Annotated in this window: 68 protein-coding genes (1 of these 68 cut by a window edge); 43 read left to right on the forward strand and 25 right to left on the reverse strand. The window is 53.2% G+C overall.

Features of this window, described 5'->3' with window-relative positions:
• The 3 genes from KHQ26_RS26305 to KHQ26_RS19275 all read left to right on the forward strand — a co-directional run.
• Positions 1–74, forward strand: a 74-nt coding sequence (locus KHQ26_RS26305; RefSeq protein WP_227645072.1) for a hypothetical protein, incomplete at its 5' end; no start/stop codon positions are given.
• A 237-nt stretch (positions 75–311) separates the two neighbouring features.
• On the forward strand, positions 312–1940 hold the full coding sequence (locus KHQ26_RS19270; protein WP_004183652.1) for a long-chain fatty acid--CoA ligase: 1629 nt from the start codon (positions 312–314) through the stop codon (positions 1938–1940).
• Entirely contained in the window at positions 1937–3661 is a 1725-nt protein-coding gene (locus KHQ26_RS19275) for an aldehyde dehydrogenase family protein (RefSeq protein WP_020804478.1), read from the forward strand. The genes KHQ26_RS19270 and KHQ26_RS19275 overlap by 4 nt, the downstream gene beginning before the upstream one ends.
• A 45-nt stretch (positions 3662–3706) precedes the next feature.
• Here the strand turns inward: KHQ26_RS19275 and potD are convergent, their stop codons facing one another.
• The 4 genes from potD to potA are packed head-to-tail and all read right to left on the reverse strand — an operon-like array spanning position 3707 to position 7509.
• Positions 3707–4753, reverse strand: a complete 1047-nt coding sequence (gene potD / locus KHQ26_RS19280; RefSeq protein WP_004140590.1) for a spermidine/putrescine ABC transporter substrate-binding protein PotD — start codon at positions 4751–4753, stop codon at positions 3707–3709.
• Positions 4750–5535 carry a spermidine/putrescine ABC transporter permease PotC gene (gene potC / locus KHQ26_RS19285; RefSeq protein WP_004150813.1) on the reverse strand — a complete coding sequence of 262 codons (786 nt, stop codon included), beginning with the start codon at positions 5533–5535 and terminating at the stop codon, positions 4750–4752. Before potC ends, potD begins: the two co-directional genes overlap by 4 nt.
• On the reverse strand, positions 5532–6389 hold the full coding sequence (gene potB, locus KHQ26_RS19290; RefSeq protein ID WP_004150812.1) for a spermidine/putrescine ABC transporter permease PotB: 858 nt from the start codon (positions 6387–6389) through the stop codon (positions 5532–5534). Before potB ends, potC begins: the two co-directional genes overlap by 4 nt.
• The gene (potA, locus tag KHQ26_RS19295; protein ID WP_004150811.1) at positions 6373–7509 is read right to left on the reverse strand and encodes a spermidine/putrescine ABC transporter ATP-binding protein PotA; all 1137 of its coding nucleotides are present in this window, start codon (positions 7507–7509) and stop codon (positions 6373–6375) included. The genes potB and potA overlap by 17 nt, the downstream gene beginning before the upstream one ends.
• Before the next feature lie 258 nt (positions 7510–7767).
• Here potA and pepT point away from each other — a divergent pair, with 258 nt between their 5' ends.
• Positions 7768–9000, forward strand: coding sequence for a peptidase T (pepT, locus tag KHQ26_RS19300; protein WP_004150810.1), 1233 nt, complete (start codon positions 7768–7770; stop codon positions 8998–9000).
• A gap of 399 nt (positions 9001–9399) precedes the next feature.
• Positions 9400–9891: an REP-associated tyrosine transposase gene (locus KHQ26_RS19305; RefSeq protein WP_004190938.1), complete on the forward strand. Its 492-nt coding sequence runs from the start codon at positions 9400–9402 to the stop codon at positions 9889–9891.
• 609 nt (positions 9892–10500) lie between these two features.
• Here the strand turns inward: KHQ26_RS19305 and KHQ26_RS19310 are convergent.
• The 3 genes from KHQ26_RS19310 to phoP all read right to left on the reverse strand — a co-directional run bounded on the left by KHQ26_RS19310 (position 10501) and on the right by phoP (position 13845).
• A complete protein-coding gene (locus KHQ26_RS19310) occupies positions 10501–11622 on the reverse strand; it encodes a cupin domain-containing protein (RefSeq protein ID WP_004176560.1) in 1122 nt (373 codons plus the stop codon).
• Between the two features lie 85 nt (positions 11623–11707).
• Entirely contained in the window at positions 11708–13174 is a 1467-nt protein-coding gene (gene phoQ / locus KHQ26_RS19315; protein WP_004147969.1) for a two-component system sensor histidine kinase PhoQ, read from the reverse strand.
• Complete coding sequence (gene phoP / locus KHQ26_RS19320) at positions 13174–13845, reverse strand: two-component system response regulator PhoP (RefSeq protein WP_004150807.1); 672 nt, start codon at positions 13843–13845, stop codon at positions 13174–13176. The genes phoQ and phoP overlap by 1 nt, the downstream gene beginning before the upstream one ends.
• Positions 13846–14128: 283 nt before the next feature.
• Between phoP and KHQ26_RS19325 the strand changes: the two genes are divergently transcribed.
• Positions 14129–14935, forward strand: a complete 807-nt coding sequence (locus tag KHQ26_RS19325) for an AraC family transcriptional regulator (RefSeq protein ID WP_032410214.1) — start codon at positions 14129–14131, stop codon at positions 14933–14935.
• An 83-nt stretch (positions 14936–15018) separates the two neighbouring features.
• Positions 15019–15381 carry a cupin domain-containing protein gene (locus tag KHQ26_RS19330; RefSeq protein WP_015958193.1) on the forward strand — a complete coding sequence of 121 codons (363 nt, stop codon included), beginning with the start codon at positions 15019–15021 and terminating at the stop codon, positions 15379–15381.
• Between the two features lie 54 nt (positions 15382–15435).
• On the opposite strand, the gene purB is transcribed toward KHQ26_RS19330, so the two are convergent.
• From purB to rluE, 5 genes are read right to left on the reverse strand one after another with little or no spacing between them, the layout of a single operon-like run.
• Positions 15436–16806, reverse strand: a complete 1371-nt coding sequence (gene purB, locus KHQ26_RS19335) for an adenylosuccinate lyase (protein WP_004176557.1) — start codon at positions 16804–16806, stop codon at positions 15436–15438.
• A gap of 3 nt (positions 16807–16809) precedes the next feature.
• Positions 16810–17451: a high frequency lysogenization protein HflD gene (gene hflD, locus KHQ26_RS19340; protein ID WP_004140557.1), complete on the reverse strand. Its 642-nt coding sequence runs from the start codon at positions 17449–17451 to the stop codon at positions 16810–16812.
• Between the two features lie 54 nt (positions 17452–17505).
• Positions 17506–18612: a tRNA 2-thiouridine(34) synthase MnmA gene (gene mnmA / locus KHQ26_RS19345; RefSeq protein WP_004150803.1), complete on the reverse strand. Its 1107-nt coding sequence runs from the start codon at positions 18610–18612 to the stop codon at positions 17506–17508.
• A gap of 56 nt (positions 18613–18668) precedes the next feature.
• Complete coding sequence (locus tag KHQ26_RS19350) at positions 18669–19127, reverse strand: NUDIX hydrolase (RefSeq protein ID WP_004150802.1); 459 nt, start codon at positions 19125–19127, stop codon at positions 18669–18671.
• Between the two features lie 16 nt (positions 19128–19143).
• A complete protein-coding gene (gene rluE / locus KHQ26_RS19355) occupies positions 19144–19794 on the reverse strand; it encodes a 23S rRNA pseudouridine(2457) synthase RluE (protein WP_004150801.1) in 651 nt (216 codons plus the stop codon).
• Between the two features lie 240 nt (positions 19795–20034).
• Here rluE and icd point away from each other — a divergent pair, with 240 nt between their 5' ends.
• On the forward strand, positions 20035–21285 hold the full coding sequence (gene icd, locus KHQ26_RS19360) for an NADP-dependent isocitrate dehydrogenase (protein WP_004150800.1): 1251 nt from the start codon (positions 20035–20037) through the stop codon (positions 21283–21285).
• 117 nt (positions 21286–21402) lie between these two features.
• Here the strand turns inward: icd and KHQ26_RS19365 are convergent, their stop codons facing one another.
• The 7 genes from KHQ26_RS19365 to KHQ26_RS19390 form a co-directional block, all read right to left on the reverse strand.
• Positions 21403–22530 (reverse strand): site-specific integrase, encoded by a 1128-nt coding sequence (locus tag KHQ26_RS19365; RefSeq protein WP_032418030.1) that lies wholly within the window; start codon positions 22528–22530, stop codon positions 21403–21405.
• Entirely contained in the window at positions 22511–22756 is a 246-nt protein-coding gene (locus KHQ26_RS19370; protein WP_012542206.1) for an excisionase, read from the reverse strand. The genes KHQ26_RS19365 and KHQ26_RS19370 overlap by 20 nt, the downstream gene beginning before the upstream one ends.
• Positions 22757–22808: 52 nt before the next feature.
• Positions 22809–24944: an exonuclease gene (locus KHQ26_RS19375; RefSeq protein WP_117272811.1), complete on the reverse strand. Its 2136-nt coding sequence runs from the start codon at positions 24942–24944 to the stop codon at positions 22809–22811.
• Between the two features lie 141 nt (positions 24945–25085).
• Positions 25086–25430: an Rrf2 family transcriptional regulator gene (locus tag KHQ26_RS19380; RefSeq protein WP_014228879.1), complete on the reverse strand. Its 345-nt coding sequence runs from the start codon at positions 25428–25430 to the stop codon at positions 25086–25088.
• Between the two features lie 42 nt (positions 25431–25472).
• Positions 25473–25667 (reverse strand): DUF1482 family protein, encoded by a 195-nt coding sequence (locus KHQ26_RS19385; protein ID WP_023328115.1) that lies wholly within the window; start codon positions 25665–25667, stop codon positions 25473–25475.
• A gap of 420 nt (positions 25668–26087) precedes the next feature.
• Positions 26088–26210, reverse strand: coding sequence for a hypothetical protein (locus KHQ26_RS26190; protein ID WP_016529975.1), 123 nt, complete (start codon positions 26208–26210; stop codon positions 26088–26090).
• Positions 26211–26509: 299 nt separating this feature from the next.
• Entirely contained in the window at positions 26510–26899 is a 390-nt protein-coding gene (locus KHQ26_RS19390; RefSeq protein WP_012542200.1) for a helix-turn-helix domain-containing protein, read from the reverse strand.
• Between the two features lie 101 nt (positions 26900–27000).
• Here KHQ26_RS19390 and KHQ26_RS19395 point away from each other — a divergent pair, with 101 nt between their 5' ends.
• The 8 genes from KHQ26_RS19395 (at position 27001) to KHQ26_RS19425 (ending at position 32054) form a co-directional block, all read left to right on the forward strand.
• On the forward strand, positions 27001–27216 hold the full coding sequence (locus tag KHQ26_RS19395) for a transcriptional regulator (protein WP_012542199.1): 216 nt from the start codon (positions 27001–27003) through the stop codon (positions 27214–27216).
• Positions 27217–27218: 2 nt separating this feature from the next.
• Entirely contained in the window at positions 27219–27773 is a 555-nt protein-coding gene (locus KHQ26_RS19400; RefSeq protein ID WP_014907826.1) for a toxin YdaT family protein, read from the forward strand.
• Positions 27774–27824: 51 nt separating this feature from the next.
• The gene (locus KHQ26_RS26100; RefSeq protein ID WP_040234935.1) at positions 27825–28808 is read left to right on the forward strand and encodes a DnaT-like ssDNA-binding domain-containing protein; all 984 of its coding nucleotides are present in this window, start codon (positions 27825–27827) and stop codon (positions 28806–28808) included.
• Positions 28720–29265: a replication protein P gene (locus tag KHQ26_RS19405; RefSeq protein WP_223814689.1), complete on the forward strand. Its 546-nt coding sequence runs from the start codon at positions 28720–28722 to the stop codon at positions 29263–29265. The genes KHQ26_RS26100 and KHQ26_RS19405 overlap by 89 nt, the downstream gene beginning before the upstream one ends.
• Positions 29266–29278: 13 nt before the next feature.
• Positions 29279–29719 (forward strand): hypothetical protein, encoded by a 441-nt coding sequence (locus KHQ26_RS19410; protein WP_117272812.1) that lies wholly within the window; start codon positions 29279–29281, stop codon positions 29717–29719.
• A gap of 258 nt (positions 29720–29977) precedes the next feature.
• The gene (locus tag KHQ26_RS19415) at positions 29978–30352 is read left to right on the forward strand and encodes a TIR domain-containing protein (RefSeq protein ID WP_049010440.1); all 375 of its coding nucleotides are present in this window, start codon (positions 29978–29980) and stop codon (positions 30350–30352) included.
• Positions 30353–30361: 9 nt separating this feature from the next.
• Positions 30362–31315 carry a caspase family protein gene (locus tag KHQ26_RS19420; RefSeq protein WP_049010438.1) on the forward strand — a complete coding sequence of 318 codons (954 nt, stop codon included), beginning with the start codon at positions 30362–30364 and terminating at the stop codon, positions 31313–31315.
• A 247-nt stretch (positions 31316–31562) separates the two neighbouring features.
• Positions 31563–32054, forward strand: a complete 492-nt coding sequence (locus KHQ26_RS19425) for a toll/interleukin-1 receptor domain-containing protein (protein WP_049010435.1) — start codon at positions 31563–31565, stop codon at positions 32052–32054.
• Between the two features lie 283 nt (positions 32055–32337).
• On the opposite strand, the gene KHQ26_RS19430 is transcribed toward KHQ26_RS19425, so the two are convergent.
• Positions 32338–33171 (reverse strand): HNH endonuclease, encoded by an 834-nt coding sequence (locus tag KHQ26_RS19430; protein WP_117272813.1) that lies wholly within the window; start codon positions 33169–33171, stop codon positions 32338–32340.
• Between the two features lie 455 nt (positions 33172–33626).
• Positions 33627–33854, reverse strand: a complete 228-nt coding sequence (locus KHQ26_RS19435; protein ID WP_049018668.1) for a DUF1737 domain-containing protein — start codon at positions 33852–33854, stop codon at positions 33627–33629.
• A gap of 337 nt (positions 33855–34191) precedes the next feature.
• On the opposite strand from KHQ26_RS19435, the gene KHQ26_RS19440 reads away from it, so the two are divergent.
• From KHQ26_RS19440 to KHQ26_RS19460, 5 genes are all read left to right on the forward strand, one after another.
• Positions 34192–34425, forward strand: a complete 234-nt coding sequence (locus KHQ26_RS19440) for a DinI family protein (protein ID WP_032414031.1) — start codon at positions 34192–34194, stop codon at positions 34423–34425.
• Positions 34426–34487: 62 nt separating this feature from the next.
• Positions 34488–34727, forward strand: a complete 240-nt coding sequence (locus tag KHQ26_RS19445) for a hypothetical protein (protein WP_050597314.1) — start codon at positions 34488–34490, stop codon at positions 34725–34727.
• 40 nt (positions 34728–34767) lie between these two features.
• Positions 34768–35160, forward strand: a complete 393-nt coding sequence (locus KHQ26_RS19450; protein WP_049010357.1) for a DNA-binding protein — start codon at positions 34768–34770, stop codon at positions 35158–35160.
• A 199-nt stretch (positions 35161–35359) separates the two neighbouring features.
• Positions 35360–36391: a DUF968 domain-containing protein gene (locus tag KHQ26_RS19455; protein WP_049010358.1), complete on the forward strand. Its 1032-nt coding sequence runs from the start codon at positions 35360–35362 to the stop codon at positions 36389–36391.
• A 16-nt stretch (positions 36392–36407) separates the two neighbouring features.
• On the forward strand, positions 36408–37010 hold the full coding sequence (locus tag KHQ26_RS19460; RefSeq protein ID WP_023297381.1) for a hypothetical protein: 603 nt from the start codon (positions 36408–36410) through the stop codon (positions 37008–37010).
• A 243-nt stretch (positions 37011–37253) separates the two neighbouring features.
• On the opposite strand, the gene KHQ26_RS19465 is transcribed toward KHQ26_RS19460, so the two are convergent.
• The 3 genes from KHQ26_RS19465 to KHQ26_RS26105 all read right to left on the reverse strand — a co-directional run bounded on the left by KHQ26_RS19465 (position 37254) and on the right by KHQ26_RS26105 (position 39120).
• Complete coding sequence (locus KHQ26_RS19465) at positions 37254–37457, reverse strand: hypothetical protein (protein ID WP_128316005.1); 204 nt, start codon at positions 37455–37457, stop codon at positions 37254–37256.
• Between the two features lie 768 nt (positions 37458–38225).
• Positions 38226–38345 (reverse strand): small membrane protein, encoded by a 120-nt coding sequence (locus tag KHQ26_RS26310; RefSeq protein ID WP_139042930.1) that lies wholly within the window; start codon positions 38343–38345, stop codon positions 38226–38228.
• Positions 38346–38898: 553 nt separating this feature from the next.
• Complete coding sequence (locus tag KHQ26_RS26105; RefSeq protein ID WP_305954963.1) at positions 38899–39120, reverse strand: YnfU family zinc-binding protein; 222 nt, start codon at positions 39118–39120, stop codon at positions 38899–38901.
• Between the two features lie 141 nt (positions 39121–39261).
• Between KHQ26_RS26105 and KHQ26_RS19475 the strand changes: the two genes are divergently transcribed.
• The 4 genes from KHQ26_RS19475 (at position 39262) to KHQ26_RS19490 (ending at position 41708) form a co-directional block, all read left to right on the forward strand.
• On the forward strand, positions 39262–39477 hold the full coding sequence (locus tag KHQ26_RS19475) for a class II holin family protein (protein ID WP_016160648.1): 216 nt from the start codon (positions 39262–39264) through the stop codon (positions 39475–39477).
• The gene (locus KHQ26_RS19480; RefSeq protein ID WP_023317653.1) at positions 39477–39974 is read left to right on the forward strand and encodes a lysozyme; all 498 of its coding nucleotides are present in this window, start codon (positions 39477–39479) and stop codon (positions 39972–39974) included. The genes KHQ26_RS19475 and KHQ26_RS19480 overlap by 1 nt, the downstream gene beginning before the upstream one ends.
• Positions 39971–40321, forward strand: coding sequence for a hypothetical protein (locus tag KHQ26_RS19485; protein ID WP_016160650.1), 351 nt, complete (start codon positions 39971–39973; stop codon positions 40319–40321). Before KHQ26_RS19480 ends, KHQ26_RS19485 begins: the two co-directional genes overlap by 4 nt.
• Before the next feature lie 949 nt (positions 40322–41270).
• Entirely contained in the window at positions 41271–41708 is a 438-nt protein-coding gene (locus KHQ26_RS19490; protein WP_050597574.1) for a hypothetical protein, read from the forward strand.
• Between the two features lie 38 nt (positions 41709–41746).
• Here the strand turns inward: KHQ26_RS19490 and KHQ26_RS19495 are convergent, their stop codons facing one another.
• Positions 41747–41971 (reverse strand): hypothetical protein, encoded by a 225-nt coding sequence (locus tag KHQ26_RS19495; protein WP_032749552.1) that lies wholly within the window; start codon positions 41969–41971, stop codon positions 41747–41749.
• A 178-nt stretch (positions 41972–42149) separates the two neighbouring features.
• Between KHQ26_RS19495 and KHQ26_RS19500 the strand changes: the two genes are divergently transcribed.
• The 18 genes from KHQ26_RS19500 to KHQ26_RS19585 all read left to right on the forward strand — a co-directional run.
• Positions 42150–42314, forward strand: a complete 165-nt coding sequence (locus KHQ26_RS19500) for a hypothetical protein (protein ID WP_162838183.1) — start codon at positions 42150–42152, stop codon at positions 42312–42314.
• On the forward strand, positions 42298–42660 hold the full coding sequence (locus KHQ26_RS19505) for an HNH endonuclease (RefSeq protein WP_032428746.1): 363 nt from the start codon (positions 42298–42300) through the stop codon (positions 42658–42660). Before KHQ26_RS19500 ends, KHQ26_RS19505 begins: the two co-directional genes overlap by 17 nt.
• On the forward strand, positions 42612–42935 hold the full coding sequence (locus KHQ26_RS19510) for a hypothetical protein (protein WP_072420408.1): 324 nt from the start codon (positions 42612–42614) through the stop codon (positions 42933–42935). The genes KHQ26_RS19505 and KHQ26_RS19510 overlap by 49 nt, the downstream gene beginning before the upstream one ends.
• On the forward strand, positions 42932–43363 hold the full coding sequence (locus tag KHQ26_RS19515; protein WP_014907818.1) for a hypothetical protein: 432 nt from the start codon (positions 42932–42934) through the stop codon (positions 43361–43363). Before KHQ26_RS19510 ends, KHQ26_RS19515 begins: the two co-directional genes overlap by 4 nt.
• 248 nt (positions 43364–43611) lie before the next feature.
• Positions 43612–44046 (forward strand): phage terminase small subunit P27 family, encoded by a 435-nt coding sequence (locus KHQ26_RS19520; protein ID WP_012542168.1) that lies wholly within the window; start codon positions 43612–43614, stop codon positions 44044–44046.
• A complete protein-coding gene (locus KHQ26_RS19525) occupies positions 44046–45767 on the forward strand; it encodes a terminase large subunit (protein WP_021462603.1) in 1722 nt (573 codons plus the stop codon). The genes KHQ26_RS19520 and KHQ26_RS19525 overlap by 1 nt, the downstream gene beginning before the upstream one ends.
• Complete coding sequence (locus KHQ26_RS19530) at positions 45761–45940, forward strand: hypothetical protein (protein ID WP_017898992.1); 180 nt, start codon at positions 45761–45763, stop codon at positions 45938–45940. The genes KHQ26_RS19525 and KHQ26_RS19530 overlap by 7 nt, the downstream gene beginning before the upstream one ends.
• A complete protein-coding gene (locus tag KHQ26_RS19535; RefSeq protein WP_023279520.1) occupies positions 45940–47199 on the forward strand; it encodes a phage portal protein in 1260 nt (419 codons plus the stop codon). Before KHQ26_RS19530 ends, KHQ26_RS19535 begins: the two co-directional genes overlap by 1 nt.
• A 36-nt stretch (positions 47200–47235) precedes the next feature.
• Positions 47236–48156 (forward strand): S49 family peptidase, encoded by a 921-nt coding sequence (locus KHQ26_RS19540; protein WP_014907815.1) that lies wholly within the window; start codon positions 47236–47238, stop codon positions 48154–48156.
• Positions 48157–48233: 77 nt separating this feature from the next.
• Entirely contained in the window at positions 48234–49520 is a 1287-nt protein-coding gene (locus KHQ26_RS19545; RefSeq protein WP_114258124.1) for a phage major capsid protein, read from the forward strand.
• A 59-nt stretch (positions 49521–49579) separates the two neighbouring features.
• Positions 49580–49894, forward strand: a complete 315-nt coding sequence (locus tag KHQ26_RS19550) for a hypothetical protein (protein ID WP_023279518.1) — start codon at positions 49580–49582, stop codon at positions 49892–49894.
• A complete protein-coding gene (locus tag KHQ26_RS19555; protein ID WP_020317538.1) occupies positions 49875–50192 on the forward strand; it encodes a head-tail connector protein in 318 nt (105 codons plus the stop codon). Before KHQ26_RS19550 ends, KHQ26_RS19555 begins: the two co-directional genes overlap by 20 nt.
• Positions 50189–50527 carry a head-tail adaptor protein gene (locus KHQ26_RS19560; protein WP_014228910.1) on the forward strand — a complete coding sequence of 113 codons (339 nt, stop codon included), beginning with the start codon at positions 50189–50191 and terminating at the stop codon, positions 50525–50527. Before KHQ26_RS19555 ends, KHQ26_RS19560 begins: the two co-directional genes overlap by 4 nt.
• A complete protein-coding gene (locus tag KHQ26_RS19565) occupies positions 50508–50897 on the forward strand; it encodes a hypothetical protein (protein ID WP_023279517.1) in 390 nt (129 codons plus the stop codon). The genes KHQ26_RS19560 and KHQ26_RS19565 overlap by 20 nt, the downstream gene beginning before the upstream one ends.
• A 5-nt stretch (positions 50898–50902) precedes the next feature.
• On the forward strand, positions 50903–51295 hold the full coding sequence (locus tag KHQ26_RS19570; RefSeq protein WP_014228912.1) for an HK97-gp10 family putative phage morphogenesis protein: 393 nt from the start codon (positions 50903–50905) through the stop codon (positions 51293–51295).
• Positions 51296–51326: 31 nt separating this feature from the next.
• Positions 51327–51788, forward strand: coding sequence for a major tail shaft subunit (locus tag KHQ26_RS19575; RefSeq protein WP_014228913.1), 462 nt, complete (start codon positions 51327–51329; stop codon positions 51786–51788).
• Positions 51789–51845: 57 nt separating this feature from the next.
• Complete coding sequence (locus KHQ26_RS19580; RefSeq protein WP_014228914.1) at positions 51846–52211, forward strand: phage tail protein; 366 nt, start codon at positions 51846–51848, stop codon at positions 52209–52211.
• Positions 52212–52443: 232 nt separating this feature from the next.
• On the forward strand, positions 52444–54205 hold the 5' portion of the coding sequence (locus tag KHQ26_RS19585; RefSeq protein WP_117254518.1) for a phage tail tape measure protein. Its footprint extends 1574 nt past the window's final position; the window shows 1762 of its 3336 coding nt (coding positions 1–1762); the start codon lies at positions 52444–52446; its stop codon lies off the right edge, out of view.

The raw sequence follows: 54205 nt of genomic DNA on the forward strand, positions 1-54205 counted from the left end.
CGGCTGAGCAGCTGTTCGAGGAGTACGGCTTCACCGTCGATAACGTGGTTGCTAAAGCGAAAGCACTGCTGTAAATCCCCACCGCTATCGCCCGGCCCGAAGTCGGGCGATACGCTCTCTGAGTAATGCTCTTCCGATCATGAGTTTGTCTTTTCCTTTCTGAACCATTTCCCACTCTATTTTGTGCGTGACCGCTGATTTCTGTACGTTTTTTTGTGCAGACCGGCAAATGTAGACCAGATTCAATAGGCGCCCGCACGATCGCGCCGCGCCCCTCGATTCCGCCGGACGTCTGTAAAGGAGACCCCGCCATGCCGTCACCGATGATTTATCAGGATCTCACCACTGCCGCGCTGCTCGGCCATGCGGCGCAGTATCACAGCGAGACCGAGATTGTCTCGGTGAGTACTGGCGGTGAGAAGGAGCGCAGCTGCTGGGGGGAGGTGGCCAGCCGTGCTCAGCGGCTGGCATCGGCGCTGGCGTCGCTGGGGCTGCCGCCGGGCGCCCGCTGCGCCACGCTGGCATGGAACAACCGCCGCCATCTGGAGATCTATTTTGCCGTCGCCTCCGGCGGCTGGGTGACGCACACCGTCAATCCGCGGCTGTCGGTTGACCATCTGCGGTATATCCTCAACGACGCTGCCGATGAAGTGCTGTTTTTTGACCAGACCTTTTTGCCGCTGGTAGCGCAGCTGCTGCCGCAGCTGCCGACGGTGAAACACGTCGTGCTGATGGAGTCCCGCAGCGAAGCGGCGCTCAGCCAGCTGCCCTCATTGCTGTTTTATGACGATCTGTTGCAGCAGGGGATGGCAGACTATCGCTGGCCGCAGCTCAATGAACTGACTCCGGCTTCGCTCTGTTACACCTCGGGAACCACCGGCCGGCCGAAAGGGGTATTGAACACCCATCGTTCGCTGGTCCTGCACGCCCTGAGCGGCAACCAGCCGGACGCAGCCGGCATATCGGCGAAGGACAGCCTGTTGCCGGTGGTGCCGATGTTCCATGTCAACGCGTGGGGGACGCCGTTTATCGCCGCCATGGTCGGCGCGCGGCTGGTGCTGCCGGGGCCGCACCTCGATGGCGACAGCCTGCTGCAGCTGCTGGCCGCCGAGAAGGTGACGGTGGGGTTTGGCGTGCCGGTGATCTGGGCCGGCTTGCTGGCGGCGATGCGCCGGACAGAGGTCCGGCTGCCTGAATTTAAACGTGCGCTGGTCGGCGGCTCCGCGCTGCCGCCGTCGATGGCCGAGGCATTTCAGCGTGATTACGGCATTGCGCTGACCCACGCCTGGGGAATGACCGAAACATCGCCCATCGGCACCATCAACACACCGTTGAGCAAACATGACGCGCTCCCGGCACAGGAGCAGCAAAAGCAGCGCGCCGGTCAGGGGCGGCCCATTTTCGGCATCGAACTGCAGGTGGTGGACGTGGATGGCGAACCGTTGCCCCGGGATGGTCAAAGTCAGGGGTATCTGCAGGTCAGAGGGCACTGGGTGGTAGAGCAATACTATGGTCAGGACGCGAGCGCCCTGACCGCGGCAGGCTGGTTTGATACCGGTGATATCGGTACGCTCGACGCCAATGGTTATCTGGTGATCAGCGATCGGGCAAAGGATATTATCAAGTCCGGTGGCGAGTGGATCTCCACCGTTGAGCTGGAGAATATCGCCATCGCGCATCCGGGGGTGCGCAGCGCGGCGGCCATCGCCGCCCGCCATCCGCGCTGGGACGAGCGGCCGGTGCTGCTGTGCGTCCGTGCGGAAGGGGGCGAAGTGGAGGAGACCGATCTGCTGAGCTGGTTTGAGAAGCGGGTGCCTAAATGGCAGATCCCGGACCGGGTGATATTTGTCGATGCGCTGCCGGTCAGCGCCACGGGTAAGGTGCTCAAAAATCAGCTGCGCCAGGCCTACGGAGAGATTTTAATGAGTGAGGGAAAATGAGCCATGCGCGACCCGGTCTGACGACCTGCTCTCAGTATGATGCGGCCCTGCACGCCTTGTCGGCGGCGCGCCAGCGCTGGGCGGAAACCTCAGTGAACCGTCGTCTGGCGCTCCTGCGCCAGATCAAGGATGCCCTGGCCGGCATTGCCCCGGCGTGGGTGGCCGCCGCGGCGGCGGCCAAAGGGCTGCCGGCGGGCGATCCGCTGGCGGGGGAGGAGTGGCTGGCGGGCCCCTGCGCGCTAATGGTCGGCTGCAACGGGCTTATCGCCACCCTGGAGCAACTGGGGGAGAAGACCTTTCTGCGGCGGATCCCACTGCGGACGCTGGCGGACGGCCGCCTGGTGCTGCGGGTGGTGCCCGGCACGCTCTGGGATCGGCTGCTTCTGTCTGGTGTTCGCGCTGAGATATGGATGCAGCCAGGCGTCACCCGGGCCCATCTCGACCGCTATGCGGCGCGGGCATACGACATCCCGCCTGCCGCGCGGCAGGGCAAGCTGGCGCTGGTGCTTGGCGCCGGCAATGTGGCCTCGATTGCGCCACTGGATGTGCTACACAAGCTGTTTATTGAGAATCAGGTCTGCCTGCTGAAGCTCAATCCGGTGAATGATTATCTGCACGATCTGCTGGCCCAGGCCCTGGCGCCGCTGATTGCCATGGATGCGCTCCGCATCGTCACCGGCGACGCCCGGGCGGGAGCGTGGCTGACTACCCATCCCGCTGTCGATGAGATCCATATCACTGGCTCCCGCGAGACCCATGACGTCATCGTCTGGGGCGAGGGTGAGACGGCTCGCCAGCGTCGGGCCGCCGGGACGCCGCTGAACCCGCGTCGGGTGACCTCGGAGCTGGGCGGCGTCAGCCCCACCATTATCGTACCCGGGCCGTGGAGCGAGGCGGACATCGCTTTTCAGGCGCAGCAGCTGGCGACGCAGAAGATGAACAACGGCGGGTTTAACTGCGTGGCCAGCCAGGTGCTGATCCTGCAGCAAGGCTGGGAGCCTGCGACGGCCTTGCTGAATCAGCTGTACCGACTGATCGCCGCGAATACCCGCCCGGACTACTACCCCGGCGCTGAAAACCGGCTGACCGACTTTCGCCTGCGCGCCCGTCAGCCGCTGGAGATAGCCCGCGGTGACGCGCTACCGTTGATTGTGGCGAATACCGACGATGATCCCGGGTTCTGCCAGCAGGAGGTCTTTGGCCCGGGGCTGTCGGTCACCCGTCTTGAGGCCGATAGTGCGGAAAGCTTTCTGCGCCAGGCGATCGGCTATGCGAATCAGCGGCTGCAGGGCACGCTGGGGGCCAATATTGTGATCCACCCGCGCACCCGCAAAGCGATTGGACGTAAGCGTTTTAATGCGCTGATCGCCGAGCTGCGCTACGGCACGGTGGCGATCAACTGCTGGAGTGGGGTGGCCTTCCTGTTAGCCCCTTGCCCGTGGGGGGCGTTTCCCGGCCACACGCTCGACGATATTCAGAGCGGGCGGGGCAAGGTGCATAACAGCTTTATGCTGGAGAAAACCGAGCGCACGGTGATTGAGGCGCCGTTTCGGCCGTTTCCGCGTAGTCTTTGGCATGGCGAACTGACGCTGATGCCCCTGCCGCCCTGGTTCATCACCCACCGGGGGCAGGAAGCGGTGGCGCAGCGGCTGGTGGATTTTTACCATCGGCCGCGCTGGCGCAAATTGCCGGCGCTCCTCTGGCGCGCGCTGCGGGGCTAAGGTGAGAGCAAAAAAAAGGCGGAACCGCGGTTCCGCCCTGCGGGATTAACGGCCCGCTTTCAGCTTCTGGTAATACTCTTCATAAATGGCGCTGGCGCTGCCGACGTCATTCTGCCATTCGCCTTTCTCAATGGTTGCGGCGTCCGGATAGAGCGATTTATCGTTGGCCACTGCCGGGCTGAGCATCTTGCGCGCCGCAAGGTTCGGCGTCGGATAACCGATGGTTTCAGCGACCTGTTTGGCGACATCCGGGCGCAGCAGGAAGTTAATCAGCTTCAGCGCGCCGTCGACGTTTTTGGCGTTCGCCGGGATCGACAGGCTGTCCATCCAGAAGATGCCGCCTTCTTTCGGCCAGATCACTTCCAGCGGGGTACCGGCCTGGCGGGCGACGTAAGCCGAGCCGTTCCATACCATCCCGAGGTTCACTTCGCCTTCCATATACGGGTTCGCCGGGTTATCAGAGTTAAACGCTGCGACGTTGGGCATCAGCTTTTTCAGCTCGTTATAGGCGGCTTCAATCTCTTTCGGGTCGGTGGTGTTGCCGGAATAGCCCAGCTTACGCAGCGCCATCTGGAACACTTCGCGCGCGTCGTCGGTCAGCAGCAGGCTGCTTTTGTATTCCGGCTTCCACAGGTCGGCCCAGCTGGTGATAGTTTTCGGGTCAATCGCCTCGCTGTTGACGCCGATGGCCGTCGCCCCCCAGATATAGGGGATGGAGTAGTCGTTATTCGGATCGAACGGTTTATTCAGCATCTGCGGATCGAGGTTGCTGAAGTTAGTCAGCTTGCTCTTATCGATCTTCTGCAGCATGCCTTCTTTGCGCATCTTGTCGACAAAGTAGGTCGACGGGACGACCAGGTCGTACGCGCCGTCTTTATAGGTTTTGAGCTTGGCGTACATGGTTTCGTTCGACTCGTAGGTCGAATAGATAACCTTGATGCCGGTCTCTTTGGTGAACTGCTCCAGCAGGCCCGGCGGCACATACTCGGTCCAGTTATAGAAATAGAGCGTTTTGCTATCGTCCGCGTGCGCAGCGCCCATGCCGATTGCCAGAGCGCTCGCCGCGAGCAGGTGGCGTGACCATTTTTTCATTTTAACGTCCCCTGAGTTTTATCACGTGCAATTAACTGACTGGCGATGACCATCACCAGCGACAGAACCAACAAAATCGTGGCCAGGGCGTTCACCTCTGGCGAAACGCCAACCTTGACCATCGAATAGATCTTCAGTGGCAGGATTTCATACCCCGGACCGGTCACGAACGAGGAGACTACCACGTCATCCATCGACAGGGTGAAGCTCAGCAACCACCCAGCGGCTACCGCCGGCAGGGCCAGCGGCAGGATAATTTTGCGCAGGATGGTCATCTCGCTGGCGCCCAGATCTTTCGCCGCCTCCAGCATCCGCACGTCAAAGCCTTTCAGGCGGGAGTAAACGGTGACCACCACAAACGGCAGGCAGAAGGTGATATGCGAAAACAGCAGCGACCAGAAACCAAGCTGGACGCCGATCAGCATAAACAGCACCAGCAGAGAGATGGCCATCACAATATCTGGCGACATCATCACCACAAACAGCATGCCGCTGACAAACGGTTTGCCGCGAAAGCGGTAACGGTACAGCGCCACGGCGGTCAGCGAGCCGATAAGGGTGGCGAAGGTCGCCGACAGCACCGCCATGGTCAGCGAGTGCTGGGCGGCCTGCAGCAGGCTATCGTTGTTCATCAGCAGGCTATACCAGTCGGTGGTGAACCCCTGCCAGTTGATGCCGAAGCGCGACCGGTTAAACGAGTTAACGATCAGAATAATAATAGGGATGTAGAGATACGCGTAGATGGCGGTCATAAAGCCGCCGCGCAGCAGTCGACCGATCATTCCAGCTCCACCTTTTTATTCAGCAGGCGCGCCGCGCGCCAGTAAATCAACAGCATCAGGCCCATCACCAGGGTTAAGGTAATGCTGGTTGCCGCGCCGAACGGCCAGTCGCGGATATTGAGGAACTGGCTTTTGATCACGTTGCCGATCAGCAGGTTCTTGGCGCCGCCCATCAGGTCGGAAACGTAGAACAACCCCATCGCCGGCAGCATCACCAGCAGACAGCCGGCGATGATCCCCGGCATGGTCAGCGGGATGATAATGCGGATAAAGGTCTGCAGCTTGCTGGCGCCGAGATCTTTCGCCGCTTCCAGCAGCGGGCGATCCAGTTTCTCAATGCTGGAGTAGAGCGGCATCACCATAAACGGCAGCAGGATGTACACCAGGCCGATGATCACCGCCGAGGGGGTGAACATAATGCGTATCGGGGTGTCGATCACCCCCAGCCACAGCAGAAACTCGTTCAGGTAACCTTTAGTGCTGAGGAAAATCTTCAGCCCGTAGATGCGGATCAACGAGTTGGTCCAAAAAGGGACGATCAGCAGGAACAGCAGCAGGGGCCGTACCTTCTGCGGCAGCCGGGCGAGGAACCACGCAAACGGATAGCCCAGCGCCAGACAGGCGAGGGTCGCCAGCAGCGCCATGTTTAGCGAATGCAGCAGAACGTCATAATAGAGCGGATCCAGTAGCCGCGAATAGTTATCCAGCGTGAAGACCAGTTTGACGAAGTTGGCATCGTCGCGGGTCAAAAAGCTGGTGGCGATTATCATCAGGTTGGGCAGGAAGACAAACAGCACCAGCCAACCGACGATAGTGGCGATCACCACATTCTGGAATTTACTGGTGTTCTTCATCGGCCAGCACCACCTCCCAGCTTTCCACCCAATTGATAGACATTTTCTGGTCAAGAGAGTGGTCGAAATCCGGGTCGTCTTCGTTAAAGAACTCGCTGACCATCACCATTTTGCCGTTCTCCAGTTCCACCACCGACTCCAGAGTCATGCCTTTATAGTTGCGCTCGCGGACATAGCCGATCAGGCCATCGGCGTCGCTGTTATGGTGGATCTCGTCGACGCGCAGATCTTCCGGGCGCAGCAGGACATGCAGACGCTGGCCGGCCTCCACGGCAAAATTGACGGTGATGTTGCATTCTCGTCCTTCAACGCTGGCACGCACGCGCTGTTCGTCGAGACGTTCAATTACCGTGGCGTCAAAGATATTGATCTCGCCGATAAAGCTGGCGACAAACAGGTTCTTCGGCTCTTCGTAGATCTCTCGCGGGGTGCCGTCCTGTTCGATTTTGCCATCACGCATCACCACGATGCGATCGGACATGGTCAGAGCCTCTTCCTGATCGTGGGTGACGAAGACGAAGGTGATCCCGAGCTTACGCTGCAGCGCTTTCAATTCGTTCTGCATCTGCTTGCGCAGCTTGTAATCCAGTGCCGAAAGAGACTCATCGAGCAGCAGCAGACGCGGTTTGTTGACCACCGCGCGGGCGATGGCCACGCGCTGCTGCTGGCCGCCGGAGAGCTGGTGCGGTTTGCGCTGGGCAAACGCCTCCAGCTGCACCATTTTTAAGGCATCCATCACCCGTGGGGTGATTTCCGCCGCCGGGGTTTTCTGCATCCGCAGGCCAAAGGCGACGTTCTCGAACACCGTCATATGCGGAAACAGGGCGTAGCTTTGGAATACGGTATTGACGTGGCGGTTTTCCGCCGGAACATGAGTGATATCGTGATCTTCGAGATGGATCCGTCCGCTGTCGACGTTTTCCAGGCCGGCAATAAGGCGCAGAACGGTGGTTTTACCGCAGCCAGAGGGGCCAAGCAGAGTGAGAAACTCACCATTGTTGATGGTCAGGTTAAGGTTGTCGATGACCGTTTTACCATCAAAGCTCTTGCGAATTCCCGCCAGATGCACCAGCGGCGAACGCGAACGCGGTTGTATATTCAATTTTTGACTCTGTCCCATGTAGACGCAACGGCAAATTTCCGGCCGCTGCGGGGTTTGTGATTAACCACCTTTGGGGTTGCACGTTTTTAATAAGGGCCAGCATTCTACGGCAAACGAGGGTAATCGCCAATCCTTGATACGCCCGCATAGTCTACCTTTACACCATAACGTCGGTTCCGTTATTAAATTTCGCTTTACGGGCTAAAAATGACCTGACGCAATATTTGTCTTTTCTGGCTTATGAATAATGTTGTCACAAAAGAAGAGGGTGGCTACATGGATAAATTGCTTGAGCGTTTTTTGCAGTACGTTTCTTTGGACACGCAGTCAAAGCCTGGCGTTCGTCAGGTCCCCAGCACGGAAGGGCAGTGGAAGCTGTTACGCCTGTTGCAGGCGCAGCTGGAAGAAATGGGACTGGTCAAGGTAACGCTGAGTGAAAAAGGGACGGTAATGGGAACTTTGCCCGCTAACGTTGAGGGCGATATCCCGGCCATCGGTTTTATCTCCCACGTCGACACCTCCCCGGATTTCAGTGGTAAAAACGTTAATCCGCAGATTGTTGAAAACTATCGCGGCGGCGATATCGCGCTGGGTATCGGCGATGAGGTGCTCTCCCCGGTGATGTTCCCGGTTCTGCATCAGCTTTTGGGACAGACGCTGATCACCACCGACGGGAAAACGCTGCTCGGGGCGGACGACAAAGCCGGCATTGCCGAAATTATGACCGCGCTGGCGACCCTGCAGGCGAAAAATATTCCTCATGGCGATATCCGCGTGGCCTTCACCCCTGATGAAGAGGTGGGTAAAGGGGCGAAGCATTTCGACGTCGAAGCCTTTGACGCCCGCTGGGCCTATACCGTCGACGGCGGCGGGGTCGGCGAACTGGAGTTTGAAAACTTCAACGCCGCCTCGGTGACGATAAAAATTGTCGGTAATAACGTGCACCCCGGCACCGCGAAAGGGGTGATGGTCAACGCGCTGTCGCTGGCCGCGCGCATTCATGCCGAAGTACCGGCCGATGAAGCGCCGGAGACCACTGAAGGCTATGAAGGTTTTTATCACCTCACCAGCATGAAAGGCAGCGTCGATCGGGCCGAGATGCATTACATCATCCGCGATTTTGACCGTAAGCACTTCGAGGCGCGCAAGCGCAAGATGATGGAGATCGCCAAAAAGGTCGGCAAGGGACTGCACCCGGACTGTTATATTGAGCTGGTGATCGAGGACAGTTATTACAACATGCATGAGCAGGTGATCGCCCATCCGCACGTGGTCGATATTGCCCGCCAGGCGATGGTGGACTGCGATATTGAACCGCAGATGAAGCCGATCCGCGGCGGCACCGACGGCGCGCAGCTGTCATTTATGGGACTGCCATGCCCAAACCTGTTTACCGGTGGCTACAACTATCACGGCAAACATGAGTTTGTCACCCTGGAAGGAATGGAGAAAGCGGTGCAGGTGATCGTGCGTATCGCCGAGCTGACGGCGGCACGCAAAGGGCATTAATCTTCTCAGGCGGCCCGGTAAGGCCGCGTGTCGGACAAGATGCCGGATGGCGGCTTCGCCTTATCCGGCCTACGGTTCAGCCGGTGACCGCGGAACCCGTAGGCCCGGCAAGCGCAGCGCCGCCGGGCGTTCAACATTAGAGCGGGTCCTGTCTTTATGCCGGATGGCGGCTTCGCCTTATCCGGCCTACGGTCCAGCCGGTGACCGCAGAACCCGTAGGGCCGGCAAGCGCAGCGCCGCCGGGCGTTCAACATTAGAGCGGGTCCTGTCTTTATGCCGGATGGCGGCTTCGCCTTATCCGGCCAACGGTTCAGCCGGTGACCACAGAACCCGTAGGCCCGGCAAGCGCAGCGCCGCCGGGCAAAAGCGATAAGGCTAATACTGAGGAGGGAACCTCACATGTCTGATTATCGTCGCAGTTATATCCCTGGCGGCTGCTGGTTCTTCACCGTTAACCTGCAAAATCGGCGCAGCGATCTCCTGACGCGGCATATTGTTCATCTGCGTGCCGCTACAGCGTCTGTTAAAAGCAAAAAACCTTTTCTGATTAACGCCTGGGTGGTTTTACCAGAGCATATGCACTGCATCTGGACCCTACCTGAGGGGGATACCGATTATTCCGGTCGCTGGCGGGACATTAAAAAAATGTTTACCCGAGCGCTGGCGCAGCGCCATATCTGGCAGCCGCGATTCTGGGAACATGCCATCCGTAATGAAGAAGATTACCGACGGCATATGGATTACGTTTATATCAATCCCGTTAAGCACGGTCATGTCCGTCGGGTGCAGGATTGGCCGTATTCGACCTTTCATCGCGATGTGCGCCGGGGATGGTATCCGTCGGATTGGGCGGGTGAGGTAAGCGAATTTGATGCAGGCGAGAGGAGATAATACTCGGGTAAGACATTGCCGCCATCGAAACCACAAAGTGCCGGATGGCGGCTTCGCCTTATCCGGCCTACGGTTCAGCCGGTGAGCGCGGGACCCGTAGGCCCGGCAAGCGCAGCGCCGCCGGGCGTTCAACATCAGAGCGGGTGCCTGTCTTTATGCCGGATGGCGGCTTCGCCTTATCCGGCCTACGGTCCAGCCGGTGACCGCGGGACCCGTAGGCCCGGCAAGCGCAGCGCCGCCGGGCGGTGAACAGCAGAGCGGGTGCCTGTCTTTATGCCGGATGGCGGCTTCGCCTTATCCGGCCTACGGTCCAGCCGCTGACCACAGAACCCGTAGGCCCGGCAAGCGCAGCGCCGCCGGGCGGTGAACAGCAGAGCGGGTGCCTGTCTTTATGCCGGATGGCGGCTTCGCCTTATCCGGCCTACGATCCAGCCGGTGACCGCGGAACCCCTAGGCCCGGCAAGCGTAGCGCCGCCGGGCGTTCAACATCAGAGCGGGAGCCTGTCTTTATGCCGGATGGCGGCTTCGTCTTATCCGGCCTACGGTCCAGCCGGTGAGCGCGGAACCCGTAGGCCCGGCAAGCGCAGCGCCGCCGGGCAGGATGATGGCTCAGTCGCCAAAGAACCAATAGCCGCTGTTGACCAGCGCTGCCAGCATGGCGAGGAAAGAAGGATCTTCCAGCGCATCGCCAAAATGGTCGGCGCGCAGCGTCAGATGGGTGGCTAAGGCGTCCAGCGCCGGACGGTGCGGGGAGTTGATCTTCTCGCCGTTAACGAATACCTCGCCGTCAATGCGCAGCACCCGCAGGCCGCCCAGGCGTTCCAGGGTATCGCCCTGCTGCAGGGCATCGTAAATCTCATCTGGCTGATAGGGCGGCTCCGGCGGCGCGACGTCGAGCTCATGACGCGACTGGGTGATAAACTCGCCGAACCACTGCTTAAAGTGCTCCGGTTGGTTAATCAGACCCAGCATCATCTCGCGCAGGCGGTCGAGTTCGGTCGGTAAAATATCCGCCGGATGGTCGCGGGACGGCACGTCCGGATCGGCGTAGCGCTGGCTGCCCAGTTCGCGCTGGAGGACATAGTCGGCAAAGCCGCTAAACAGCTCGCGGGCATTCGGCGCGCGATAGCCGACCGAATAGTTAAGCGAGTTTTCCAGCGAATAACCCTCATGCGGGAATCCCGGCGGAATATAGAGAATATCGCCAGGCTCCATCTCTTCATCGATGATCGCCTCGAAGGGGTCAACCTGCAGCAGGTCCGGATGCGGGCAGTGCTGTTTCATCGGCACCTTTTCCCCAACGCGCCAGCGCCGACGGCCGGTGCCCTGAATGATAAACACATCATACTGATCCAGATGCGGGCCGACGCCGCCTCCCGGCACCGAGAAGGAGATCATCAGGTCGTCGATACGCCAGTCCGGCAGAGCACGGAACGGATGCATCAGCGCTGCGGACGGTTCATGCCAGTGGTTAACCGCCTGCACCAGCAGGGACCAGTTGTTTTCGCTCAGGTGATCGTAGCTTTCGAAAGGACCGTGACTGACCTGCCATTTTCCATCCTGATGGCTGACAAGGCGGCTATCGACCTCGCTCTCCATGGCCAGTCCTGCCAGTTCGTCCGGGCTTAGGGGGTCGATAAAATTGGCGAAGCCGCGCTTCAATACCACCGGCCGTTTTTGCCAGTAGCGTTCGATAAAGTCGGGCCAGTTAAGCGTTAATTGATAATCCATATTGATATTCCACTGCAGGTGTCTGACAGGGATTATAACGGATGCGGCGCCCTGGCGATGCAGGCGCCGTGAAAAATCTCAACGATTAACTCTGTTTATCTTCCATCTGCTGGCGGCCAAACACCACCTCCATGCAGGCGCCGCCGAGCAGGCTTTCCCCGGCGATGATCTCTCCATCATATTGTTCGACAATTTCACGCGCAACGGAGAGCCCTACCCCCTGGCCGGGACGCAGGGTATCAGCCCGCTGGCCGCGGTCGAAAACGGCCCGGCGCTGGCTCTGCGGGATCCCCGGCCCATCGTCTTCCACCAGGATGTGCAGATGGCTGTCGGTGGTCTGGCGCACGGAAACTTCCACGAACTCCAGGCAATACTTACAGGCGTTATCAAGAACGTTACCCATCACTTCCATAAAATCGTTCTGCTCGCCGACAAAAGTGATCTCCGGCGAGATGTCGAGCGAGATATTGACCCCTTTGCGCTGATAGACCTTGTTGAGAGCGGAAGTCAGGCTGTCAAGCAGGGGGGCGATCGGGTGTAATTCCCGGCTCAAGAGGGTGCCGCCGCTGCGCATGCTGGCGCGATGCAGGTAATAACCAATCTGCTGCGAGATGCGGCTTATCTGCTCCAGCATCACCGGCTCCGCCTCGTCGACGCTGATCTTCTCGCCGCGCAGCGAGCGCAGTGTACTCTGCATCACCGCCAGCGGCGTTTTCAGACTGTGAGTGAGATCGGTGAGGGTAGTGCGGTATTTGTCATAGCGTTCGCGCTCGCTGCGAACCAGGCGGTTGAGGTTGCTGACCAGCCGGGTCAGCTCGCGAGTGGTGTTGGGATTGAGCTTTTCGCGGTGATGTTCCTCCAGTTCGCGCACCTCTTTGGCCAGCGACTCAATGGGCCGCAGGCTCCACCAGGCGGCGACCCACAGCAGGGGGATCACCAGCAGCAGGTTGGCGGCCAGCACATAGACAAACCAGCTCCACACCATATAGCTGCGCTTGAGCTCCACCGGAATGGTGTCGACCACCACAATGCTGAGCTGAGGCATTTTGCTGGTGGCCGGGTAGAGGTTGATCGCCACCGAGTGGGTCATCTCAGAGTCGTCGCCCTGTTCGCGGATAGCGTCCAGCTGTTCCTGAATCTCATGGTTATTGCGCAACAGCATACTGCTGCTGTCGACATCGGCTTCAATCTCATGGAAGCCATTGCGTTTCAGCCATTCCGGTTGAATGCGTTTCGCCAGCCAGGGAACATCACGCTGCGCCCACAGCAGTTTGCCCTGCTCATCGTAGATAAGGGTCACCGTCGGGCTTTCCATATTCAGGTTTTCCGGGATATCGACGTCAATAGCGCCGTTTTCCCATCTCGCCAGCATATAAAAGAGATTGCTCTCGCCGCGCAGCAGGCGAAAGGTGGTTTTATCGAAGCTAACGCTATAGCCCACCAGGGCCACCATGCCGTAGGCCAGGGAGAGCACCAGCACCACCCCGGCGGTCGCCAGCAGGAAGCGAACCCGTAATGACAGCGGGAAGATATGCCGCAACAGTCCCTTCATCAGCGCAATTCGAACAGATAGCCCTGGCCGCGCACCGTGGTGATGACGTCCTGTGGGTATTCAGCCTGAATTTTCTTGCGCAGCCGACCCATCAGCACGTCGATGGTGTGGCTTTCTCGCAGTTCGGCATCCGGGTAAAGCTGGAGCATCAGCGAATCTTTGCTGACCACTTTGCCGCGGTTACGGATCAGGGTTTCCATAATGGTGTATTCAAAGGCGGTCAGCTTGATCGGCTGGTCATTCACCGACAGCTCGCGCCGGGAGAGGTCGACCTGGAACGGCGGCAGGGAGATCACCTGCGAGGCCAGGCCGCTGTTACGGCGCAGCAGCGCCTGCATGCGGGCGGCAACCTCTTCAATATGGAAAGGCTTGGTGACGTAATCATCCGCCCCGGCGCTCAGCACTTCCACTTTATCCTGCCATCCTTCGCGGGCGGTCAGCACCAGCACCGGCAGCGACACGTCGTGGCTGCGCCAGCGGCGGATCAGTGATAAACCGTCTTCATCCGGCAGGCCGAGATCGACGATGGCGATATCCGGGAGATGTTCGCCCAGATAGTAGTCCGCTTCCCTGGCATCTTCCGCCGCATCGACCTGATGGCCCAGCTCCTGCAGCTGAACTTTGAGGTGGTGACGCAGCAGGGCATTATCCTCAACCACGAGTACGCGCATGGCTGTTCTCCCTAGCATTTTCGATAGTAGTCTGACGCTCATTATATACGCAAAATATAAACGGCTGTTAAATAAAGCTTTTTATAAAAAGGGCCCCTGATGCCCCCGGGCTGGCCAGCATTCGGCGGCGCCCTTTGCGCATACTGCATGGAACTCCTTCATTCTATGCGTAATTTCAATAAACGCCCAGCGGCAGGATGCGAACGGCGAGCGGGTTGGTGATGTTAATTTTTTGTGTAATAGTGCTGGAATCACCCCTCAAGAACGCCGCAGGTTATCCATTATGTTTCAGCAGCAGAGCGCGGACTGGGTCAGGCTGGCGCAATCGCCCAGCCGGACGGAACGCATCGAAGCCTTCTTCGGCGGCCACGGCTACGAACCGCACCGGCATGACACCTACGCCATCGGCCAGACGATCGCCGGCGTGCAGAGCTTTCACTATCGCGGCGGACGCCAGCACAGCCTGCCCGGCGGAACGATTGTGCTTCATCCGGACGAAATACACGATGGCGAGGCGGGCACCGAGGCGGGGTTTCACTACCGTATGGTTTATATCGAACCGGCGCTCATCCAGAAGATACTCGGCGGTAGGCCACTGCCGTTTATCCCCGACGGCTTGTCGGCGGATCCACGGCTACGTCGCGCCGCGCAGCCGCTGTTGAAAGCGGTCACGGATACCTTTGAGCCGCTGGAGGAAGAGGACGCCCTGTACGACCTGGCGCAGACCCTGGCCGTTGTCGGCGGCCAACGTTCCCGTCGCCAGGCGTTTGATTATCAGGCGGCGGAGAGGGCCCGGGAGTATATCCATGCCTGTTTTATGCAGGATATGACCCTCGACACCCTGTCGCAGGTCAGCGGCCGGGACCGCTGGAGCCTGAGCCGGGATTTCAGAACGCTGTACGGCACCAGCCCGTGGCGCTACGTCATGATGCGCCGGCTCGATTTTTGCCGCCAGCGGATGCGCGCCGGGGAGCGTCTGGTGGATATTGCCGCCGATGCGGGCTTTGCCGACCAGAGCCACATGACGCGCCAGTTTATCAGCCGCTTTGGTCTCTCTCCGGGCCGCTGGCTGCGGGCGATCCGCGGCTAGCGCGGTTCAGGTTGCACAATCGTTCAAGCGTGACCGCGGCGAGGCGAACTATGCTGACTGCCTTTATCACAAGGAGACAGCCCATGTATCAACTCGTTAATCTTGCTCATAAATTTTCCCTGTTCAGCGAACAATGGCAGCCCAAAGTGGTGGCTGAAATGAACGACTATCAGTTCAAGGTCGTGCGCATCGCCGGCGACTTTATCTGGCACAGCCACCCGGAAACCGATGAGACATTGATGGTGGTGGAGGGGGTATTGCGCGTGGACTTCCGCGACGGGCATGTGCTGGTGAAGGCCGGGGAGATGATCGTCGTGCCGCGCGGGGTGGAACATAAGACCTCGGCGGAGACGGAAGCGAAGCTGATGCTGATTGAGCCGCGCGGGGTGTTGAATACCGGCCACGAGGGCGGCGAGCGGACGGCGGTGAACGACGTTTGGATCTGATCCCTTTCCGGCGATAAAACGCCCCTCTTTCCGGCGGAAAGAGGGGCAGGGCGATTACTTCAGCTCGTCAACCATGGTGGTTGCCCGACCGATATAGTTGGCCGGGGTCATCGCTTTGAGACGCACTTTTTCCTCTTCCGGCAGGGCGAGGCTGTCAATAAACTGCTTCATCCCTTCCGCGTCCACGCGTTTGCCGCGGGTCAGCTCTTTCAGCTTCTCGTACGGTTTTTCGATACCGTAACGACGCATCACGGTCTGGATCGGCTCAGCCAGTACTTCCCAGTTGTGATCCAGTTCGTCCAGCAGGCGATCCTGGTTCAGCTCCAGCTTGCTGATCCCTTTGAGGGTGGACTGATAGGCGATCAGCGCATAGCCGATGCCCACGCCGAGGTTACGCAGAACGGTGGAGTCGGTCAGGTCGCGCTGCCAGCGGGAAACCGGCAGTTTGCTGGCCAGGTGCTGCATGACCGCATTGGCCAGGCCGAGATTGCCTTCGGAGTTTTCGAAGTCAATTGGGTTCACCTTGTGCGGCATGGTGGAGGAGCCGATTTCCCCGGCGATGGTCTTCTGTTTGAAGTGGTTGAGCGCGATATAGCCCCACACGTCGCGATCGAAGTCGATCAGAATGGTGTTGAAGCGCGCGATGCAGTCAAACAGCTCAGCGATATAGTCATGCGGCTCGATCTGCGTGGTGTACGGGTTCCACTGAATACCCAGCGAGGTAACGAACTCTTCGCTGAACTGATGCCAGTCGACTTCCGGGTAGGCGGCGATGTGGGCGTTGTAGTTACCCACCGCGCCGTTGATTTTACCGAGGATTTCCACCTGGTTCAGCTGACGATACTGCCGCTCCATACGGTAGGCGACGTTCGCCATCTCTTTACCCATGGTGGACGGCGTTGCCGGCTGGCCGTGGGTACGGGAGAGCAGCGGCACATCGCGGTACTGGGTCGCCAGATCTTTTACCGCGTCAATCAGTTTGCGCCAGTAAGGCAGAACCACTTCGTCGCGGGCGGTTTTCAGCATCAGCGCGTGGGAGAGGTTATTGATGTCTTCAGACGTACAGGCGAAGTGAATAAACTCTGATACCGCGTGCAGCTCGGCGACGTCAGCGACTTTCTCTTTCAGGAAATACTCTACCGCTTTCACGTCGTGGTTAGTGGTGCGCTCGATGGTTTTGATGCGCTCCGCGTCTTCAACGCTGAAATCGGCGACGATTTTATCAAGGAAACCGTTTGCGTCGGCAGCAAAAGCAGGAACTTCCTTGATCGCTGCGTGGGCGGCCAGTTTTTGCAGCCAACGTACTTCCACCTGAACGCGGAATTTCAGCAAACCGAATTCGCTGAAGATACCGCGCAGCGCGCTGACTTTATCGCCGTAGCGGCCGTCTACAGGGGAAACGGCGGTCAGTGAGGATAATTCCATAGATCACAACTCCGGGGTTAAATGAGCAAGAATTTGCTTTGCCTGGTTAACCAGACGATTACGGGAAAACATAAGCTGCAGACGTCCGCCGCCCACCTGATGCCAGAGCACCGCGGCGCGAATACCCGCCAGCAGCGCTGAGCGAACTTTCGCCTGCACCTGCGGGCTTTGCAGCACGGCAGGGGAGCCGGTCACCTGAATACGCGGCCCCAGCGGGCTTATCACATCGACATAGATGCCCGCCATGGCGCTGAGCAGCGTTTCGGACTGCAGGTCAAAGTGTTCCAGCTGACGGTGCAGGCCGGCGATGCGGTTGCCGAGCGTGTCCATCGCCCCTTTACTGGCGGCGAGCTTGCGCTCCAGCACCATCAGGCTCAGGGTATAGCGGGTGAGTTCCGCATTGAGGCCCTGACGGCTGCTGGTATTGAGCACCCCGAGCAGCGTTTCAAGACCGAGGCGAAGATTGGCTTCACTGCCACCGAACACCGCCAGCGTCGACTCAGGATCGAGGTCGATTATGCTGTTCAGCGACACATGCAGGGCATCGCTGTCGCAATGTCCCTGATGCGCCAGTTGCTGAACCAGTCGCGCCGCCTGGCAAACGCCAGCCAGCGCCAGGGTGATGTCATAGTAATTCTTCGCCACACATACTCCTTGTCAGCCGCCAGGGCGGTTCGTCCCGGCGGAAATAACGCGCGTTCAGGACTGCAGAGGCAGTCGTTGTTCAATAATTCCGCCGCCGAGGCACACTTCCCCTAAATAGAACACTGCGGACTGGCCCGGGGTCACCGCCGCGACCGGCTCATCGAAGCGGACTTCGATACGGTCTTCATCCAGCGCGGTAACGGTGCAGGGGATATCGGTCTGGCGATAGCGGGTTTTCACCGTGCAGCGCAGGGTGCCCTGCAGCGGTTCACGGTTTACCCAGTGCAGCTGTTGGGCAATCAGACCGACGGACATCAGGCGCGGGTGGTCATGGCCCTGGGCGACGATAAGAATATTATTCTCAACGTCTTTATCGACCACGTACCATGGATCTTCGCTACCCTCTTTGGTGCCGCCGATACCCAGCCCTTTACGCTGGCCCAGGGTGTGGTACATCAGCCCCTGATGGGTACCGATCTCCTCGCCGTCGACGGTGAGGATTTTGCCCGGCTGCGCCGGCAGATAGCGGCCAAGGAAATCGCGGAATTTACGCTCGCCGATAAAGCAGATGCCGGTGGAATCTTTTTTCTTCGCGGTGATCAGATCCAGCTCTTCGGCGATCTTACGCACCTGCGGTTTTTCCAGCTCACCCACCGGGAACAGGCTCTGGGCAATCTGCTCGTGGCTAAGGGTGTAGAGGAAGTAGCTCTGATCTTTGTTGCCGTCGAGGCCGCGCAGCAGCTGGCTTTTACCGTCGACATCGGCGCGGCGCACATAGTGCCCGGTGGCGATGTAGTCGGCGCCGAGGTCTTCGGCAGCAAACTCGAGGAAGGCTTTAAATTTGATCTCTTTATTGCACAGAATATCCGGGTTCGGCGTGCGGCCGGCTTTGTACTCTTCCAGGAAGAGCTCAAAGACGTTATCCCAATATTCGGCGGCAAAGTTAACGGTGTGCAGTTCAATGCCCAGCTTATCGCAGACCGCTTGCGCATCGGCAAGGTCGGCGGCGGCGGTGCAGTATTCCTCGCCGTCGTCTTCCTCCCAGTTCTTCATGAACAGGCCTTCCACCTTATACCCTTGCTGCAGCAGCAGGTACGCGGAGACCGAGGAGTCGACGCCGCCGGACATGCCGACGATCACTTTTTTCTGGCTTTCTGACATGGAAATACTCGCTACATTGAACTTCGAGGCGGCGTATTCTAGCACGCGCTCACCGTTCATTCACCCCCTGTGAACGGCCAGTTAAATGCGCCAATCAGCGACAGCGGCTGCCGCGGGTCCTGCAGGTAGCAGCGAATGCTTTCGGCAACCAGCGGCGAGCGCAGGTTCGGCGCGTTAAGAATTTCCTCAGCACTGAGCCACAGGCAGCGATCGATATCGCTGTCGTGCGGTTCAGTGGCGCACAGATCGCTAAGTTCGATGGCGAACAGGAAGCGCAGAAACGGCGTGTTATCGGGAGCCAGCCACTGATGCATGCGGATGAAGTGCTGCGGCGTGGCGCGAATGCCGGTCTCTTCCCACAGTTCACGTTCGGCGGCCTGCAGCAGCGTTTCATTGGCCTCGAGATGGCCGGCCGGCTGGTTCCACAGCGCTTTGCCGTTAATGGTCTCTTCGACGATGAGAAATTTATCCTGGGCGTGAACCACGCAGGCAACGGTGACATGAGGTTTAAACATCGCTTTTCCTTTTCAGTTATTCGGCTTTACGCCAGTCGCCGTTGGCCAGTCCGTCAAGCGTATAGCCGCCCATGGCGTAGCGGATCAGCCGCAGGGTGGGGAAGCCGACGTGGGCGGTCATCCGGCGCACCTGGCGGTTGCGTCCCTCGTAGAGCGTGATTTTCAACCAGCGGGTGGGAATCGATTTGCGCTCACGAATCGGTGGGTTGCGCGGCCACAGCCAGACGGGCTCCTCGACAAGTTCTACGCCGGCAGGCAGGGTGGGGCCGTCGTTAAGGGTGACGCCGTCGCGCAAGGCGGTCAGCGCCTCGGGCGTGGGTTCGCCTTCCACCTGAACATAGTAGATCTTGCCGGTGCGCTTACCCGGCTGGGTCAGCTTCGCCTGCAGCGCGCCGTCGTTGGTCAGCACCAGCAGGCCTTCGCTGTCGCGATCTAGCCGACCTGCGGCGTAAACGCCCGCCACCGGAATAAAATCTTTCAGCGTGCTGCGCCCGGCTTCATCGGTAAATTGCGGCAACACATCATAGGGTTTATTGAACAAGATCACAGTTTTTGGCTGGCGTTCTTTACGTTGTCTGGTGACTTGTTGTGTGCTGAATCGCTCAACGCGATGTTTTCTAAATGAAGTTTTCTGCATGGTATTTTCAGGCTTTATCAATTGCCGCATTATAGCCTAATTACGAATGCCTTTCATGGACGCAAACATTCAGGTAGTATTGACATGCTCATTACAAATTATTAACAAAAAATTGCTCAAACCGATTCGCACTACAGGCAGGAAGGCGACACGGACGCGATAGCTCCGGTTAGCGGGAAGACCCGGTACGCCGAAGCTGGCCGACTCAGCCAACACCAGGCTCGCGTGAAGAGGGAAGAGCAGAACCAGAAGCGCTCGAAGGAGAGGTTAATGGAAAGCAAAGTAGTAGTTCCGGCGGAAGGTCAAAAAATCACCCTGCAAAACGGCAAACTGAACGTCCCTCACAATCCGATTATCCCGTTCATTGAAGGTGACGGTATCGGCGTTGACGTTACCCCAGCGATGCTGAAAGTGGTTGATGCCGCCGTTGAGAAAGCCTATAAGGGCGAGCGTAAAATTTCCTGGATGGAAGTTTACACCGGTGAGAAATCAACCCACGTCTATGGCCAGGACGTCTGGCTGCCAGCTGAAACCCTCGATCTGATTCGTGACTACCGCGTTGCTATCAAAGGTCCTCTGACCACCCCAGTCGGCGGCGGCATCCGTTCTCTGAACGTGGCGCTGCGCCAGGAGCTGGACCTCTACGTCTGCCTGCGTCCGGTACGTTACTACCAGGGCACCCCGAGCCCGGTTAAGCACCCGGAACTGACCGACATGGTTATCTTCCGTGAAAACTCAGAAGATATCTATGCCGGTATCGAGTGGAAAGCCGACTCTGCGGAAGCAGACAAAGTGATCAAATTCCTGCGCGATGAGATGGGTGTGAAGAAAATTCGCTTCCCGGAACATTGCGGCATCGGCATCAAGCCGTGCTCTGAAGAAGGCACCAAACGCCTGGTGCGCGCCGCGATTGAATACGCGATCACCAACGATCGTGATTCCGTCACTCTGGTGCACAAAGGCAACATCATGAAGTTCACCGAAGGCGCGTTCAAAGACTGGGGCTACCAGCTGGCTCGCGAAGAGTTCGGCGGCGAGCTGATCGACGGCGGTCCGTGGGTGAAAATCAAGAACCCGAACACCGGCAAAGAGATCGTGGTGAAAGACGTGATCGCCGATGCGTTCCTGCAGCAGATCCTGCTGCGTCCGGCGGAATACGACGTTATCGCCTGTATGAACCTGAACGGCGACTATATCTCTGACGCCCTGGCGGCGCAGGTTGGCGGTATCGGTATCGCCCCGGGCGCCAACATCGGTGACGAGTGCGCGCTGTTCGAAGCGACTCACGGTACTGCGCCGAAGTATGCCGGCCAGGACAAAGTGAACCCGGGCTCCATCATCCTGTCCGCAGAGATGATGCTGCGCCACATGCAGTGGTTCGAAGCCGCAGACCTGATCGTTAAAGGCATGGAAGGCGCTATCGCCGCCAAGACCGTGACCTATGACTTCGAACGTCTGATGGAAGGCGCTAAGCTGCTGAAATGTAGCGAGTTTGGCGACGCGATTATCGCGAACATGTAATCTGGCCCCCAGATTATGTCAAAACGGGAACTTGGTGGTTCCCGTTTTTATTATTAGTTTTCGAACGGTTATCAAAATTTTATCAAAACAAGTTATCAAAACCCCTCCCGAAAAACCTCATAAGGCCACCGTTGTCCACCCCTTCCCTCGATCATCATGGTACCTATCCGTTTGTTGTTGAGTTTTATGTCCAAGTAAATCTTTCGTGTTTATACCCTGGGCTTTATATAACCGCTCGGAAAGCGATCTTTGTTCATGGAAAGTTGCCGGTGTACCTTGTCCCCAGTCAATATCTGCACTGTCTCTTGCCTTGCTGAAATTCATGGTCAGTGTTCTGGGTTTCACCTGTGCTCCTCGCTCAGCCTGTGAGGTGGTTCTAAAGAAATGAACCAAATAAGGGCTTACTGCATAATCCCGGCAACGACTGATTACATCTCGGAGGCTCCAGTTGATTGCGTTGCAACGCAGAGCTAATGGTATAGCGATTTTGCTTCCGGTTTTCTCTTGCTCAACGTGTAGATGATCGTCCCAGATGTCCGAGAATTTCATACGGGATATATCACCTAGTCGCTGTCCTGTTACTATGGCTAAAAGCATGGCGTTCCCCATGTATTTGTGATTTTCATCGGCTATATCAAAAATCTTTTGCCATTCCTCAAGAGTGAGGCGCTGGCGAGTGATCTTTCTACGAGGTTGTTTAGTTGCTAGTGCGGGGTTATAACCAGGAGGTACTTCTCCCGCATGCTGAGCTTCTTTAAAAACATCTATTAGGACAGAGCGAATGACCTGAGCCATTCTGGGTTGTCCCTCCGCTAAATATTCATCAAGAATTTGCGCAACATCTCGAACATTGACAGCGGATATTAATTTCATTCCTACCCGCTCCTTAAGCAGAGATACTGGTTTTGCTTTTTGTTTGATAGTGTTTTCTTTAATATCTCCGGACTTTAATCTTTCCTGCTGAATCTTCCAGTAACGTTCAAGCCAGGTGTTAGTTGATATTGATTTTCCTGAGTTGGTGGAAATTCTGTCAGTGATTGCCATTATCTGGCGGGTTTGTTGTTCCGCCAGTCTTTTATTTGCTTCAATAGCTATTGCCGTGGCCTCTGCTTCATCTGTTCCTAGACTATGAAACTTACCAGTTATCGGGTGCTTATAACGCCAGTATACTTTATTAACCTTTCTACTGTAGAGCGGGTATAAATTTGGAATAGATATATTATTTTTACGTGGTCTGGCAGCCATCGTTCAAAATCCTCTGCAAAAGAACAGGGTCGCTTTTCTTTACTACAGGAGTGGTCAATGTACCGACCAGCTCAGCATCCTCCCTGACGCGCCAGAATCGACCTTCTTTTTTGGCTGGGGGAGAAAACATATTCTGTTTAGCATAATTCCTGAGAGTGGAAACGCTTGGAGGATTGCTTCTATATTTCTCGTTTGCCCACTCTTCAAGGGTTAACATCTGAAGCATGTGTTTTACCTCATTATGGCCCATTGCTGGGCCAGTATCTGAAAATAAAAAATCAGTTTTGCATCAATTTTTGCAGCACCTGATTGCCGGCAATTATTCGCTGCCAGATTGCTGATACATAGCGAGCCTGATGAATAGCATCAGCGAGGGCATTGTGACGAGCCCCTTCAAACGGGATCGTTGTTTTGGGGTCGAAGCTAATGGCCTGGCCGAGCTCTACCATTGTTCGTACGTCCCGATCGTTCCAGTATTCCCACGGATAATCTTCAGCAATGCAATCGTAAGAAGAACGCAGAATAGAGTTATCGAATGACGCACCGTTACCCCATACCTGTGCCTTTTTGCTCCCGCCAGCAACATTATCAGAGATAAATTCTCTGAACTGGAGTAATGCATCCAGCAACGGGATAGCATCATCATTTACGATCGCAGAGCGTGCTTCGGAGGACTGCTTAAGCCACCAGATAACAGTAGATGGATCGATTACGGCGCCCCAGTTCACAGAGGATTCAAGGCATACGACTTTATAGAAACTTTCTCCAATAGAGCCGGTTGCCGGGTCAAAAACAACCGCACCAATAGCGACGATAGGGGCGTTATGTTTTTTACCCATGGTTTCCAGATCAACCATAACGTGAACATAATCAATTGGCTGATCTTCCTCCTTATTATGATGACCGGATTCAATATCTACAGCATCCGTTTGATGATCTTCATCTGTTTTTTCTTTTTGGTTAACCTTGCCCGTAACGTCAACAAGACCGTCAATGGAAAATACTCCGTCCCCAATTTTTGAAACTTCAGGCTGCCTGGTCTTGGTAAGGTCTTCGGTTACCCACTTCGGATCCGTAGGGTCGCTAATCCCTTCAACATATTCGCCGCGCTCGGAGGCCAGATCCTGATTAGCGTCTGGACGTTGCTTTTGAGCCTCTTTTACCAGTTCGGTACCAACTGCTTTAAAGTCGGAGGAGAGTGTTTCCAGGTTTGCGCTGCTATCCTCTCCGGCGATTGCTTGGTTTATTGCATCCAGAGTGACTACTGCAGATGGAATATGCCCCGCCTTGGCAAGCGTTTCAGCGCTCGGGGTATCATGCATATGTTCAGTCAGATTCGCGTTGATGTAGCCACGCAACCGATCTGGAAAAGGAGTTATTCCACTTGATGCTTCCCTGATCAGTGCAAAAATCGCTGCACGGGAATAATCAAGGATGCCTGGTGTGCTCCGTAATGCTGCAGACCATTCTTTAAATGGACTTTCTTTCTTCTGTACTATTTCCTTCGCGCGGCGGTGGACTGATGCCGGAAAATTATAGATGTCAAAATCCATAGGCATCGTTGCAAGCGCGATCTCTATATCCAGAGTATCCAGCGAATGCTGATAATCCGGATTGCGGTCAGTTTTGTTTCCGCCGCCAGCATTGGCGCCGGCATCGGTTTTGTTTATTGAGGTGATATAGTTTCCAGCAGCCCATTCCTTTGTAAGGATCCCGCGGTCAATGTGCGACGTTTCAAGCCACAATTTGGCGAACTGAATTTGCTTGCCGAGCTCATGGCGTTTCCCCACAGGAAATACGCTCTTAAATGCACTGGTAAATTTCCACAGGCCAGGCATATCATATTTTTTAAGATCCGGAATATTTTCTGCCGTCAGCAGCAGATTCTGCACACTGTGATTATCCGTATCCATTTCCATCGCTGAAAGGCGGTTACGATGAGGAATGCTAATGTGATACACGTGACGCTCGTCGGCCATATACTGGGCAAGCAGCTGCGTGCGGAATGACATTTCCGCCAAGTTGAAGAGTGCTTCTTCATTGTTCGAATAGTCCTCTTCATCGCTATTTGCAGGAGAGATATCGTTTTCTGGTTTACTGGAGGGCTGTGGTTCAGCAGCCGCCGGCGCAACGATTTTTTGCCATGTCAGCCCGTCTTCACCACCAAGCTCGTAGCGATCGCACCAGGTGTCATCCAGTACACCTTCTTCCGGTAAGTCATCAACGATGAGCCAGTTGGTGCGGATCGGCAGCTGATGGCTGGCGCCGCGGCCAACGTTAATTTCAGCGTCTTCCAGGATGTCCAGGATTTTGCGCTCGGCGCGAGAATCGGATTTAGCAGAGAACCAGCAGAAGAGACTTTTCGCTTCGTTTGCTTTTGCCTTCGCTTTAATGAGATACGGGTAGTTGTTCATTGCGTTTGGGCTCCTTTGGATTGTAAGATACCCGGCAGCTGATGGCAGCCGCCCTGGTGGTGGTCATTGGTCAAAACTCGATTCCGGAAAGCTTTGGTCGGCTGACCGGGTACTTAACCCGCCTTGCGCGGGTTTTGTGCTTTATGGGGCTGGCGAATCGCCCCGCAGCAGCTGTGATACGCGAACGTCGTCAAGCGCTCGCAGGATAGGCTCAAAAGTTTTATGGGCTGGCAGTTTAGATACCGCAGTGATCACTTCTGTAACGGTGATGTCATCGCCGCGGGGGCTATAACCACCACCTGGGCCACGCTGTGAAATTACCAGGTTACCCGCCCGCAGCTTTTTGAAGATCTGCTCAAGGTATGAAGTAGACAGCTTTGACTCTTTACTGATGGCCGTCAGTGAAACGGGCGAGCCGTCATAGAGCTTATTCAAAGTGGCGGCGGCCTGGACAGATGCCAGAACGCGTTTCATTCCAAATTCCATAATCACTTCTCCGGCCGTAACGGCCATTGGTCAAAACTCGATTCAAAAACTCACTGCAGGCTGTTGGTCGACAGCCATTTTTTGTGCATTTCGGTAGGGGAGGCACTGGCCCAGTACTTTTTGTTCATCGGCGTTGCTGTTGCAACTGGCCTCTGATGGATAAACACCGATCAGAACATCAGAGCATTCACCAGTGAGAGCACATACGCTGATGACAAGGGCAAACAGGGTATTCATGCCTCAGCCTCAGGGTTTCCTTTCTGCGCCAGTAAGTAACACAGCTGGCGTAGTCTCACCTCGAACCAGTTCAGGCGGGTCGCCTGGTTCCCGGTAGGTACTCGGGCAAAATCCTTCATAGTTATCTCCAGTTAACTCAGTATTAGGATGTGGTTTTGCAATGCGGCGCCGGGTGCCTCCCGGTGACGGCAGCCAGTTAACAACTACCGCCGACAACTTTTTCCCCACAACGTGTGAATAACCGCCATGTTTACTTTTTTAACTGTGTCGCGTGCGCATAGCCGCATTCACCGCATTGCAAACCCTGATGTTTTATTTTCACTACTTCGACGCGCTTCGTCGGTGGTGTCGTGACGCTGATCTTCACGATTGAGCTTTTTCACCCTGCAATTCACCACCACGAAGCGCGCAGGATTTCCATTACATTTCAGAAGAGGCGCAGTCTGCCGGCTTACCTGAAAGTGCCGCGGTAAACTCGCTGAAACTCAGTGCCTCTTCACCTTCAGAGAGGTTTTCAAAATAGTCTTCGTATGCTTTATCCATACTTATTTCCTTCCCTTAAGGCCGGGCAGCCGAACGTTGAACCTGCTGCGATTGATATTGCTGTCATCTCATCCGGTGTTTCGTATGCCGCCGGCAGCTACTTCGTGGGCTTCCTGCCTCGATGACTTGCTGCGATGGAATGATTAAAGCATTGGTTTATGTTTGATGTCAACATTGGATTTATACAGATGCAAACTTTTGCTTTAATCGAGACAGGGGAGCTGTTGGAGTGATTGAGGCTGCGCGGCAGGCAAAAAAAAACCGGCATTTGCCGGTTTCATGGGGTGAGATCAGAGATGTTAGTTAGTGTCGCTAGCCTTAAATCGACCACGGAGATATTTCTCAACATAATCATCGATTTCTTTTAGGCGGACTTCAAACGTATCGATCATTCTCTCTTGTTCAGCCTCAGGTAACTGCCTAAACAGACGTAACATTTTGCTCTCATTTGGCTTGAGGCCTGAATCTTCAGATACTTTCTCTCCAAGCAACCAAGTTACAGACACATTGGCAGCTTCCGCGAGGGCAATTGCGGACTTTTTACTGATTACTCCTTTCTTAAACCACCCATTCACCGCTTGAGGTGTAACTCCAGCAATGCGAGCCATATCCGCCTTGCTGATCCCTCTTTGAGTAATTTCTTCCAAACGAGCAATCAGTTGGTTGTTGAGTTCTTCAGTGTTTTTCATAAGCCCATTGTAAAGGTTTAGTTTATAGCCACAATAAATTAAAAATTTGCATTGAATATAAACCTATGCTTTATTATGCCTAACTTAACGAGGAGATAGATATGACAGCCCTTGATAACGCAATTCGAGTAGCTGGCTCAGCCAATAAATTAGCATCAACGCTTGGAGTAAGCGGCATGGCAGTAAGTCAGTGGAAAACAAAAGGTATTGTGCCTTCATCGCGAGTTTTACAGGTTTTTAATGCAACGGGCGTTACGCCTCATGAATTACGTCCTGATCTATATCCGAATCCAACGGATGGAATACCTAAGGAGTGACCATGCAAACCACCTCTTTTGAAAATCATACTCCGGTGATGAGTATGCAACTGAAAACGGAAAATCAGTATTTGCCCCGTCGGCGTGACGGCAAGAAATGCCGAGCCATTTTGGCCGCCGTTCAGGAATGGGAGTCCTCATTACCTGGGCGTGCGCAAGACCACGTCGCGCAGCTGGTGGCCGAACAGTGGGAGAAACAAAACGGGCGCGGTATCAGCGTCAATAAACAAAATCTGTATCGCTACCTGAAAAACGAGGGCGGTTCAGAGAAGTACACCAGTTATGTCATCCAGCTTTCGGCGGCGATCGCTGATGCAATGCCGATAGAGATCGCGCGCAAACATGGCCTAAAACATGGCTTAACTGAAACTGAGCTGGTGGCCAATGCGATCAAAGAATGCAGCGAAGCGCACCAGGCCAAGTTACTTGGCGCACCTCTGCAGAAACTAGAGCGTGAAATACGGGAAGCTGCAATTGCACTTTTTAACATGCTCCCTGCAGATGCGGCGGGACCACTACTGGCGAGCATCAGCGCCGTAGCGCCGCAGTTTTTCTAATCGAGTTTTGACAATGACCACCAGCACCAGCTGGTTAATAAGAGGTTTCAGATGGCCCGCATCAGAACAGTTAAACCTGAATTCTGGACAGATGAGAAGGTGGTGGAATGTTCAATTCCAGCGCGTCTCCTGTTTATCGGGTTGTTCAACTTCGCCAACGATATGGGATGCCTTGAGCGTTCGCCAAAACGGTTGAAGATGCAAATCTTCCCTGCGGACGTGCTCGATTGCGAACCACTAATACAGGAACTGATTACTCATGGATTACTCACTGAGTATTCAGTGAATGATGTCTGCTATTTGCAGATTAAAGGTTTCCTTAAGCATCAAAAAATAAACAGGCCTTCGGCCTCAAAAATACCTCTTCCGCCAGAATTCACTGAGTCTAAGGCAGGAAAGGAAGAAAAGAGAGCTCCTAATCAAGGAGGGCTCAGTGAGGACTCAGTGAATCCTCATGGAGGACTCACTGACGGAAAAGGAAGGGAAGGGAAGGGAAAAGGATCAAACCCCACTCTCTATGCGCAGGAGAGAAATTTTCCCCAGCAACCTCAGTATCTGCCTGGAGTGGATATTCCGATCGGGAAATTCGCTATGCACGACCTTTGGCTGCCGTCACAGGACTGGCCGCGACTGGCTGCTACCTGGGGTATAGCGCTTCCCGAACCGGCATACCTGCCGACAGAGCTGGCAGAGTTCACCGCGTACTGGAAATCCGAGGGGAAAGTGTTCACTCAGATTCAGTGGGAGCAGAAATTTGCCCGCAGCGTGATAAGTGCCAGAGCCAAATCTAAACCGCAACCAGCAACCGGAGGTAACGGCAATGCAAGAATTCAATCAGTTAACACCGCATCCCGGGCAGTCCAGCAAATTCAGGAAGCCAGAGAGCTCTGGGAGAAGCAACGCGGACTTGCTGGCGGCGGATACGGCATGGCGGCTATGGACGGTCATGGGGGAGATATTCTCGAACCGGTGGACCCAGAAGAACGGGGCGGCTCCCTCGGATATGTGGATTGCCCAGATTGGATCGATGAGTGATGCCCAGATTACCCTGGTCTGCCGCCAGTGCATGGAACGCTGCGCTGCGGGTAACACATGGCCACCGGATCTGGCTGAATTCGTTGCGCTGGTTTCGGCGAGTGGAGCCAACCCATTCAACCTGACGTCCGAAGCTGTGATGGCTGAATACAAGCGCTGGCGCAATGAGTCTTATCGCTTTTCGGGCAGCGACAGATATCCCTGGAAACAGGACGTGCTGTATCACATTTGCGTTGAGATGCGCAGAACGGGAGTTGAGCGAAACCTCACAGAGGGGGAACTAAAAAAACTGGCAGAAAAATTACTTACGAAGTGGACGAAGCACCTGGCTAATGGATTCTCGATCCCGCCGATTCGCCGACAGCTTGAAGCGCCGCGACATCCGGCTGGGCCTACACCAGCACAGCTTCTGATGGAAGAGTACAAACGCCGCAAGGCGGCAGGTTTAACCAAGTAAACGAGTTTTGACCATGACCAAACAATCAAAAACCAAAGTAACCAAAGCACAGATGGTGCTTGCCATCGTTAGCCGGACGCCAGAATGCGTCCTGCAGGATGTCTGCGATGCGCTCGACTTGCAAGCCAGTACAGCAGGTAACTTGCTGCGGCAGCTCCATGCCGCGGGAAAACTCCATCGTACCCATAACGGTTGCCAGTATGTCTACCGGGTTGTTGCAGGCGTTGAGGTTCCCGATGTTGCCCTGCCGCAGACTGCAACACCATTATCTGAAGAGGATGTGAAAAAAATCCAGGACGCACTGGGCCTGGCGAAGACGCTGGAAGACAAAAAGCTGTGGCGCCGGGCTGCGACTGTTTACACATCGACGCTTGGGATGACTACAACAGCAAACGAACTCTGGTTGCTTGCCAAAATGCGTAACCGCTGCCTGCGTAATGCGGCGAGGTGCTGATTATGCCTAAAATGGAGTCAACAGCAGTTGGTACGGGATTTCAAAGCTAAGTTTAATGATTCCGGGGTGAGACAAAGCTGAGATGTCCGCTGAGTGCCAAAAGCGGAAGTAGCTAACAGCACTTAGTGTTGATTAACGGGGAGCAGGTCAGCAGTTGTAGATCAACGGTGGTTTTCAGTATAAGCTTAGATATGCTATAAGATCTTGATTCAAAATCGGTGTTAGTTATCCAACTTTGTGTAGAAGGATGTTATAAACATGGCTGATTCAAAGAAAGTTATATTCGTTGCCTTTGCTATTGAAGATGAAAGAATGAGAGATCTCTTAAAAGGTCAATCTCTTAATACAAAATGTGAGTTTGAATATATTGATATGTCTGTTAAAGAGGCATACGAAAGCGGTTGGAAAGATAAGGTCAGAACCAGAATTAAAAGATCTGATGGTGTTATTGCACTGATTAGCTCGGATTCTTTAACATCGACTGGGCAGAAGTGGGAGATAGAGTGTGCTAAAGAGGAAGGCAAACCTATTCTTCCTCTTTGGATTTATAAAGACGATCGAACAAAGCCAGATGGATTATCTCCAGTAGTATGGACATGGGATGGTGTTAAATCATTTATCGATTCTTTATGAGGTAATTAAATGAGAAAGGCGTTAGTCATTGGTATTGATCATTACGACAAAATATCCCCTTTGTATGGGTGTGTTAATGATGCATACAGTGTAAAGAGTGTACTCGAACGACATTCTGATGGCTCAGTTAACTTTGCCGTTAAGCTAATGACGGCTACTGGCCCGACAAAGCCTATAAACAGAAAAGAAATAAAACAAGCAGCGGAGCAATTATTTGAAGGTGATAGTGATGTTGCCTTATTCTACTTCGCTGGTCATGGTTATATAGAAAGTGTTGGTGGTTTTCTTTGTGGTAGTGATTGTGAAACTGGTGATGATGGTTTTTCACTCCATGAGTTAATACATATAGCCAATAAATCCAGAGCGCGAAACAAAATAATCATTTTGGATAGTTGCCACTCGGGTGTTGCAGGCAGTAAAGAAAGAAGTGATCCAACTGCAGAGCTTACCGAAGGGATGACGATCCTTACGGCATCAACTGAAGAGCAGTATTCGATGGAGGAAAATGGGTCTGGTATTTTCACTACATTGCTAGTTGATGCTTTAAACGGTTCTGCTGCAAATTTGATTGGTGATATCACTCCAGGCAGTGTTTATGCACACATTGATCAGTCTTTGGGAGCTTGGGATCAACGACCTTTATTCAAAACAAACGTCAAAAGCTTCGTTTCACTAAGAAGTGTGCAATCTCCATTAGATTTGGCCGATTTGAGGAAATTAGTAGATTACTTCCCACAACCCGGCTTTAAATTTCAATTAGACCCATCTTACGAACCGAAAAGTGATTGTCCTGATCCAGATAAAACGGAGGTTTTTGCAATTCTCCAGCAATTTAATCGCGTCAATCTCCTCGTTCCTGAGGATGCGCCTCATATGTACTTTGCTGCGATGGAAAACAAGTCCTGTAGGCTTACAGTATTAGGCGAGCATTACCGACGGCTCATTGAAAAAGGATTAATTTAACCCTCAATTTTTCGTGGGCAACAAAAAACGTTTTCCATTTCGGTTCAAGGTAAGAGCCGGCGGAGGAGAATTGTTTAATCCTAAGCGCGGTGAGGTTTTTTGCAGAATTTCAAAAGTTTAACCACCATAGCTTTTTTGAACCAGTTGAAGCCACGTATATGTATTTCGCTTTATTTAACTCAATTGGCTTCCTCCTTACAGCACTTGGTGCTTATTATCGTGAACTAGTAGCTAAAGGACGTTTCTAATGACAGTTTTTATCAGTTATCGCCACACTGATCGAGCGCAGGCCATGGCGATCAATAAGAGGCTTACGGAAGAAGGTATCTCTACATATCTTGATGTGCTTGATGTTGAGTCGCAATCCACTGATGATATAACTAGTGTAATAACTCGTCGAATTAGTGAAAGCACGCACCTTATTGCGGTAGTTTCAAGTCAAACGGCACAGTCCTGGTGGGTTCCATTCGAAATAGGCGAGGCCACAATCACTTATCGCAGGATTTGCTCGTACAGAACGACAGTTAGTGAACTGCCTGAGTATCTTAGTAAATGGCCGCAGATGACAAAACCTTCTGAGATTGAATTGTTCATTCAATCTTACAAGAATGAAATAAGCGGGAAGCGCCAGATTACCCTTGAGTCTTTCAATGGAAGCGAGGCAATGCGTCGTGTAGATAAAGTAAATGCAGACACATTCCACGCCGATCTTAAGCAAAGAATTCGGAGAGGGTACTAATATCACACATTAAACTTTAGGTTTGCTACTTGTTACATGGTTATCTATAGGATGGTACTTGATATGTGGAAGTACGTTTCATAATCATGTAGGTTTTAATTAAAAACACTTGGCCCTGACCCAGAATCCGACTCTATTCATTAATAGAATGGCCGTGTGATTCTGTGGCTGGGGCACGAACTTCCGCTTTTTGCTCGGAGAGGACCTTTAGCTGAGTTAGATCGTCCGCTTCTTGCCAGGAGCGGCGTTGCTCACCTATAAGTATCCCAGCAAAACGAAAATCTCATTTTTGCAACCTTTTTATATTTATATAAAGTGCCTCAATCAGCTCTTTCGAATTTTGGCTGTAATGCAATGCTCGATGGCAATTCGGGCATAGTGCAACACAATTACTTATGGTGTCAGCACCAGATAAAGAAAGTGGTATCACATGATGCACTTCGAGATATGGGGTGTCGTCATTTATTAAGAACGGTGCATTTTCACCACATCTTTCACATATTCCCTTACTCTTTTGCAATACCCAAGCTTTAACAGCAGGGTCCCGAATATAAACCTTCTGAACTCTTTCTAATGTTCCAGGTGTTTTAGAACCCTTGGGCTCATCCAAAGGAATATTTATTAGCCTGCTGACCCTTTTATTTAGAATTCTCTCATCATAAGTAGGCTCGAAAAATACTGATGTATCTCCGTATATGATAGGTTTCCAAAATTCAGCACTGTTGACGCCAGGGATGTTTATCATTATTCGCTTTGTTCTGTTCCCTGATGGTGCATCTTTTTTACCAGTTCTGCTGAAATAATTCTGATACCTACACATTTCTTGACGGATATTGGAAGGTTGGTTTCCCACTAAAGAAAAATACTCATCAGGATGTATTTTTCTCTCAGTTATAGATTGTATATGTCTTCTGATTGGTGATGAGGCCAAATATACAACGACTTTGTCTACTCCGGAATCAGTAAGTCTTTCAATAATATAATCGAGGGCAATATTATAATCTTTGTTTCTATGTGCTGGTCCCCAGGACTCAAGTATCAAGCCATATACCCCATCTTCTTCACCTACCAGGCACTCAGCATTCAGCTTCATACCATTATTATCAAGAACTCGCATTGGTTTGATCTTTTGTAAGTATTTTATACAACATATCCTTAATCTATATGAGTCTGCAACATTTAAATAAAAATTATGTTCCTCCCTACATTGTAAGCCAGCCTCGAAATCCTGACATAGCCATGTTGTCTCTATTCCAAACATAATATCAGCAGATCGCTCTAAGCGGTCTTAGAGACTGTCATGGGCATATTACCAGGCGCAGAAACCCTGCGAGGGTAGGGTTATCTCGCCTTTGCTGTTGGGAATGGTAGTTTAATTTGCACCCGACATCACTCTCATTGATTAAAGCACGGAGTGGAGATCACTGCGGTCCACAGTTCTGATAAACAGTGAAAAAGAAGGCCTGCGTTAAGAAAAATGGTGTCGCGATGAGTGATGAAATTACCTTATGACAGACCTGGCGGTGATTTACGGCACCGGGCGGATTCCGGACGCTGTGAGCCCACTCATTGCTACGAAGCCTGATTCTGCTGTACCTCAGGCCATATGATAGCCTGCGCAACAATCACATCCTGCCCATTAAACGTCGCGGCGGGGGAACCATACAGTTGATAACCAAGCGCCAGTGCTTCTGAAACCCGATGACAAAATTTAGCGTCATCCTTACCTGTCAGGAGACGATAACGAGGAAGACCATCCGGAGGTTTATGGCCCTTATTTTTTATTTCTGGGTTGCTCATGGTAGTGCTCCTCTTCAATTTTAGCCTTTTTGGCTCTGTCGTTACTTTTATCTTCACAAAACCATAAAAAATCATAATGGTCAATCTGGATCATGCGTCCAGGGAAGTACTCCCGGGCCCTGGACGTCCCCTGTGTGCCAAGAGCGGAATCTGGAGCGCCAGAGGTCCTCTAAAAATTGATGGTTCGTTTTGCAGGGATACTTACATTTCGTCCTTTGTGGAAAAAAGATCAATCTAAACATGAGCATGGGTTAGCGAAAAGTGGCATTAAACGCTTGAACATTTCACCTAACAAGTATACTGTTTATTTATACAGTACTTGCGTGAGGAGCTAGTTATGAAAGTGGAAATCACAATTGATCGCCAAAAAAAATTGCCAGATGGCGCTGTGCCTGCTCTGGAGAAGGAGCTACTGCGGCGATTGGATCAAAACTTTAATAACTGCAGTCTTGTGATTCGTCGGGCCAACTCTGATGGGTTGACCGTGCTTGGTGGAATGGACGGAGATAAAAAACGTGTAGAGGAAATCCTGCAGGACACCTGGGAAAGCGCTGATGACTGGTTCTGTTAAGTTGAGGTCCAGTGGCTTGCCTGGTTTACTTTGAGGATTTTGCTGTGAGTAAAAAACAAGAAATGCCGAACACCGGCTATGCAATTATCAGATGCGACGATGGGGTGATCGTTGCTCGTCTGACATCCTTTCCTGTGTGTGAGCGCGCTCTGATGTACCGGCGCGGCGATACTGTTTCGTTTATGCCTTTGCAGCCGGATGAGATCGTGGGGACTCTCTCTCTATTTTCACAGATGATTGAAAAGGCAAAGTCTGGAGTTGGTTACCAGGTTCCCCCTGGTTCTGTTACAATCCCGTCATAGGCTTGAACAACCTATACCTGCTGCGTCGCGGAGAGAAACCATGACGCAAACCCCCGAAGTATCAAAATCCCATCAGACTGGTGCTCCTTCATCGGGCGCCGGTTTGCTTTCGTCTTCAAAACTAACTTTTCGACAGCAGGAAGTTTTCGATCTGCTGGTGGCCTACATCAATCAGCATGGCTACCCACCTACGCTATCTGAGCTGGCCGATATGCTCGGCGTTAGCTCGTCTAATGCTGTCCTGTTGCATCTGCGTGCGTTAGAGAGAAAAAATTTTATAAAACTCTCTCGCCGTGTCTCCAGAGGAATTTCCATCGTCGGGCGAAAGGAGCCTATGCTCGCCGTGCAGCTGCTGCAGGAAATGATCGCTGAAGAACCCGGCGCGCGTGAAAGAGCGATTGAGTTTTTGCGACTGTTCGGTGATCAGCCATGAAGAAAAGTTGGTTTTTACACGAGCAACTTTCAGAGGCTGAGGCTACAGAGCTGGTGGAGCGATACCGTAAAAATAACTGTGTGGTTGAGAAGAGCTTATCCAGAGACTTTGCATCGTGGGAGATCCGCGTGCTGTTGCCGGAATCGAAGAAGCCGCCACGGATTGACAGGACCTACATACAGAAGATGTGGAGGGACTGATGCGAGCTTTGCTTAACGTGGATATTGCACGCCATCTTGGAATTGTGCTGCTTAAGCCGGGTAGTGAATTAATGCCGTTATTCGGTGCCGGCCGAGTTCTTGTTGAAATGCCGCCGGCAAGCATGAAAAAGATACCCAGTGGACGTCTTCCTGATGCCCGGCAGCCGTTGCGGGATGATATGGGGATCAGACCTTTTTTCATGAAGAAGGCAGTTATCACTGCTGCTGGTGGGGTTAGTGCCCTCGAGTCATGGTTGCGTAGGCAGGTTAAAAACTGTCAGTGGAAACATTCCGATTACCATCACCATGAGCTCGTCCCGTTTCGCCATTCGACGGGTGTAATAATCGCATGCTGGCACTGTGATAATGAGCTGAAAAAACAAACGGAACACACCCTCGATCAACTGGTAGGTGTTAATAACGCTGACTGGGTAATCGACACTGCCCGCATCGCGCTTGGTCTGGACGCTCAGCGCTCATTGTCACTGGCGGAGCTATGCTGGTGGGCTGTAGGCGCCGGGATTGGCGATGAAATTACAGAAGAAATGGCGCGCCGATCCCTGCGTATTAGAGACGATGGCATTAAATCGGTTTACAGGGAGAGTGAGATTGTTCCGTCGGTACCGGCCACCAGCATTCTTTCTCCCCGTATCGAAAAAGCAATAAGGCCAACGGCAATAACAACGCCGGGCAAACCTCTGGTACCTGTGAACGTTGATCCTGTTGCACCTGCGACGCTATTTGCCAGACCTAAGCGGATCCGATGGTTATCTGCTGACTTTATCTCATGGGTGAAAAAACAGCCGTGTATGTGCTGCGGGCAGCCTGCAGATGATGCACACCATCTTATTGGCTGGGGGCAGGGCGGCGTAGGCACGAAGGCCCACGATATTTTTACGATCCCATTATGCCGCAAGCACCACCGTGCTTTGCACCATGACCCTGCCGCTTTTGAGCGTGAATACGGCACCCAGCCGGTATTGATTATTAAATTGCTGGACCGGGCATACGCGCTCGGCGTTCTGGCGTAGTAAGGAGAAGAACAGAATGACACCACGTCAACGCCGTCTGCACCGTGCAGGATTAGAAACAGTGGCCGCCGCCCCGCGCAAAAGCTGGCTGGGCCGATTCACTCCCCTTAGTGGCATTCAGTCCGCCTGGATAAAATCTCTGCTTACTGTTTGGGGGGAAGGGATGAGAGGAGGTGCTGCCCCGCGTAAACCATCAGGACATTCATGCTGGCGAGGAATGAAGGGTGATCACTGGTCAGATAAAGCATTAGAACGCTTTACGGCAGCAATCGAGCAGGCAAGAAGTGAAGGGTATCGCGGGCGACAGGCATTAAGCAGGGCGCATGCCATTTTGTGGCCGAAGCCTGCAACGGTCGCCATTGACGCTGCGATCACTGAGGATGATGTTGAATTTGTTGAACGATGTGTACTGGCGATATTTGAAACGGGTGATCCGGTTTATCTCGTTGGCGTTAACTATTACACCACCCGCAAAAAAATCTCAGACATAACACGGGAAATACAGCTGGTGGCGCCATGGTTAACAGACAGTGAGGCCCGGAAAAGAGTGCGCTGGTGCCTTGAAATATTCAGAGCAAAAGCTTTCCTTTCCGTTCATAAGGCGATTCATGCGGATTAGCAAAAAGTGCTATGTTTCCTGTTTGGTATTGAAAACGGGCCAGAAAGTTAGATAATCCCTTCATGCTTGGCAGAGCTGCGCCACTCGGCAGCGACAAAAAGCGACAATCTGAATATAACGAAGACCCCGCCCGTGCGGGGTTTTTGCTTTCCGGCGATACGACAGGGGTATTCGCGAGATGCGCTGCATCAATACCCCTGTCATATCGTCGTATTGCATACGCAATCTCACATGCTTCAGCATTCACCGAGGATTTTTAGTGATTTTTTTGAAGATCTCTAGGGCTTCGGTTGTTAACTGATCATGTTCGCTAAAGTAACTGTCACATGCTGCCTGCTTTTGAGCAGGGGATAGATTAGGGTTGCTTGTTAATTCAGCAGTTTTAGCTGCTATTTCTGCCAAACGTTCAAAAATCTCTGAAATTCTTTGGTTATCAGTAGATAGCATTTTACTTACCTCGTATTTACCTGATATCAGTGAGTGCTACATTGAGTCAGGGCTTCGCAATAGCTTTAAGTATTAGAATGCATACAATTTAAGTGGGCGTTGTTGGCTTATATTATGGCAGAGGCGCTGGCGGTATGGTCAGATATTGACACTTTGAATGTTTGCATCATAAATTATCGAGGTGGTGAATCCCCCTATGCGGAGGGGCGACCAGTCAGTTACAGAAACCTGTAAATGCAGCGCGGGCCATGCCGACTGGGGCATGCTCACCGGGAGGCACCCGGCACCACACTAATGCCTTAACATAGTGACTGTAATGACAAAAGCCTTGCTCTTTTTGTCTGTCAGGCTATGGTTAACGAACGTAACGGTAAAAAAAGAAGGCTTTCCTGGTAAATCGGTAGCTCGGACTATTAGGTGCACCTTCCTTTCGTTACAGCCTTGGTTGCCAACTTTCTTCCCGCTTCTCTAAGCGGGTTTTTTTTGTTCATAATCTAGCCTAAGCACTACTTGGGCTTTTCACATCAGTAATCAGGTCATGGTAATTGGATTACAGCGTGCTGTACTTCACGTTTAATCTCATACGCGCAAGATTCGCACCAGACTGCGGTTTTAGCTCAACAGCTTGAGCGCTTTAACGGTAAATTGAACATCACAAGCGAGAGCACTTATAGATTAAGGCAGTTCTTTGTTCCCAAAGGTGGTAGCAAAAAAACAGGGGGAATGTTTACGTACCACTACCCCTGCTTCTTGAAAAGTGGATAACCGTTAATATCTTTTTTTGAAAGTTTTTTTATATCCGCGTCTTTCTTTGATGTAAGACATCAGTGAACCCACTGCAACTAAAAGAAGAACAACAGCTAACGCTAGCATCATTATGGTTGTCATGTGAGCTTATCCTCTGAAAGACTATCGATATTGTGGTTCGCGTGAGGCGTAGTGTGCGAGTTAAGTGAGAAAATTCCTAACAGTATTTTTTCTTAATTTGATAACAGATATGAAAATTTATTGTTGTTTTTGTAATGATTAAATATGCAGTGATTAATTATTGCCCGCTAGGTTATACAGTTTCCGAAAGATGTATTTTACTGGTTACATTGAATTGACCAGGCGCATATCGTGTAGCTAATGTGGGTGTGTGGTGAATCCCCCTGTGCGGTGGGGCGACCAGTCAATTTTTTCTTTGAGCACACACGCGGGTCTGTTGACTGGGGCAGACTTACCGGGAGGCACCCGGCACCACACATACTGCATAACCCCCTAAAGGCCTTCCATTGCGGCAGGCCTTTTATCTTGCCGATGCCAGAACGTTAATTTTCTGCCAGTAAGCCGAGACCCGTCTAACAGGTATTCATCGGCCGCATTGCCTAATGGGCTTACTTCTCTAATCTATACGAGCGCAGCAGTGGATGCATTACCAGAGATTATGATGATGTAAAGCCTAAGCGGTGGGAAGTTTGTCTTGAGTGAAAATCTTACTACAGTGAGGGCACATCAGCGCAGAGCCTTTCTGGACTCGGGTGTAACTATGTTCTGATTGGTTGGTGCAGCTAGGGCAGGTACATTTGATGAGGTAGTTGCGATTGTTTTTTGAGTTTTTGCGTTGTTGCATATGATATTTCCTAATGAATGGTCCGCAACAATACACTATCCCCGGGCACATAGCTCGCGTTGAATTATCTAGCCACCTATTCAGGGTGGTTTTTTCATTTTCAGGTACCTGGAATCATCATTGATAAGATTTCCTCCTGCCGGTCCTGAACCTTATCAAACACAAAGCACCCCGTTAACCCGGAGGTGGAGTATGTATCGAATGGACAAGCTAACAACAGGTATTGCCTACGGAACGTCCGCAGGTAACGCGGGGTTCTGGATGTTGCAATTGCTCGACAAAGTATCCCCATCCCAGTGGGCCGCCATTGGTGTTCTGGGAAGTCTGGTATTTGGCTTGCTGACATACCTGACGAATCTGTACTTCAAAATTAAAGAAGACCGGCGAAAAGCTGCTCGAGGTGAATAATGTCTCCGACACTACGTAAAACTGTTCTTGCGGCGGTGGGCGGCGGGGCCCTGGCGATTGCCTCTGCACTCATCACTGGCCCGATGGGTAATGATGGGCTTGAGGGAGTGCGATACTCCCCTTATCAGGATGTGGTAGGTGTCTGGACGGTTTGCTACGGCCACGCAGGTAAAGACATCATGCTCGGCAAAACCTATACCGAGGCAGAGTGTCGGGCGCTACTAAATAAAGACCTGAATACCGTCGCCTGGCAGATCAACCCTTACATCAAAAAACCGATCCCAGAAACAATGCGTGGGGCTCTGTACTCATTCGCCTATAACGTCGGAGCCGGGAACTTCCAGACCTCTACTCTGCTTCGCAAAATCAACCAGGGTGACCAGAAAGGTGCGTGTGATCAGCTGCGCCGCTGGACCTATGCCAAAGGTAAGCAGTGGAAAGGACTTATTACCCGGAGGGAAATTGAGCGTGAAGTGTGTTTATGGGAGCAAAGATGAGTCGCTTAACCGCCGTTATCATCGCAATAGCAATCCTGCTAATGTCCTGTGCCATTTCATGGCGTATGGGATGGAGTTCCCACGCTGATCACATCAATGCTCAGGCTGCGAAGAAGAGAGAGAAGGCCGAGAATGCCATTAAGCCTGTAGAGGAAAAGGCCGCGACTGCTAACGAAGCGGGTAAGGTCATCTACAAAACAATAACCCGCGACGTGGTGAAATATGTTCAGTCTCCGAATCGTACTGTGTGTAGGTTTGATGATGCTGCTGTGCAGTTGCGTCAGCGCGCCATCGATGCTGCCAACTCCATCCCCGGATTTGATGAGTCCGCCGTGCAAAGCAAGTGACGCAGGGAATGACAGCGATGAAGATTTACAGTCTGATGTAGAAACCGCTCAATGCCTGCGCCAGCTCCGTTTGGATAAGTATCGCTGGCAGGCGTACTATCGGGCGGTGAGTAAGTAACAGGCATAGCACATGAAATAAGTGGCCTTAAGTGAACAAAAAATCTGAAAACAAGACATTCAAGCTTTCAGCATCGAAATGTTTGTATCTAATTCAGGGGATGTCATGCACTATAGGATCTCAAACCACTCTTAACTAAGTAGCCACTCATGACAGTAAACTTACTACCACAACTACCATGCGGTTATCGTTACGGCATTGAGCGCTCGATCCGGCCCCAGACTGGTGCGGAATTTTTTCCGCCACAAGGGTGTGTTATCAAATCTGTTAACTTTGGGGATGGTGTGGTTATTTGTGTGCCCATCCAATGGTACATTAAACAATTAGATTTATGGGTCACTGTCTAAGGAACCATCGAATAATATGTTAGTTACCAGCCTCGTTAGGGCGAACTGATAATTGCTCTCAAAAGACCAGCATAGAAGCCTGTTGCTCTGGTTGAATGTTCCGGCAAGTTGAAAATGATTGGTTCAATGAGCTCTTTCGATATTTAAATGCTATCGATAACTTAAATGAAGCTATCATCACGTTATCACTGCCAGCCAACACCGAAACGGCAGTGGTCAGTTAAAAAGCAGAAAAGCCTCTCTTGGGTGGCTCCTGAGAGATTTTAGTTTTCTAACTGGTACTAACCAAAGGTCGCATATCTATGCGGCCTTTTTTTTAGCCGGTTTCATGGCTTGAGGACATCCTGGACGAGAATATGTGACAAAACCAATCAGGGGAAACAGGAATGCCCTGTGAGCGGATTTACGAATCGGTGCGAACGTCTATCCCCTCTAAGGGATAAAAAAACGATATCCCTTTTAAGAGATAATGAGGAGAAGCAACTTGAAAACGTTGAAAGTCACTATTACAAACCTTCAACAGATTAATGATGGCATTGTCTGTGGGGTCAAAGTCAGATTTAAAGTCATTCAGTCTGGTTGCGTGCTGGTCGAGAAGGTTATATCAGGCAATGCTACCGCTCCGTTTACCTTATCTTATGATGTCAATGCGAATGATGAATCTCTGGTGGTGGAACATGATCGCCCAGACCTGCAGGAGCTTGTAGTCTCAGCGGCAATTTCCTCTGCAGAGTGTTATAAACCGGATAATACCCTGACCTCTGTCAGTGCTTGGAGCATTCAAACGCAGGGTAAGATATACGCTTCAGGTATGCAGCCAAACATTGATGAGGTATTCAAACGGTTAGATGCTGCTGAGGCACTACTACACTTTATGGACTGTAAGATTGCGGAACTACAATTAAGATATCGAAATAAATAATAGATCGGCAGACAGCCTGTAACCGTCTGCCATAGCTATTAAGGTCGGTTATGGATATGTTGGATTTGCTTTAGCATCTCCAAGTTTTTCTGGTTGTATTCATCATCAATCTGCGAAAGTTGATGTATTACGACACCCTTCATATCCTGATCAAGGCAAACAAACATAGTTGCCAGAAGACCTTTGAGAGCTCTTATTTCTTTTGCTGCAGACTCCAGAGTTGAGCAATCCACCTCGATGTTATATTTAATTTCTTCTTCCATTTTAAAGTTCCTTAAGCAGAGCTAATCAGCCATTCCTCTGCAAGTACAATATTTAACTGTGTCCCACCACAGATAGGCTGAGCCGCAACCTTACACTCTGAGCTTTCACAGTAACACCCTGATATTTAACCAGTAGCCTCGCATCTGCGGGGCTTTTTTATTCGCAAAAGGTAACGCGATGAAGAACTTAAAAATTGCATACGTAGACGAGAAGCTGGTGGCGATTGAGTGTGACGGATTGTCATGCTCATCGCTGCCCGTTTCAGAGTTTCCCATCGACAGTGCCGCTTTAACTCTTCTCCCTCAACTCATGCTCGAGGATGTTTATGCCGCCACGAGCTAAACGACCTTGCCGGCACAGAGGATGCACGGCTGTGACCAATGATGTCGGAGGATACTGTGAGATGCATAGGCAGCAACACGCTGGTGATGGCTGGCGTAACTATCAGCCCGGAAAAACTCGGCAGGAACGTGGTTATGGTCGACCGTGGGAAATTAAACGGGCCCGTATCATGAAGAGGGATAAATACCTTTGTCAGAACTGCAGGCGAGACGGTATTGCCACGAAAGCCTCAAGTGTCGACCACATCATTCCTAAAGCTCATGGCGGTACCGATGATGACTTTAATCTGGAGTCATTGTGCTGGACCTGCCACAGCAAGAAAACAGCAACAGAGAGAACCCGATGAAGAGTTTCAAAATTGAATACGTTGATGGTGTTTTGACCGTTCTGGAGACGGATGGTCAGTCACGAATGAATGAAGCCGTACATGGCATCCATTTTGAGCATGTCCAGGGCGGCCGCCCACTGCTGAAACTGACGATTGCACATGATATTGCTCCGGCCCCTGTTTCATCACCTGCACTGGATCAGGAGCCTTTAGAGGGGGAGTTGGTGCAGGAACAACAGACAATGGTTCCCGGTGGTCGCCGTTCACGTCATCGTCGTAGAGGTAAGCAATGATGTATCAACGCACGGATCTGACGCTTTCCATGTTCTATGCATCCAGCGCTGATGCAGACGGGAACAAAGTGGCTACGTTGACGATGCAGGTCATCGCTGCAGAGGCTGGGGCCGTCCAGACCAGCCAGCTGCGATGTATCACCGATAGCGCGAAGAAAAAAACGTATAGCGTAGGTGAACAATCTGTCAGTAATGGTTCCGATCCGTTGCTGGTCGCGATTGAGAATTACTGGCGTCAGAGTACGGATGTCGTCGTTAAAGGATTGATCGCCGAGGTGACCGACTTCATCGCAGGGAACATCAACTCAGTCAGCACCTGGATCGGTCAGTTTGGCATGAAGGTGTTCGAGAACCAGCCATTAGATGAACGGCTACCAGAAAGCGTACTGCAGGCCGATGGAGGCTCCGCTACCGAGACAGGATCCTGATCGCCGGTATAACAACTGGTGTTCATTGAACGTCTGAGATACGCCGGCCCACGCAATGCGAACCGTATTCGCCGCCGGCGCAGCCGGAATGACGACCTCCACCTCGACAGAGGCAGCTGCAGCCAGGGGTAGGGGGGAGCAAATCCCTGACCCCTTTCGCGCTTCGGGACTGCCCGTTGAAGTCTATTTTTACACGCCAGAAATAAGAAACTTTTTTCCGGAAGGTTTCATCTATCAAAGGAACGTTTATGGCCGGAGGAATTCGATCGTCCGGTGGTGGCCGAAAACCCACTTTACCCACCGGGCAAAAAAGCAAATTAACACGTATTGCGCCTCCCGCTGAGTTAATGGGGGAGGCGGCAATAAGAATGTGGAAGACGCAAAGCAAAATACTCATCGACCGAGGGGTGTTTGAGCTGGAGGACGCACCTTTGTTACTGGCTTACTGCAATGCTTTTCATCTGATGCTCGAAGCCGAAAAAATGCTGGCCAGCGGACTGACCTCAGAAAGTGAAATGGGGGGGCTGAAAAAACACCCTGCAGTTAATGTCCGGAATGACTCGGTTTCCCAGCTTGCCCGCCTGGGCTCTCTGTTGGGGTTAGATCCGCTCAGTCGTCTTCGCATGACCAGCGGACAAAAGGATCCGGACGATGACGGGAATGAATTCGATGAGTTTGACTGATGGCAACCTATCCGAACGTCAATGCAGCGAACCAGTATGCGCGGGATATCGTTGGCGGGAAGATTCTGGCGTGTCAGTTAACGATACTTGCCTGTCAGCGACATCTGGACGACCTCGAACGAGCAAAGGATCCCCACTGGCCCTACCGCTTCGATAAAAACAAAGCAGAACGATTTCTTCGTTTTGCCCAGAAAATGCCTCATACCTCAGGGGAATGGGCCCGGCGTAAACTCCGGATTGAATTTGAAGCCTGGCAGAAGTTCGCTCTTGGCGTACCGTTTGGATGGGTACACAAGAAGACAGGCCTGCGTCGTTTCTCTGAAATCTATATCGAGGTGCCCAGGAAGAACGGGAAATCCGCTATTGCCGCTGCTGTAGGAAATTATATGTTTTGTGCAGATGGCGAGCATGGTGCAGAAGTCTATTGCGGCGCCACGACTGAAAAACAGGCATGGAAGGTATTTTCTCCGGCGCTGCAAATGGTGAAAAAGCTGCCGGCATTGCGGCAAAAATTCTCGATAAAACCCTGGGCAAAAAAAATGACGCGCCCTGACGGTTCGGTTTTTGCGCCTGTGATCGGTGACCCGGGGGATGGTGATTCGCCATCATGCGCCATCATTGATGAATATCACGAACATACTACTGATGCGCTTTACACCACCATGACCACCGGTATGGGGGCTCGTGAACAACCGATGACACTGATCATCACCACTGCCGGCTATGACATTACATCCCCTTGCTATGAAAAGCGTACTCAGGTTGTAGAGATCCTGCGGAGAACCCGTAATGGCGAGGAAAATGAAACCATATTTGGTCTGATTTATGGCCTTGATGACGATGATGACTGGACGACTCCTGAGGCATTAATCAAGGCAAACCCCAACTATGGCATTTCGGTAAAAGCAGATTTTCTCCGGGCTAAACAATTATTGGGTATGTCGACGCCCGGGCAGACAAACAAGATTCTGACCAAGCATTTCAATCGCTGGGTAAGCGCAAAATCAGCTTATTACGACCTGAGAAAATGGATGGATGCAGCCGATAAAAACCTTAAGTTGTCAGATTTTGAAGGGGAAGAATGCTGGCTGGGTATCGATCTGGCCTCGAAAGTTGACCTCAATGCCGTGGTTCCAGTTTTTCGTCGTGAAATAGACGGAATAACACATTTTTACTGTGTTTCTCCTCTGTTTTGGGCACCAGAAGAAACCATTTACTCGCAGGAGACCGCGCTGAAAAGTACCGCAGAACGTTATCAGTCCTTTGTCCGGCAGGGTAAGTTGATCCCGACCGATGGTGGCGAAGTTGATTACAGGCTGATATTTGAAACGATCCTGAAGCTGCGGAATACCGTAAAAATTGCCCAATGCCCCATTGATCCTTATGGCGCGACTTCATTACGTCACATGCTTGAGGAAGAGGGGCTTGAGCCTGTCGAGATAAGACAAAATTTTACCCATATGAGTGATCCTATGAGAGAGATTGAGGCTGCGCTCATCTCGGGGAGATTCCATCATGACGGACACCCTGTCATGAACTGGTGTATTTCCAATATCGTCGGCCAGTACCTTCCCGGAAGTGACGATATTGTGCGTCCCGGGAAAGAAGGGCGGCAGAACAAGATAGATGGTGCGGTTGGTTTAATGATGGGGCTGGGGCGCGCCATGCTTAACAGTTCAGTGATGACATCCGTATACGATGAGGAAGATATAGCATGCTAATTTCAGTTCTGAGTTTTATTGTCGGCCTCACTGGTGCTGGATTGTTATCCGCAGGTGCCTGGCTTATTTCTCCATCAGTGGGATTGATAACAGGAGGGATTATTTGTCTGGGCTGGTCATATATGACAACCCGGGCCTTTTCCTCCGGCGTCAGCAATGGCGGAGGTAAATAATGTTCCTACCCCAGATGTTCAGGGGCCGACAATACTCGGGTAATAGCTTCTGGGAAGCCATGCTGGGCGGGGTTCGTTCAAGCCAGAGCAAAACTGGCATCATAATCACGCCGGAAACCGCTCTTGGACTTTCAGCGGTCCGGGCCTGTGTCACCCTCCTGGCGGAGTCAGTCGCGCAGCTGCCGTGCGAACTTTACCGGCGGGATAAAAATGGCGGGCGCCAGCGTGCGACGGACCACCCGGTTTATGACCTGATTCACTCCCAGCCCAACAGGAAAGACACCTCATTCGAGTATTTCGAGCAGCAGCAGGGGTTGCTGGGGCTTGAGGGAAATTGCTACTCGATCATTGAACGGGACGGAAAAGGCTACCCGAAAGAGCTGATCCCCATTAACCCGAAAAAGGTCATTGTGCTGAAAGGGCCGGACGGTATGCCGTATTACGAACTCCCGGAAGTCGGTGAAATTCTGCCGATGCGCATGATGCACCATGTGAAGGTCTTTTCTCTGGATGGCTATATCGGCAGTTCCCCCATTCAGACGAACGCCGATGTCTTGGGGCTGAATCTGGCCGTTGAGGAGCATGCGGCAGCGACATTCCGGCGCGGGACAACGATGAGCGGGGTGATAGAGCGTCCGAAAGAGGCTGCGACCATTAAAAGCCAGGATGCTATTGATCGCCTGCTGGCGAAATGGACCGAACGCCATTCCGGTATTCACAATATGTTCTCTGTGGCACTGCTGCAGGAGGGCATGAGCTACAAACAACTGTCGCAGGATAACGAAAAGGCGCAGCTGCTACAGTCGCGGCAGTGGGGCGTGGAAGAGGTCTGCCGGCTCTATAAAATCCCGCCACATATGGTGCAGATGCTGGCGAAAGCGACCAACAACAACATCGAGCACCAGGGCCTGCAGTTCGTGATGTATACGCTGCTGGCCTGGCTGAAACGCCATGAGGGTGCGATGCAGCGCGATCTGCTTCTGCCCAGCGAACGCCGCGATTTGTACATCGAGTTCAACGTTTCCGGGCTGCTGCGAGGCGACCAGAAGTCACGCTATGAATCGTATGCGCTGGGCCGCCAGTGGGGATGGCTATCCACTAACGATATCCGGCGTATGGAGAATCTGCCGCCAATTGCTGGCGGGGACAAATACCTGACGCCGCTCAATATGGTCGACAGCGCGAAGATCCTTCCTGGCGATAAGTCGCCGACAGCAAAACAGCTGGCCGAAATAGAATCCCTTCTGGCCAGAGCCTGATTATTTCCCGCCACGCGGGATGACCTGGAAGACAACATGACAACGAAATTAATTAACCTGCCGCACCTGGCAGATATGGTCTTTGGTGTGCCGCATTACGTGACGCGGCAAACAATGGACTCCGTGAAAGCGGTGCTCATCCCCCGTATTCAGGGGATCACCGAAGATGCCGTCATTCAGATGGCGCTGAATCCGGGTAAATCACCTGCAGCTGAGCAGGTCCAGCCCACCGGCGGGGTGGCGGTGATCCCCGTTCACGGCATTCTTGTTCCACGCCGGGGGCAGATTACGGCGATGTGCTCCGAGCTGACCAGCTACGAGCGGATCCGCGGGCAGCTGCAGGCGGCGTTAAACGACCCCTCAATCAGCGAAATCGTTCTGGATATTAACTCCGGCGGCGGCGCAGCGGTGGGGTGCAAGGAGCTGGCCGATTACATTTATCAGTCTCGCGACACGAAACCCATCACGGCGATTGTGAACTACAGCGCGTATTCCGCCGCGTATTTCATCGCATCGGCCTGCAGCAAAATCATCGTCAGCCAGACCAGTGGCGTGGGGTCGATTGGTGTGATCATGGAGCACCTCGATACGTCGAAGATGGAAGAAAAAATGGGGCTGACGTTCACCACCATTTACCGGGGAGATAACAAAAATAACGGCACCCAACATGAACCACTGAGTGAAGAGTCGCTGGGTATGTTCCAGGGCATGATCGACGAAATGTACGAGACGTTTACGGGGTCGGTGGCCGAATATCGCGGCCTGAATCAGCAGGCCGTCATTGATACGCAGGCGGGGCTGTATTTTGGCCCTGGCGCTGTGTCCGCCGGCCTGGCGGATGAAGTCTCTGACCCCCAGGCGGCGATCAATGCTATCGCGGCAAAGTATCAGCAACCCCGACAAAAAACCTCCATTCAGATGCAGGCAGCCGCGATGGATCTGCAAACCAAAATGTAACCCCGCGCAAACACAAACCGCGTCACCTTAAGCAGCCAGCAGGCTGCTTTTTTTATGTCTAAAAAGAGAGAAATAAAATGCCACATATTGAAGAATTGCGTCGTCAGCGTGCGGGTATCAACGAACAGGTTCAGGCCCTGGCAAACATTGAAGCCAGCGGCAGCACGCTGACTGCGGAGCAGCTGACGGAGTTTGCGAACCTGCAGCAGCAGTTCACTGATATCAGCGCCAAAATTGAACGCCTGGAAGCCGCCGAACGTGCTGCGGCGCTGGTCGCAAAACCCGTGAAAGCGACTCAGCAGGCCCCCGGCATTATTGTTAAGCAGGAGCCGAAACAGTACACCGGTGCTGGCATGACCCGACTGGTGATGTCTGTCGCCGCAGGCGCAGGGAATCTGCAGGACGCGGCAAAATTCGCTTCAGAAGAGCTGAATGACCAGTCCGTATCGATGGCCATTTCCACCGCTGCGGGTTCCGGTGGAGCGCTCATCCCGGAGAACATGCAAAACGAAGTCATCGAGCTGCTGAGCGACCGTACCATTGTCCGTAAGCTGGGTGCCCGCTCCGTTCCTCTGCCTAACGGCAATCTGACGTTACCGCGCTCGGCTGGCGGTGCAACGGCCAGCTACACCGGCGAAGGAAAGGATGCCAAGACGTCTGAATCAAAATTCGACGACGTAAAACTGAGTGCCAAAACCATGATCGCCCTGGTCCCGATGTCGAACCAGCTGATTGGTCGCGCCGGTTTTAACGTTGAGCAGCTGGTCCTGCAGGATATTCTGACCGCCATCGCTGTTCGTGAGGATAAAGCGTTTATGCGCGATGACGGTACCGGCGATACACCGATTGGTATGAAGTCGCGTGCGACGCAGTGGAACCGCCTGCTGCCGTGGGAAGCGGGTTCCACGATCAACCTGAACACGGTTGATGAGTACCTGGACAAGATTATTCTGATGGCGATGGATGGCAACAGCCTGATGATCCGTTGCGGCTGGGGTATGTCGAACCGTACCTATATGAAGCTGTTTGGCCTGCGTGACGGCAACGGCAACAAAGTCTACCCGGAAATGGCACAGGGTATGCTCAAGGGCTATCCGATTCAGTATACCAGCGCGATCCCTGTTAACCTGGGCGAAAGTGGTAAGGAAACGGAAATTTATTTCGCCGACTTCAATGATGTTGTCATCGGTGAAGATGGTTCCATGAAGGTCGATTTCTCCAGAGAAGCCACCTATCTCGATGCAGAAGGTAACCCAGTTTCCGCGTTCTCGCGTAACCAGTCGCTGATCCGCGTCGTCCTCGAACACGATATCGGCTTCCGTCATCCGGAAGGCCTGGTGCTGGGTACCGGCGTCCTGTTCTAACCCACCCCCTCTGTTAATAAAGCCCGCATATGCGGGCTTTTCCCTTTAAGGAGAATGTTATGGCTGCGAAAAATAAAGCAGTGGAGCCGGAAGAAACGGTCGTACAGGACAACCATGCGACCGAGACCGCACAGGACAACCATGCGACTGAGACCGCACAGGATAACCGTGCGACCGTGGTCGCACAGGCAGAACGTAAATCCGTTGTGTTCCTCGGTCCGCATAGCCGTTATTCCCGTGGTGATATCGCGTGGTTTGAAGGATCGCACGCCGAAGAGCTGGTTAAGCGCCGTATCGCGGTATGGCCGAAGGATGCCGAACGCGCGCTGAAACCGAAGCCGGGAGACAGCGATTTTGATACTGACATTGGATGATGTGAAAACCCAGCTACGCCTGGAACTGGATTTCACGGAGCATGACGCCATGCTCACGCAAATGGTGAACGCCGCACAGCGGAGCATCGAGCGTGATTATTACTGCAAGCTGGTCACCAGTGATGAAGAGCTGCAGGCACTCCCGGAGACCGTCCGCGGATTTATCGCGGATGAAGATATCCGGCTGGCCATTCAGTTTCTGGTCAGCGATGCGTATCTGAATGGCCATACCGGACAGTGGCTGGAAACCGCTGCGGTGAGGCATCTTCTTTTCCCCCTGCAGGAGCATACGCTATGAGCCTGAAACCGGGTGATATGAACTGTCGCATTGCGATTAGCTACGTTCAGTCCGGTCGGGGGCCGCTGGGCGAACCGCTACCGGAAAAGCAGGTTGAATCGGGAAAAGCGTGGGCAAAACGGGAGCTGGTATCGGGGCGAAAAGTCCGCACGCTGGATCAGCAGCAGGTGGTGGAAACCTGCCTGTTTACGGTCTATCCGGGTGTGCTGGTTGATATTGACTGGAAAATCACGACGAAAAATCTGGTTTATACCGTCCGGAATATTGACCGCAAAACGGACCGGATCATTATCACGGGGGAGGCTGACGGGCGGCATGATAGAGCTGGCGATTAAGGGTGCGCTGGAGCGCATCACCGGCATGAATGCGTATCCGCTTTTACTGCCGGACACGGTCCAGGAAGGAGCGACCTTTCAGCGTATCTCTGACCCGGAGATGGTCTCGGGAATGTTGCGAACGGGGATCGTCTCTGCCCGTATCCAGGTGAATCTGTACCGTCTCGATGATTACACCTCACTGCTGCAGCTGGATAAAAAAATCTGGACGGAACTGAAGTCCGTCGTTCATGGCCAGCTGGAGGGTATCACGGTTCAGTATGTGGAGCGAGGCGGTATCCATCAGGATAAAAACCAGCTGACGAATCGTCGCATTCAGTATCGCCTGACCCGCGATTTCATCATTCACTACGTGGAGGACTCCTCGTGATCCGAATGGAAGTTAAAGGGCTGGATGAGCTGGAGCGGCAGTTAATGGCCCTGGGCGAAAAAGTGGCGACGAAGGTATTGCGGGATGCCGGGCGCGAAGCGCTAAAGGTCGTCGAGGAAGATATGAAGCAGCATGCCGGCTTTGACGAAACGTCTGCCGGGCCGCACATGCGGGACTCAATCAAAATCCGCTCTTCCACCCGCAAGGGTAAAGGGAACGCGGTTGTAACGCTCCGTGTTGGCCCCAGCAAGCAACACCATATGAAGGCGCTGGCGCAGGAGCTTGGCACGGTTAAACAGGTTGCAGACCCCTTTATCCGACCCGCCCTGGATTACAACCTCCAGACCGTTTTGCGCGTGTTAACCGTGGAAATCCGAAACGGCATTGAAAACAGGTAGCATCCGCTGCCGTATAAAAAGAGAGAGAAACATGGCTGATAAAACTTCGCCTGAATATGCGATGTTGCCGGCGGGCACCATTGTGAAATACGGGGAGCCTGGCGCTGCCACGTCAGCGCTGAAACCGCTGATTAACTGTAAAGCGCTGGGTGCAATGGGGCAGACGGGGGGCTTTGTCGACTGCACCACGTTACTGGATAAGCAGAAACAGTCCATCAGCGATCTGCCTGACGGGCCTGAAAAGTCGCTGGGCTTCATTGATGATCCGGGCAATACCGATTTTGCCGCGCTGCTGAATGCAGCAGAGGCCCGCAAGACCATCCAGTTATACGTCGAATTACCCAACAAGCGAACAGCGACGATGCTCCTGGCGCTGTCCGGCTGGCAGATGAATGAAATCGCCGCTCCGGCGAATGAGGTCATCCAGATCACTGTTCAGGGTAAGCAGAACAAGATCACCTGGGGAACCGTCGCTGTCTCCGGCGGCGCCTGATTAACTTAACCTGTAAACAGCCACCTTCGGGTGGCTTTTTATTTTTAAGGACTACCTGTGAAAGATAAAGATTACCTGTCCACGCTGAAATCCGCGTTGCTTAAATCGGAGCCAACCGTCATTAAAACCGAGTTGTTTGGCGCAACCGTATTCATCCGCCGCCTGACCGGGGATTACCTCATCAGCTACGAAGAGAAAATGGCTGAAACCGCAAAAGCTGGCGCAGCACGCGAGGCATCGGAGCAAGTCATCCAGATCGTCATCGATGCACTGGTTCAGCCGGATGGAACGGCCATTCCGGATGAGTTTAAACCCACGGCAGCCGAGCTGCTGAAGGCCCATGAAAACCCCGAACTGCTGGCCGCAGTGGAAAAAGTGAAGCAACACGCAATCGGCAAGCTGGAGGAAGCGGAAAAAAACTGAGTGACTCGCCCTGGCTGGAGCTGATTTTCTGGCTGGCCGACCGCTGGGGCGAGCCTGACCCATCCAAAATTGCCGCGTTGCCGGCAAACACTCTGTACCACTGGCGAGCCTATTTCCTGAAACAGGGCACTTTCCGCCGTCCTGGCGATGAAAACGCGCCACCAACCGAAACCACACCTGCGCCATCCCGGGTCGATGATGAATGCGCGGCAGTCATGAGGGCATTAATGTAATGGCAGACGTCGCATCTTTAGCGGTCGGGCTGCACCTGAACGCAGCCAGTTTTAAATCCCAGCTGCTGGGAGCGTATGGCAATGCGGAGAACCAGTCACGACGGTTTAACCGTAATGCCCAGGCGGACGCGAAAAAGACGGAAGACGCCTATAAGAAGGTCGGTCTGTCGATATCCGGGATGGCCAGCCGGCTGGCGGGGCTGGCAGGAGCCGGCCTTTCCATCGGTACGATCGTCACCACGTCCAGACAATATGGACAGGCGTTATCAGATCTGCAGGCCATCACCGGTGCGACTGCAGCTGAAATGAAAGCGCTGGATCTGGCTGCGCAGGAAATGGGGCGCACGACAGAGTACAGCGCCAGCCAGGCCGCCGAAGCGTTAAAGCTGATGGCGTCGGCTAAACCGGAGCTTTTAAAAACGTCCGATGGACTGCAGAAGGCTACGAACAGCGCGCTTATCCTGGCGCAGGCCGCCGGCACAACGCTGCCCGATGCGACCAGAACGCTGGCGCTCTCCTTAAACCAGTACGGGGCGAGCGCGCAGGAAGCGGATCGTTATATCAACGTGCTGGCCGCCGGCGCGAAGTACGGGTCGTCGGAGATTGTGGATACAGCGGCCGCCATTAAAAATGGTGGCGTTGCAGCCGCACAGGCCGGCGTTGGTTTTGAGCAGCTGAATGCCGCGATTCAGGTGCTGGCAGAGCGTGAAATTAAAGGCGGTGAAGCCGGCACGGCGCTGCGTAACGTCATCCTGAACCTGGAAAAGGGCACAGACAAGAGCCTCAAGCCATCCGTGGTTGGTCTCAGCCAGGCGCTGACCACTCTTTCCGGGAAAAATCTATCCACGGCCCAGGCCGTAAAAATGTTTGGCGTGGAGAACCTGAATGCGGCGTCTATCCTGGTCCAGAACCGTTCAAAGCTTGATGAGCTGACCGCTTCCCTGACCGGTACCAAAACGGCGCATGAGCAGGCATCCATCAGGGTTAACAACCTGAACGGCGATTTGCTGGGGCTGAGCAGTGCGTTTGAAGGGATGGTCATTAAGATCGGCCAGAGCAGTAACGGGCCACTTCGCAGCGGGATTCAGGTTGCCACGGAGGCACTGAACAGCCTGGCAGACAATTTCAACACCGTCTCCAGCGTGGCGCTTTACAGCCTGATCCCCGTGTTATCCACGAAACTGACTGCAGGGCTGCGGGAGAATATCGCGGCCTGGCGGGAAAGCCAGGCGGCGGTAAAAGCGCGGGCGCAGGCTGATGCGGATATTGCCCGCAAAACTCTGGATTCGACAGCTGCCATCCTGAAACAGAACGACGCTGAGTTTGGCCACTACCGGCAGATGGAGCGGACGGCTAAACAGTACGGGATGAATATCAGTTACCAGGATGAGTTTACCCGCCTCATCCGACAGGAAACTGAACAAACCAATCTGGCCAGCCAGGCGAAACTGAAACTGGCGGCGGCAAACCGGCAATTGTCGATATCAGCCCGCGCGGCCTCCGTTGCGGTGGGGCTGGCAAGAGGTGCATTAAATATAATCGGTGGTCCGTTCGGCGCCGCGATGCTGGCCGGTTCGGGCCTCCTTTACTTTCATGAGAAAGCAAAGGAGGCCAGGCAGTCAGCCATTGATTTAAAAGATGCCGTAGTCGAAACCAGTGAAGCGCTGATGCGCCTCTCGCTTAACCAGCTAAATGTGAAGCAGTTCGACCTGGAGGATCAGTACGAAAACCAGGTCGTGCAGCGTAACCAGCTGATGAAAG

This window comes from Klebsiella sp. 10 (assembly GCF_018223925.1).
Taxonomy (GTDB): Bacteria; Pseudomonadota; Gammaproteobacteria; order Enterobacterales; family Enterobacteriaceae; genus Klebsiella; species Klebsiella pneumoniae.

Bases quoted from the DNA above. Each gene is read 5' to 3' on its own strand.
- KHQ26_RS19270 (WP_004183652.1), top strand. From the start codon at position 312: ATGCCGTCACCGATGATTTATCAGGATCTCACCACTGCCGCGCTGCTC.
- KHQ26_RS19275 (WP_020804478.1), top strand. From the start codon at position 1,937: ATGAGCCATGCGCGACCCGGTCTGACGACCTGCTCTCAGTATGATGCG.
- potD (WP_004140590.1), bottom strand. From the start codon at position 4,753: ATGAAAAAATGGTCACGCCACCTGCTCGCGGCGAGCGCTCTGGCAATC.
- potC (WP_004150813.1), bottom strand. From the start codon at position 5,535: ATGATCGGTCGACTGCTGCGCGGCGGCTTTATGACCGCCATCTACGCG.
- potB (WP_004150812.1), bottom strand. From the start codon at position 6,389: ATGAAGAACACCAGTAAATTCCAGAATGTGGTGATCGCCACTATCGTC.
- potA (WP_004150811.1), bottom strand. From the start codon at position 7,509: ATGGGACAGAGTCAAAAATTGAATATACAACCGCGTTCGCGTTCGCCG.
- pepT (WP_004150810.1), top strand. From the start codon at position 7,768: ATGGATAAATTGCTTGAGCGTTTTTTGCAGTACGTTTCTTTGGACACG.
- KHQ26_RS19305 (WP_004190938.1), top strand. From the start codon at position 9,400: ATGTCTGATTATCGTCGCAGTTATATCCCTGGCGGCTGCTGGTTCTTC.
- KHQ26_RS19310 (WP_004176560.1), bottom strand. From the start codon at position 11,622: ATGGATTATCAATTAACGCTTAACTGGCCCGACTTTATCGAACGCTAC.
- phoQ (WP_004147969.1), bottom strand. From the start codon at position 13,174: ATGAAGGGACTGTTGCGGCATATCTTCCCGCTGTCATTACGGGTTCGC.
- phoP (WP_004150807.1), bottom strand. From the start codon at position 13,845: ATGCGCGTACTCGTGGTTGAGGATAATGCCCTGCTGCGTCACCACCTC.
- KHQ26_RS19325 (WP_032410214.1), top strand. From the start codon at position 14,129: ATGTTTCAGCAGCAGAGCGCGGACTGGGTCAGGCTGGCGCAATCGCCC.
- KHQ26_RS19330 (WP_015958193.1), top strand. From the start codon at position 15,019: ATGTATCAACTCGTTAATCTTGCTCATAAATTTTCCCTGTTCAGCGAA.
- purB (WP_004176557.1), bottom strand. From the start codon at position 16,806: ATGGAATTATCCTCACTGACCGCCGTTTCCCCTGTAGACGGCCGCTAC.
- mnmA (WP_004150803.1), bottom strand. From the start codon at position 18,612: ATGTCAGAAAGCCAGAAAAAAGTGATCGTCGGCATGTCCGGCGGCGTC.
- KHQ26_RS19350 (WP_004150802.1), bottom strand. From the start codon at position 19,127: ATGTTTAAACCTCATGTCACCGTTGCCTGCGTGGTTCACGCCCAGGAT.
- rluE (WP_004150801.1), bottom strand. From the start codon at position 19,794: ATGCGGCAATTGATAAAGCCTGAAAATACCATGCAGAAAACTTCATTT.
- icd (WP_004150800.1), top strand. From the start codon at position 20,035: ATGGAAAGCAAAGTAGTAGTTCCGGCGGAAGGTCAAAAAATCACCCTG.
- KHQ26_RS19365 (WP_032418030.1), bottom strand. From the start codon at position 22,530: ATGGCTGCCAGACCACGTAAAAATAATATATCTATTCCAAATTTATAC.
- KHQ26_RS19370 (WP_012542206.1), bottom strand. From the start codon at position 22,756: ATGCTTCAGATGTTAACCCTTGAAGAGTGGGCAAACGAGAAATATAGA.
- KHQ26_RS19375 (WP_117272811.1), bottom strand. From the start codon at position 24,944: ATGAACAACTACCCGTATCTCATTAAAGCGAAGGCAAAAGCAAACGAA.
- KHQ26_RS19380 (WP_014228879.1), bottom strand. From the start codon at position 25,430: ATGGAATTTGGAATGAAACGCGTTCTGGCATCTGTCCAGGCCGCCGCC.
- KHQ26_RS19385 (WP_023328115.1), bottom strand. From the start codon at position 25,667: ATGAATACCCTGTTTGCCCTTGTCATCAGCGTATGTGCTCTCACTGGT.
- KHQ26_RS26190 (WP_016529975.1), bottom strand. From the start codon at position 26,210: ATGGATAAAGCATACGAAGACTATTTTGAAAACCTCTCTGAAGGTGAA.
- KHQ26_RS19390 (WP_012542200.1), bottom strand. From the start codon at position 26,899: ATGAAAAACACTGAAGAACTCAACAACCAACTGATTGCTCGTTTGGAA.
- KHQ26_RS19395 (WP_012542199.1), top strand. From the start codon at position 27,001: ATGACAGCCCTTGATAACGCAATTCGAGTAGCTGGCTCAGCCAATAAA.
- KHQ26_RS19400 (WP_014907826.1), top strand. From the start codon at position 27,219: ATGCAAACCACCTCTTTTGAAAATCATACTCCGGTGATGAGTATGCAA.
- KHQ26_RS26100 (WP_040234935.1), top strand. From the start codon at position 27,825: ATGGCCCGCATCAGAACAGTTAAACCTGAATTCTGGACAGATGAGAAG.
- KHQ26_RS19405 (WP_223814689.1), top strand. From the start codon at position 28,720: ATGGGGGAGATATTCTCGAACCGGTGGACCCAGAAGAACGGGGCGGCT.
- KHQ26_RS19410 (WP_117272812.1), top strand. From the start codon at position 29,279: ATGACCAAACAATCAAAAACCAAAGTAACCAAAGCACAGATGGTGCTT.
- KHQ26_RS19415 (WP_049010440.1), top strand. From the start codon at position 29,978: ATGGCTGATTCAAAGAAAGTTATATTCGTTGCCTTTGCTATTGAAGAT.
- KHQ26_RS19420 (WP_049010438.1), top strand. From the start codon at position 30,362: ATGAGAAAGGCGTTAGTCATTGGTATTGATCATTACGACAAAATATCC.
- KHQ26_RS19425 (WP_049010435.1), top strand. From the start codon at position 31,563: ATGACAGTTTTTATCAGTTATCGCCACACTGATCGAGCGCAGGCCATG.
- KHQ26_RS19430 (WP_117272813.1), bottom strand. From the start codon at position 33,171: ATGCGAGTTCTTGATAATAATGGTATGAAGCTGAATGCTGAGTGCCTG.
- KHQ26_RS19435 (WP_049018668.1), bottom strand. From the start codon at position 33,854: ATGAGCAACCCAGAAATAAAAAATAAGGGCCATAAACCTCCGGATGGT.
- KHQ26_RS19440 (WP_032414031.1), top strand. From the start codon at position 34,192: ATGAAAGTGGAAATCACAATTGATCGCCAAAAAAAATTGCCAGATGGC.
- KHQ26_RS19445 (WP_050597314.1), top strand. From the start codon at position 34,488: ATGCCGAACACCGGCTATGCAATTATCAGATGCGACGATGGGGTGATC.
- KHQ26_RS19450 (WP_049010357.1), top strand. From the start codon at position 34,768: ATGACGCAAACCCCCGAAGTATCAAAATCCCATCAGACTGGTGCTCCT.
- KHQ26_RS19455 (WP_049010358.1), top strand. From the start codon at position 35,360: ATGCGAGCTTTGCTTAACGTGGATATTGCACGCCATCTTGGAATTGTG.
- KHQ26_RS19460 (WP_023297381.1), top strand. From the start codon at position 36,408: ATGACACCACGTCAACGCCGTCTGCACCGTGCAGGATTAGAAACAGTG.
- KHQ26_RS19465 (WP_128316005.1), bottom strand. From the start codon at position 37,457: ATGCTATCTACTGATAACCAAAGAATTTCAGAGATTTTTGAACGTTTG.
- KHQ26_RS26310 (WP_139042930.1), bottom strand. From the start codon at position 38,345: ATGACAACCATAATGATGCTAGCGTTAGCTGTTGTTCTTCTTTTAGTT.
- KHQ26_RS26105 (WP_305954963.1), bottom strand. From the start codon at position 39,120: ATGTGCCCGGGGATAGTGTATTGTTGCGGACCATTCATTAGGAAATAT.
- KHQ26_RS19475 (WP_016160648.1), top strand. From the start codon at position 39,262: ATGTATCGAATGGACAAGCTAACAACAGGTATTGCCTACGGAACGTCC.
- KHQ26_RS19480 (WP_023317653.1), top strand. From the start codon at position 39,477: ATGTCTCCGACACTACGTAAAACTGTTCTTGCGGCGGTGGGCGGCGGG.
- KHQ26_RS19485 (WP_016160650.1), top strand. From the start codon at position 39,971: ATGAGTCGCTTAACCGCCGTTATCATCGCAATAGCAATCCTGCTAATG.
- KHQ26_RS19495 (WP_032749552.1), bottom strand. From the start codon at position 41,971: ATGGAAGAAGAAATTAAATATAACATCGAGGTGGATTGCTCAACTCTG.
- KHQ26_RS19500 (WP_162838183.1), top strand. From the start codon at position 42,150: ATGAAGAACTTAAAAATTGCATACGTAGACGAGAAGCTGGTGGCGATT.
- KHQ26_RS19505 (WP_032428746.1), top strand. From the start codon at position 42,298: ATGCCGCCACGAGCTAAACGACCTTGCCGGCACAGAGGATGCACGGCT.
- KHQ26_RS19515 (WP_014907818.1), top strand. From the start codon at position 42,932: ATGATGTATCAACGCACGGATCTGACGCTTTCCATGTTCTATGCATCC.
- KHQ26_RS19520 (WP_012542168.1), top strand. From the start codon at position 43,612: ATGGCCGGAGGAATTCGATCGTCCGGTGGTGGCCGAAAACCCACTTTA.
- KHQ26_RS19525 (WP_021462603.1), top strand. From the start codon at position 44,046: ATGGCAACCTATCCGAACGTCAATGCAGCGAACCAGTATGCGCGGGAT.
- KHQ26_RS19530 (WP_017898992.1), top strand. From the start codon at position 45,761: ATGCTAATTTCAGTTCTGAGTTTTATTGTCGGCCTCACTGGTGCTGGA.
- KHQ26_RS19535 (WP_023279520.1), top strand. From the start codon at position 45,940: ATGTTCCTACCCCAGATGTTCAGGGGCCGACAATACTCGGGTAATAGC.
- KHQ26_RS19540 (WP_014907815.1), top strand. From the start codon at position 47,236: ATGACAACGAAATTAATTAACCTGCCGCACCTGGCAGATATGGTCTTT.
- KHQ26_RS19545 (WP_114258124.1), top strand. From the start codon at position 48,234: ATGCCACATATTGAAGAATTGCGTCGTCAGCGTGCGGGTATCAACGAA.
- KHQ26_RS19550 (WP_023279518.1), top strand. From the start codon at position 49,580: ATGGCTGCGAAAAATAAAGCAGTGGAGCCGGAAGAAACGGTCGTACAG.
- KHQ26_RS19560 (WP_014228910.1), top strand. From the start codon at position 50,189: ATGAGCCTGAAACCGGGTGATATGAACTGTCGCATTGCGATTAGCTAC.
- KHQ26_RS19565 (WP_023279517.1), top strand. From the start codon at position 50,508: ATGATAGAGCTGGCGATTAAGGGTGCGCTGGAGCGCATCACCGGCATG.
- KHQ26_RS19570 (WP_014228912.1), top strand. From the start codon at position 50,903: ATGGAAGTTAAAGGGCTGGATGAGCTGGAGCGGCAGTTAATGGCCCTG.
- KHQ26_RS19575 (WP_014228913.1), top strand. From the start codon at position 51,327: ATGGCTGATAAAACTTCGCCTGAATATGCGATGTTGCCGGCGGGCACC.